At 66.3% G+C, this 56,605-nt stretch carries 51 protein-coding genes (1 of these 51 cut by a window edge); 20 read left to right on the top strand and 31 right to left on the bottom strand.

Translation table 11 applies throughout. The features are described 5' to 3' along the window. Positions 1–1,384: the 3' portion of a succinyl-CoA:acetate CoA-transferase ScpC gene (locus ACX9OT_RS15475; protein WP_100437725.1), read on the top strand. It extends 131 nt beyond the left edge of the window; the window shows 1,384 of its 1,515 coding nt (coding positions 132–1,515); its start codon lies beyond the left edge, outside the window; the stop codon is at positions 1,382–1,384. 72 nt (positions 1,385–1,456) lie between these two features. On the opposite strand, the gene hglS is transcribed toward ACX9OT_RS15475, so the two are convergent. The 9 genes from hglS to ACX9OT_RS15430 all read right to left on the bottom strand — a co-directional run bounded on the left by hglS (position 1,457) and on the right by ACX9OT_RS15430 (position 12,402). Further along, complete coding sequence (gene hglS, locus ACX9OT_RS15470) at positions 1,457–2,821, bottom strand: 2-oxoadipate dioxygenase/decarboxylase HglS (RefSeq protein ID WP_149909058.1); 1,365 nt, start codon at positions 2,819–2,821, stop codon at positions 1,457–1,459. A 165-nt stretch (positions 2,822–2,986) separates the two neighbouring features. Continuing rightward, positions 2,987–3,475, bottom strand: a complete 489-nt coding sequence (locus ACX9OT_RS15465) for a hypothetical protein (RefSeq protein WP_049400073.1) — start codon at positions 3,473–3,475, stop codon at positions 2,987–2,989. Between the two features lie 31 nt (positions 3,476–3,506). Continuing rightward, positions 3,507–4,259 (bottom strand): HAD family hydrolase, encoded by a 753-nt coding sequence (locus tag ACX9OT_RS15460; RefSeq protein ID WP_100437723.1) that lies wholly within the window; start codon positions 4,257–4,259, stop codon positions 3,507–3,509. A 96-nt stretch (positions 4,260–4,355) separates the two neighbouring features. Next, positions 4,356–4,766, bottom strand: a complete 411-nt coding sequence (locus tag ACX9OT_RS15455; RefSeq protein WP_004139214.1) for an EF-hand domain-containing protein — start codon at positions 4,764–4,766, stop codon at positions 4,356–4,358. Between the two features lie 232 nt (positions 4,767–4,998). Then, complete coding sequence (locus ACX9OT_RS15450; protein ID WP_100437722.1) at positions 4,999–5,370, bottom strand: hypothetical protein; 372 nt, start codon at positions 5,368–5,370, stop codon at positions 4,999–5,001. A gap of 211 nt (positions 5,371–5,581) precedes the next feature. Then, on the bottom strand, positions 5,582–6,295 hold the full coding sequence (locus ACX9OT_RS15445) for a M15 family metallopeptidase (RefSeq protein ID WP_100437721.1): 714 nt from the start codon (positions 6,293–6,295) through the stop codon (positions 5,582–5,584). After that, positions 6,228–7,781 carry a serine hydrolase domain-containing protein gene (locus ACX9OT_RS15440; RefSeq protein ID WP_459002801.1) on the bottom strand — a complete coding sequence of 518 codons (1,554 nt, stop codon included), beginning with the start codon at positions 7,779–7,781 and terminating at the stop codon, positions 6,228–6,230. Before ACX9OT_RS15440 ends, ACX9OT_RS15445 begins: the two co-directional genes overlap by 68 nt. Before the next feature lie 55 nt (positions 7,782–7,836). Next, a complete protein-coding gene (locus tag ACX9OT_RS15435; RefSeq protein ID WP_100437719.1) occupies positions 7,837–10,860 on the bottom strand; it encodes a TonB-dependent receptor in 3,024 nt (1,007 codons plus the stop codon). Between the two features lie 51 nt (positions 10,861–10,911). Further along, the gene (locus ACX9OT_RS15430) at positions 10,912–12,402 is read right to left on the bottom strand and encodes a transglutaminase-like domain-containing protein (RefSeq protein ID WP_100437718.1); all 1,491 of its coding nucleotides are present in this window, start codon (positions 12,400–12,402) and stop codon (positions 10,912–10,914) included. A 132-nt stretch (positions 12,403–12,534) separates the two neighbouring features. Here ACX9OT_RS15430 and ACX9OT_RS15425 point away from each other — a divergent pair, with 132 nt between their 5' ends. From ACX9OT_RS15425 to ACX9OT_RS15400, 6 genes are all read left to right on the top strand, one after another. Beyond that, a complete protein-coding gene (locus ACX9OT_RS15425) occupies positions 12,535–13,971 on the top strand; it encodes a C40 family peptidase (RefSeq protein ID WP_100437768.1) in 1,437 nt (478 codons plus the stop codon). Further along, entirely contained in the window at positions 13,972–15,066 is a 1,095-nt protein-coding gene (locus ACX9OT_RS15420) for a dipeptide epimerase (protein ID WP_012478950.1), read from the top strand. A 421-nt stretch (positions 15,067–15,487) separates the two neighbouring features. After that, on the top strand, positions 15,488–16,336 hold the full coding sequence (locus ACX9OT_RS15415; RefSeq protein WP_100437716.1) for a MurR/RpiR family transcriptional regulator: 849 nt from the start codon (positions 15,488–15,490) through the stop codon (positions 16,334–16,336). 15 nt (positions 16,337–16,351) lie between these two features. Next, the gene (locus ACX9OT_RS15410; RefSeq protein WP_100437715.1) at positions 16,352–17,113 is read left to right on the top strand and encodes a L,D-transpeptidase family protein; all 762 of its coding nucleotides are present in this window, start codon (positions 16,352–16,354) and stop codon (positions 17,111–17,113) included. Continuing rightward, entirely contained in the window at positions 17,110–18,411 is a 1,302-nt protein-coding gene (locus ACX9OT_RS15405; RefSeq protein WP_049435059.1) for an APC family permease, read from the top strand. Before ACX9OT_RS15410 ends, ACX9OT_RS15405 begins: the two co-directional genes overlap by 4 nt. Before the next feature lie 111 nt (positions 18,412–18,522). Then, positions 18,523–18,852, top strand: a complete 330-nt coding sequence (locus ACX9OT_RS15400; protein ID WP_032130379.1) for a hypothetical protein — start codon at positions 18,523–18,525, stop codon at positions 18,850–18,852. A 52-nt stretch (positions 18,853–18,904) separates the two neighbouring features. Here ACX9OT_RS15400 and yiaA read toward each other — a convergent pair whose 3' ends face one another. Then, on the bottom strand, positions 18,905–19,357 hold the full coding sequence (gene yiaA / locus ACX9OT_RS15395; protein ID WP_032130378.1) for an inner membrane protein YiaA: 453 nt from the start codon (positions 19,355–19,357) through the stop codon (positions 18,905–18,907). A gap of 170 nt (positions 19,358–19,527) precedes the next feature. Here yiaA and ACX9OT_RS15390 point away from each other — a divergent pair, with 170 nt between their 5' ends. Beyond that, positions 19,528–20,694: a PQQ-dependent sugar dehydrogenase gene (locus ACX9OT_RS15390; protein ID WP_149909059.1), complete on the top strand. Its 1,167-nt coding sequence runs from the start codon at positions 19,528–19,530 to the stop codon at positions 20,692–20,694. A 117-nt stretch (positions 20,695–20,811) separates the two neighbouring features. On the opposite strand, the gene ACX9OT_RS15385 is transcribed toward ACX9OT_RS15390, so the two are convergent. The 4 genes from ACX9OT_RS15385 to folB form a co-directional block, all read right to left on the bottom strand. Further along, complete coding sequence (locus ACX9OT_RS15385) at positions 20,812–21,354, bottom strand: hypothetical protein (RefSeq protein ID WP_149909060.1); 543 nt, start codon at positions 21,352–21,354, stop codon at positions 20,812–20,814. A gap of 130 nt (positions 21,355–21,484) precedes the next feature. Then, positions 21,485–23,659, bottom strand: a complete 2,175-nt coding sequence (locus ACX9OT_RS15380) for a glycoside hydrolase family 3 N-terminal domain-containing protein (RefSeq protein WP_149909061.1) — start codon at positions 23,657–23,659, stop codon at positions 21,485–21,487. 128 nt (positions 23,660–23,787) lie between these two features. Then, positions 23,788–25,059, bottom strand: a complete 1,272-nt coding sequence (locus ACX9OT_RS15375; RefSeq protein ID WP_149909062.1) for a mechanosensitive ion channel family protein — start codon at positions 25,057–25,059, stop codon at positions 23,788–23,790. 62 nt (positions 25,060–25,121) lie between these two features. Then, positions 25,122–25,475, bottom strand: a complete 354-nt coding sequence (gene folB / locus ACX9OT_RS15370; RefSeq protein WP_025878255.1) for a dihydroneopterin aldolase — start codon at positions 25,473–25,475, stop codon at positions 25,122–25,124. Between the two features lie 309 nt (positions 25,476–25,784). Here folB and ACX9OT_RS15365 point away from each other — a divergent pair, with 309 nt between their 5' ends. Then, positions 25,785–26,495, top strand: a complete 711-nt coding sequence (locus ACX9OT_RS15365; RefSeq protein ID WP_317608643.1) for a hypothetical protein — start codon at positions 25,785–25,787, stop codon at positions 26,493–26,495. A 142-nt stretch (positions 26,496–26,637) separates the two neighbouring features. Here the strand turns inward: ACX9OT_RS15365 and tsaD are convergent, their stop codons facing one another. Beyond that, positions 26,638–27,663 (bottom strand): tRNA (adenosine(37)-N6)-threonylcarbamoyltransferase complex transferase subunit TsaD, encoded by a 1,026-nt coding sequence (gene tsaD / locus ACX9OT_RS15360; protein ID WP_049461901.1) that lies wholly within the window; start codon positions 27,661–27,663, stop codon positions 26,638–26,640. 166 nt (positions 27,664–27,829) lie between these two features. Here tsaD and rpsU point away from each other — a divergent pair, with 166 nt between their 5' ends. The 6 genes from rpsU to ACX9OT_RS15330 all read left to right on the top strand — a co-directional run bounded on the left by rpsU (position 27,830) and on the right by ACX9OT_RS15330 (position 32,997). Next, positions 27,830–28,045 (top strand): 30S ribosomal protein S21, encoded by a 216-nt coding sequence (gene rpsU, locus ACX9OT_RS15355; protein ID WP_002808376.1) that lies wholly within the window; start codon positions 27,830–27,832, stop codon positions 28,043–28,045. Between the two features lie 133 nt (positions 28,046–28,178). Then, positions 28,179–28,622 (top strand): GatB/YqeY domain-containing protein, encoded by a 444-nt coding sequence (locus tag ACX9OT_RS15350; RefSeq protein ID WP_134951712.1) that lies wholly within the window; start codon positions 28,179–28,181, stop codon positions 28,620–28,622. Positions 28,623–28,725: 103 nt separating this feature from the next. Beyond that, entirely contained in the window at positions 28,726–29,670 is a 945-nt protein-coding gene (locus tag ACX9OT_RS15345; RefSeq protein WP_134951713.1) for a YihY/virulence factor BrkB family protein, read from the top strand. A 59-nt stretch (positions 29,671–29,729) separates the two neighbouring features. Then, positions 29,730–31,469 carry a DNA primase gene (gene dnaG / locus ACX9OT_RS15340; protein WP_012509841.1) on the top strand — a complete coding sequence of 580 codons (1,740 nt, stop codon included), beginning with the start codon at positions 29,730–29,732 and terminating at the stop codon, positions 31,467–31,469. A gap of 27 nt (positions 31,470–31,496) precedes the next feature. Further along, complete coding sequence (locus tag ACX9OT_RS15335) at positions 31,497–31,997, top strand: protein tyrosine phosphatase family protein (protein ID WP_134951714.1); 501 nt, start codon at positions 31,497–31,499, stop codon at positions 31,995–31,997. Between the two features lie 28 nt (positions 31,998–32,025). Then, entirely contained in the window at positions 32,026–32,997 is a 972-nt protein-coding gene (locus ACX9OT_RS15330) for a bile acid:sodium symporter family protein (protein ID WP_134951715.1), read from the top strand. Positions 32,998–33,114: 117 nt separating this feature from the next. Here the strand turns inward: ACX9OT_RS15330 and ACX9OT_RS15325 are convergent, their stop codons facing one another. The 6 genes from ACX9OT_RS15325 to ACX9OT_RS15300 form a co-directional block, all read right to left on the bottom strand. Continuing rightward, positions 33,115–33,858 (bottom strand): hypothetical protein, encoded by a 744-nt coding sequence (locus tag ACX9OT_RS15325; RefSeq protein WP_149909063.1) that lies wholly within the window; start codon positions 33,856–33,858, stop codon positions 33,115–33,117. 677 nt (positions 33,859–34,535) lie between these two features. Beyond that, positions 34,536–35,342: a calcium-binding protein gene (locus ACX9OT_RS15320; protein WP_134951717.1), complete on the bottom strand. Its 807-nt coding sequence runs from the start codon at positions 35,340–35,342 to the stop codon at positions 34,536–34,538. A 152-nt stretch (positions 35,343–35,494) separates the two neighbouring features. After that, positions 35,495–36,388 (bottom strand): heme o synthase, encoded by an 894-nt coding sequence (gene cyoE, locus ACX9OT_RS15315; protein WP_010484229.1) that lies wholly within the window; start codon positions 36,386–36,388, stop codon positions 35,495–35,497. Positions 36,389–36,392: 4 nt separating this feature from the next. Further along, a complete protein-coding gene (locus ACX9OT_RS15310; protein ID WP_032129725.1) occupies positions 36,393–37,556 on the bottom strand; it encodes a COX15/CtaA family protein in 1,164 nt (387 codons plus the stop codon). 10 nt (positions 37,557–37,566) lie between these two features. Then, positions 37,567–38,136 carry a hypothetical protein gene (locus ACX9OT_RS15305; protein WP_032129724.1) on the bottom strand — a complete coding sequence of 190 codons (570 nt, stop codon included), beginning with the start codon at positions 38,134–38,136 and terminating at the stop codon, positions 37,567–37,569. A 109-nt stretch (positions 38,137–38,245) separates the two neighbouring features. Further along, positions 38,246–38,962 carry an SURF1 family protein gene (locus ACX9OT_RS15300; protein WP_100437704.1) on the bottom strand — a complete coding sequence of 239 codons (717 nt, stop codon included), beginning with the start codon at positions 38,960–38,962 and terminating at the stop codon, positions 38,246–38,248. 57 nt (positions 38,963–39,019) lie between these two features. Here ACX9OT_RS15300 and ACX9OT_RS15295 point away from each other — a divergent pair, with 57 nt between their 5' ends. Then, the gene (locus tag ACX9OT_RS15295; RefSeq protein WP_005412025.1) at positions 39,020–39,238 is read left to right on the top strand and encodes a twin transmembrane helix small protein; all 219 of its coding nucleotides are present in this window, start codon (positions 39,020–39,022) and stop codon (positions 39,236–39,238) included. A gap of 20 nt (positions 39,239–39,258) precedes the next feature. Here ACX9OT_RS15295 and ACX9OT_RS15290 read toward each other — a convergent pair whose 3' ends face one another. The 6 genes from ACX9OT_RS15290 to ACX9OT_RS15265 are packed head-to-tail and all read right to left on the bottom strand — an operon-like array spanning position 39,259 to position 44,068. Next, a complete protein-coding gene (locus ACX9OT_RS15290; protein WP_005412024.1) occupies positions 39,259–40,134 on the bottom strand; it encodes a cytochrome c oxidase subunit 3 in 876 nt (291 codons plus the stop codon). Between the two features lie 14 nt (positions 40,135–40,148). Next, positions 40,149–40,739 (bottom strand): cytochrome c oxidase assembly protein, encoded by a 591-nt coding sequence (locus ACX9OT_RS15285; protein ID WP_149909064.1) that lies wholly within the window; start codon positions 40,737–40,739, stop codon positions 40,149–40,151. Next, the gene (locus ACX9OT_RS15280; protein WP_149909065.1) at positions 40,736–40,951 is read right to left on the bottom strand and encodes a hypothetical protein; all 216 of its coding nucleotides are present in this window, start codon (positions 40,949–40,951) and stop codon (positions 40,736–40,738) included. Before ACX9OT_RS15280 ends, ACX9OT_RS15285 begins: the two co-directional genes overlap by 4 nt. 8 nt (positions 40,952–40,959) lie before the next feature. Continuing rightward, positions 40,960–42,567, bottom strand: coding sequence for a cytochrome c oxidase subunit I (gene ctaD / locus ACX9OT_RS15275; RefSeq protein ID WP_100467696.1), 1,608 nt, complete (start codon positions 42,565–42,567; stop codon positions 40,960–40,962). Between the two features lie 59 nt (positions 42,568–42,626). Next, positions 42,627–43,580, bottom strand: coding sequence for a cytochrome c oxidase subunit II (gene coxB, locus ACX9OT_RS15270; protein ID WP_032129720.1), 954 nt, complete (start codon positions 43,578–43,580; stop codon positions 42,627–42,629). Positions 43,581–43,591: 11 nt separating this feature from the next. Continuing rightward, positions 43,592–44,068 carry a DUF2244 domain-containing protein gene (locus tag ACX9OT_RS15265; protein WP_004153894.1) on the bottom strand — a complete coding sequence of 159 codons (477 nt, stop codon included), beginning with the start codon at positions 44,066–44,068 and terminating at the stop codon, positions 43,592–43,594. A 274-nt stretch (positions 44,069–44,342) separates the two neighbouring features. Between ACX9OT_RS15265 and putA the strand changes: the two genes are divergently transcribed. Next, entirely contained in the window at positions 44,343–47,561 is a 3,219-nt protein-coding gene (gene putA, locus ACX9OT_RS15260; RefSeq protein ID WP_149909066.1) for a bifunctional proline dehydrogenase/L-glutamate gamma-semialdehyde dehydrogenase PutA, read from the top strand. 118 nt (positions 47,562–47,679) lie between these two features. Here putA and pnuC read toward each other — a convergent pair whose 3' ends face one another. Next, positions 47,680–48,252, bottom strand: coding sequence for a nicotinamide riboside transporter PnuC (pnuC, locus tag ACX9OT_RS15255; protein ID WP_100437700.1), 573 nt, complete (start codon positions 48,250–48,252; stop codon positions 47,680–47,682). Between the two features lie 142 nt (positions 48,253–48,394). Then, complete coding sequence (locus ACX9OT_RS15250; protein ID WP_277779407.1) at positions 48,395–49,744, bottom strand: outer membrane protein transport protein; 1,350 nt, start codon at positions 49,742–49,744, stop codon at positions 48,395–48,397. Between the two features lie 226 nt (positions 49,745–49,970). On the opposite strand from ACX9OT_RS15250, the gene ACX9OT_RS15245 reads away from it, so the two are divergent. Further along, complete coding sequence (locus ACX9OT_RS15245) at positions 49,971–50,663, top strand: rhomboid family intramembrane serine protease (protein ID WP_019662230.1); 693 nt, start codon at positions 49,971–49,973, stop codon at positions 50,661–50,663. Between the two features lie 83 nt (positions 50,664–50,746). Here the strand turns inward: ACX9OT_RS15245 and ACX9OT_RS15240 are convergent, their stop codons facing one another. Together ACX9OT_RS15240 and ACX9OT_RS15235 are read right to left on the bottom strand one after the other, a co-directional pair. Continuing rightward, the gene (locus ACX9OT_RS15240) at positions 50,747–52,207 is read right to left on the bottom strand and encodes a S41 family peptidase (protein ID WP_149909068.1); all 1,461 of its coding nucleotides are present in this window, start codon (positions 52,205–52,207) and stop codon (positions 50,747–50,749) included. Positions 52,208–52,315: 108 nt separating this feature from the next. Further along, positions 52,316–53,614, bottom strand: coding sequence for a murein hydrolase activator EnvC family protein (locus ACX9OT_RS15235; protein ID WP_100437697.1), 1,299 nt, complete (start codon positions 53,612–53,614; stop codon positions 52,316–52,318). A gap of 95 nt (positions 53,615–53,709) precedes the next feature. Here ACX9OT_RS15235 and ACX9OT_RS15230 point away from each other — a divergent pair, with 95 nt between their 5' ends. Both ACX9OT_RS15230 and ACX9OT_RS15225 read left to right on the top strand, forming a co-directional pair. Further along, on the top strand, positions 53,710–54,372 hold the full coding sequence (locus ACX9OT_RS15230) for a DUF4097 family beta strand repeat-containing protein (protein ID WP_032129713.1): 663 nt from the start codon (positions 53,710–53,712) through the stop codon (positions 54,370–54,372). A gap of 86 nt (positions 54,373–54,458) precedes the next feature. Further along, entirely contained in the window at positions 54,459–56,174 is a 1,716-nt protein-coding gene (locus ACX9OT_RS15225) for a M28 family metallopeptidase (RefSeq protein WP_149909069.1), read from the top strand. The last annotated feature ends 431 nt before the right edge of the window (positions 56,175–56,605 follow it).

Genomic DNA, 56,605 nt, shown 5'->3' with positions numbered 1-56,605 from the left:
CGTTCCCGTCGAACTGGCCCGCCGCATCGAAGGGGTGCATGCCCAGGGCCAGCCCTTCCAGATCAGCCTGATGACTGGCGCCTCCACCGCGCCGGAACTCGATGGCGCGCTGGCCAAGGCCGATGGCATCGCCATGCGCATGCCGTTCCAGAGCGACCCGGATGCGCGCAACCGCATCAACGAGGGCAAGCTGGATTACATCGACATCCACCTCAGCCACGTGGCCCAGCACGTGTGGTTCGGTTTCTATGGCGAGATCGATACCGCCGTGATCGAAGTCTCGGCCATCCGCGAGGATGGCTCGCTGGTGCCCTCTACCTCGGTCGGCAACAACAAGACCTGGCTGGACCTGGCGAAGAAGGTGATCGTCGAGGTCAACGAATGGCAGCCGGCCGGCGTCGACGGCATGCATGACATCTACTACGGCACCGCGCTGCCGCCGCACCGCAAGCCGATTCCGCTGGTGAACGCCAACGACCGCATCGGCGACACCGCGCTGCGCTGCGACCCGGACAAGATCGTGGCCGTGGTGCGCACCAACGGCCCGGACCGCAACAGCCCGTTCAGCCCGATCGATGCGACCAGCGAGCAGATCGCTTCGCACCTGATCGAGTTCCTCAAGCACGAAGTAAAGAAGGGCCGCCTGCCGCCGAACCTGCTGCCGCTGCAGTCGGGCGTGGGCAACATCCCCAACGCAGTGCTGGCCGGCCTGGCCAAGAGCGGTTTCCGCGACCTGGCCGCGTTCACCGAAGTGATCCAGGACGGCATGCTCGACCTGCTGCGTGACGGCGTGCTGAGCTATGCCTCGTGCACCGGCTTCGCGCTGAGCCCGCAGGCCAACGAGACGTTCAAGGAGAACATCGATTTCTACCGCGAGCGCATCATCATGCGCACGCAGGAGATCTCCAACCATCCGGAACTGGTGCGCCGCCTCGGCTGCATCGGCATGAACGGCATGATCGAGGTGGACATCTACGGCAACGTCAATTCGACGCACGTGATGGGCACGCGGATCATGAACGGCATCGGCGGTTCCGGTGACTTTGCCCGCAACGGTTTCCTGTCGGCGTTCCTGAGCCCGTCCACCGCGAAGAACGGCACCATCTCGGCGATCGTGCCGATGGCCAGCCACGTGGACCACACCGAACACGACGTGTCGGTGATCGTCACCGAACAGGGCCTGGCCGACCTGCGTGGCCTGACCCCGCGCAAGCGTGCGCAGGTGCTGATCGACAACTGCGCGCACCCGGATTTCCGCCCGCAGCTGCAGGATTACTTCGACCGCGCCAGCCGCGAGAGCTACGGCAAGCACACCCCGCATCTGCTGCCGGAAGCGTTGTCGTGGCACCAGCGTTGGCTGGATACCGGCACGATGAAGAGCTGAGATCCGGAGACTCTGGTAGAGCCGGCCGCTGGCCGGCTTCCCAAAACAGCCGGCCAGCGGCCGGCTCTACCTTCACGCGGTGCGCAGGCTCGCCAGCGATTCGGCCTGCAGCCGCTCGTAGATCTCGAACTCGTCATTCACCGCCACGCCCAGCGCCTGCTCGAAGGCTTCGCGGTTGGCGTGTGCGGCATACGCACGCTGTTCTTCGCCGCCCAGGTTCGACTGGAAGATGCCCGCGGCGCTGACCGGCAGGAAATCCTCGTAGACGATCGGGTCGGCCGTGGCCAGGCCCGCGGCCACCAGTACTTCAGCCGGCAGATCGGCCACGCGCTCCGGCGCGGCGCGGCCGGCATCGGTCAGCTGGTAGCGGTAATAGCCCAGGCCTTCCTGGCGCAGCGTGTCATGGTCATCCGGGAAGCTGGCGAACACCGCCTGCAGGCGCTGGCCGTAGTCGCCGCCGGTACTGCCTTCGCCACCGGCATCGCGTGCCTGCGACAGCAGCTGATCGTAGAGCGCGCGGCCCTTCGGGGTCAGCGCAAGGCCACGCTGTTCGATCTCGCCGAAGCGCGCGGTGTGGGTGCCGGCATCGCCACCCTCGCTGTCCGGGAAATGCACGGCTTCTTCCAGTGCCTTGAAGCTGGTCTGCCGCAACAGGATCGGGCAGGCACGGCGCGGCGGACCTTCGATCACCGCCTTGGCGGCCATGCCATGCTCGATCATCGCCGCCTGCGCCGCGTCGATATCCAGCGTGCGCGGGGTCAGGTGGTTGATGTGCGGGCCACGGAAACTGACCACGTCGGCCACCAGCCGATGCGCGTTGTGCAGCGCGTGGTAGGTCGGCAGATCGACGGTGGCATCGCCGTGCCAGCGGAAGGTTTCCAGTGCTTCATCGACGAAGTGCTCCGCTTCGGCCGGCGACAGTCCACCGTCACGCTCGGCCTGGTCGATCAGCGCCAGCGCGCCGTCGGTGAAGATGCGGCGACGTGCCAGGATCTTTGCCGACTCGGCACGCAGGGTTTCGTCTTCGATCAGCTCCAGGCGCAGCAGCGAGGTGAACACGCGGAACGGGTTCTGCGCCAGCGCGGCACCGGTCAGCGGGCGGAACGCGGTGGAGTGCACCGGCACGCCGGCCACCGACAGGTCGTAGTAGCCGACCGGGTACATGCCCATCACCGCGAACAGGCGGCGCAGCGTGGCCAGTTCCTGCACGGTACCAACGCGGATCGCGCCGTGGCGCTCTTCATCCAGGCGCGCACGCTCGTCGTTGCGCTGCAGCTGTGCGGCCAGCGCAGGGTCCTGGTCAAGCACCTGCGCGTTGATCCGCTCCACCAGTTCCACCAGCGTGCCGTACAGCGGCACTTCGGTGCGGTACATGCGGGACATGGCCTGCGCGAACAGGCGGCGGATCACATCAGGCGAAACGAAAGAGGCGCTCATCAGTCACTCGATTACGGGAACGGGGAACAGCTCGAACCCGTATTGTCGCCGGAGCGCGGGGCCGCGGCGATATGCAGAGCAACATGAAGGAAATCGGTAGTGCCGGCCGCTGGCCGGCAACCTCGGGATGCCTGGAAGGGTGCAGTTGCCGGCCAGCGGCCGGCACTACCGCTTGAGCTGGCGCCTCAGGGTGGCATCCAGGGTGATCGGCCGGTCCCAGTGCTGGTAGCTGGCCACGATGGCATGGCGCACGGCGCGGTAATGCAGGTTGTCCGGCTTGGCCGGCATGCGCTTCACCACCGCCTCCCAGCCGCCCTCCGGGTCCTGGCTGAAGGCGCGCACGCTGTCGCGGCAGGTCTGGCCGCTGGCCTTGGCCCAGAAGCAGGCGAAGTAGATATCCCCGGCCTGCCAGCCATGGGTGGTGAACAGCGCGCTGATGTAACCGCGCGGCACCTCGGCATAGCGCGACACTTCGTCGAGGAAGGCGTCGGGGTAGCGTTCGGCGTAGTGGTTGATGTCCTGCAGCTGGGCATCGACCCAGCGGTCACCGGTTTCCACCGTGTAGGCCGCCGAACGCTCGGCGGTCTGCTGGGCCAGCACGGTGGCCGGCACCAGCAGCAAGGACAACAACAGCGCGCGCAGTCGGACGTTCATGCCCCGATTCTGCCGCAGCCGCCGGGTCCTGTCAGGCCGCCGCCGAGGCCTTGGCCTCGATCGCGGCCAGTGCGGCCGGCCAATCATGGGCGGTATCGGCGGTGACCATGCGCGGTTCATCGTCGGCCACGCCGTGCTGGGTCTCGTGGGCCCAGGTCACCGCGTACGGGGTATGCACGCCCCAGCCACCCAGGGTCACCACCGGCTCGATGTCCGAACGCAGCGAGTTGCCGACCATCACGAAGCGCTGCATCGGCAGGTCAAACTCGGCCAGCACGCGGGCGTAGGTTTCCGGGTCCTTCTCGGAGACGATCTCGATGCGCGGGAACAGCTCGGCGAGATTGGCGACCTTGATCTTGGCTTCCTGGTGGAACAGGTCGCCCTTGGTGATCAGCACCACCGGATAATCTTCGGCGATCGCAACCACTGCTTCACGCACGCCGTCGATCAGTTCGACCGGGTGGCGCAGGGTGTCGTGGCCGATATCCAGGATGCGCTGGATGTCCTTGGCCTCGATGCGCTGGCCGGTGATGTCGATGGCCGCTTCGATCATCGACAGCGTCATGCTCTTCACGCCGTAACCGAAGGTGCCCAGGTGGCGCTGCTGCACTTCCAGCAGGTGGCGCGCGGTCTGCGTGTCATGCACGTCGACGTAGCGCGACAGCAGGTCAAGATAATCCTGCTCGGCCTTGCGGTAGTAGTCCTCGCTCTTCCACAGCGTATCGTCACCGTCAAAACCGACCAGGCCGATGGCGCGCGACGGCGCAGGCGTGGGGGTATTCATCGGCCAAGGATACAGGGGCGGCGATGACGAAAAAAACCCGGGCGGCCGCAGCCGCCCGGGTCCCCATGCACCGGTCTTCCCGAAATCAGGCGTGGATCAGCGGCCCTGCGCCGCGCCGGCACCCGCACCGGCCTGCTGGGCGGCCACGTAGGCCTTGTACTCGTCGGCGCTCAGTTCGCCGTCCTTGTTGGTATCGGCCTGGTCGAACACCTGGGCCAGGCCTGCGTTCACCTGTGCCTCGGTCTTGCTGATGGTGCCGTTGCCATCGGTATCGATGCTGGCCCAGGTCTGGCCACCGCCATTGGCCTGCGCCGATGCCGCCGCGGCCGCATTGGTCGCCTGGTCAGCGGCCTGCCCTGCCTGCGCTGCAGACTGCTGTGCCTGTGCGGCCTCGTTCTGTGCCTGCGCGGCCTGCTGCTTGGCCGACTGGGCCATCGCCGGAATGGCCAGCACGCTGCCGGCGGCGACGATCAGGGCGATCAGGGGCTTGCGGTTACGAATAGTCATCAGGGGTGTCTCCTACCAATTGGGTGGTGTTGCGCGGCGTGTTGTCTCCGCACGGCACCTACCCTGCCACCGCGTTTCTGAATCGATTTTGCCTCGCGACCGGCGTCAACACGCACGATTAACCACTCACCTCCACGCATGCTTTAGCGCGGTGGTTAGCAGCAAGTGAGCGGCTCATAAGATGCGCATTCAGCGCTGCCGGATTTAACCGGCAGCGAACGAAAAACCTGCGTCAGTCGACGTTCTGAGCCGATGACCGCGAACTGAACACCACCCAGCCGAGGGCGACACCAGCGAGCGCGCCGGCGATTTCCAGCACCACCCGGCTGCCGAGTTCGTTCGGATCGTGGATGGTGGCGAGAAAAAGGCGCGCATACAGGGGCGACTCCAGACGCACGATGCCTATGTAGAACAGCTTCCAGGCATCGATGCCGGCGGAGATGATCACGGCGATGACGCAGGACCAGCCGATGGCGTGGCCGACCGTCCAGTGCAGGAGCCGGCACAGCTGCGACCACAGGAAGTACACCAGCAGCCCGACCAGCAGGGCAATGGCGCCCGCTTCGAGGGTACCGAGCAGGCCGAAGTGCAGGGGAAGGTTCATCGGGTGGGCAACGGTGGGATGGCGGCCAGTGTAAGGGATCTGCCCCGGACCCAATCCGGTAGCCACGGTAGATCCACGCCATGCGTGGATGAAATCTCCATCGAAATCGAATACTCCGATGATTGAACGAAAGGCGTCCACGCATGGCGTGGATCTACCGTGTCGACCAAGGTCGACACCTACCAACAGCAGCGCCCCTCTGCCGATGTCCCTACCGCACGGGGACGTCGTATGCGGTGCCCGGGTCCGGTTCGGGCTGCAGGGTGTAGTGCCACCACTCCTGCGGATAGTTGACGAAACCACGGCGCGCCATCGCCTGCACCAGCTGCTTGCGGTTCGCCTGCTGCGCAGCGCTCAGCCCGCTCGTCTGCGTATGCGCGCGTGGCCCGAAGAAATCGAAGTCGGTACCCATGTCCATCGGCCTACATGCACCACTGCCGCAATCCAGCAGCCCCAGATCCACCGTGGCACCGCGGCTATGGCCGGAGCGCTCGGCGATGTAGCCGTCGGCCAGCAGCCGTGGCTTGTCCAGATCCGGGTACTGCAGAGCCTTGCGCGAGCGCTCGCGCGGATCGTTCACCCAGGCCATGAAGGCCTGCACCGAACGCACCGGCCGGTAGCAGTCGTAGAGGCGCAGGCCAAAGCCATCCGCGCGCAGGTCCTGTTCCACCTGTGCCAGCGCCTTCGCCACCGGCGCCAGCAGGTAACAGGACGGCCCCTCGTAACCCGGCACGCGCGCGCCGGTGAAGTTGTTCGCGCCGGCGTAGCGGATGTCCATCTCGATGCCTGGCGACAACGTGCGGATCTCCACGAATCCGGCGCTGGCGGCATCAGTGGCCGGCGAAACACGCGGCGGCTCAGCGGCGCTGGCGCTCGCTGCCAGGGCAGTCGCCAGTACGAGTGAAATGCAGGTCCTGGAAGTCATAGCTGAAGTCGATGTCCGGATCGATGGCACGCAGGTCCAGTGTGGGCGGTGCACCGTCACCGGGCTGCAGCCAGGCCTGTGCGTCTTCGCCCAGCGTATCCCAGCGCAGCAGCCAGCGCCCCTGCAACTGCAGCATGGCCGCCTGCAGCTTTGGCGACTTGTCCACGCTGAAGCGCAGGCCGTCCGCGCCCGGGCACAGTGAGGCCGGGCCCAGCCACGGATCGCGGTAACGGCCCTGCCAGTGCGGCAGATCCGTGCGGCTCGTCTCCTGCGCCGCAACGGTGGACGGCCGCTGATGCGCGGTTGCCGCACGAGCGGCCTGGTCCGCCTTCAATTCGGCCAGATACTCCAACGCAGGCCGCGCACCGTCCGCTGCGGTGAAGCGCTTCAGCGCGGCCTGCATCAACGCGGTACGCGCATCCTCGCCTTCACCGTTGATCAACATCACTACCCCCACCTTCCGGTCGGGCAGCAGCGCCAGCGACGAGTACATCCCCGACAGCGTGCCGGTGTGTGCCACCTTCCACTGCCCGTCCATGTCCGACACGCGCCAGCCATAGCCGTAGCCGTAGAAGTGCGCGTTGTCCCAGCGCCGCTGGCGTTCACCCAGCGGCATCGGCATATGGAATGTCCACAGCGTGCGGCGCTGTTCATTGCCCAACCAGTCCGGCACCAGCGCGGGGTCGAGCAGCACCTGCATCCAGCGCGTCATGTCGCGCAGCGAACAGCGGATGCCTCCGGCCGCCATGGACGGCAGGTCCGGGCTGATGGCACCGTCGGCGTTCACCACCGCATTGCGATCACCATGCCAGGCATGTGGCTGGGCGACGTTGCCCACGCGTTTCAGCGACCAGGCCCCCACCTGGCAGCGCGTCATGCCGAGTGGTTCGAACACCTGCTCGCGCATCAGCTGGTCATAGGGTTTGCCAGCGGCCGCAGCGGCCACTTCGCCGGCCACCACGTACATCAGGTTGTCGTAGGCATAGTGACTGCGGAAGCTGCTGACCGGCTTCAGGTGCGCCAGCCCGGCGATGATGTCGGCACGGGAGAACGTGTTCGGTTCCGGCCACAGCATCAGGTCACCGGCACCCAGGCCGAGACCGCTGTTGTGGATCAGCAGGTCGCGCACCTGCATCTGCTGGCCCACCCATGCGTCGTGCATGCGGAACTCAGGCAGATAGCGCTGCACCGGATCATCCCAGCGCAGCCTGCCCTGCTGCACCAGCCGCGCCAACAGCGCGGCGGTCATCGCCTTGCTGTTGGAGGCGATCTTGAACAGCGTGTCCTCGTCGATGCGGCCGCCATCACCGCGCGCGCCCTCGGCATGGCGATAGACCACGCGCCCATTCTCGACCACCGCCATGGCCAGCCCGGGCAGGTGCTCGTGCCGGACCACGGCGGCGACATCGGCATCGATGGATGCGGTATCGACCGCCGAAGCGGAGGGTGCGGCCAGTGCCGCTGCGAGGATCAGCAGATGATGCATGCACGCTTCCCTTCCAATGCCCGCGCCGCCCACACGGACGGCACGGGATGCAGCCTCAGAAATTCCAGGTCACCACCAACTGTGTATAGCGCGGAGCCTGCCAGCGCGTCCCGGTGGCGAACGTCGCCTCGCGGTACTGGCCGGGCTGCGCTTCATAGCGCTGGTGCACGTTGATGGTCTTCTGATTGTTGAACAGGTTGTAGACCGAAAGCCGTGCGCTGAGGTCGATGCCTTCCACCGGCAAACGCCACGTCACATTGGCGCCCATGGTCCACGTCCATGGCAGGCGACCGAACGCGCCGCGCGGACTGTACTCGAACTGTCGCTGGTTGTATGGGCCGGAGCAGTTGGCCACGCACAGCCAACCGGTGCCACCGCCACTACCTTCACTGGAGGTACTGCCACCGGCGATGGAGTCGTTTGGCCACATCACGCCATACGCAGTGATCGGGCCACCGGACTGCACCTGCAACGTGGTGCCGAAGGACCATTGCTTGTTCAGTGCGTACGCAGCTCGCAGCTTGAACTGGTGGCGGAAGTCGTTGAACAGTACGCCGTAGCGCTCGTTGGTGGCGGGGTGGTCCCAGAACTGGACCATGCCGGTATCACCGTAGTTGGTATCGGAGTTCACTGGTCCTTCGAAGTTGCCTTCACTCTTCGACCACAGGTAGGACGCGTTGAACATCCACTTCTCGTCCCATGCACGGTCGATCTGGAACTCCAGCGCCTTGTAGGTGCGCTTGGGCTTGGAGTAACCGATCACCTCGCCGCTGCCGCCCTTGCGATAGCCGCTGTTGGCGGTATCGATGGTGATCCAGCCTTCGTTGGCGCAGCCGATGCTCTTGTCGCCCCAGATTGTCAGGCTCTCGCCCGGATTGGCGATCGGCCACAGCGTGCTCGGGGTCGGGCCGCACGGGGTGTAGTTGATGCGGATGTCATCCAGCGCACGGGTCATCCGTCGATAGGTGGCGTTGACGCCCCAGGACCACGCCTGGTTGATCATGTTCTGGAAGCCCAGGATGTACTCGTCCTGGTAGACCGCCTTGAGATCGCGGTCCACGCTCTGGCGCAGGTCGGCACCGCCGGTGTTCATGCGTGTGTCGGTCGGCCCGATCTGCTGGCCGACGATCGGTGCCATGTACGGCGAGCCTGTCGGCGAGGTCTTCTGTTCCCAGCCATTGAGCACGTAGTAGCTGTATTCGTCGGTGAGACCACCGGCGAAGTTCACGTTGATGTTGTTGGTAACCGGCAGGTAGTAGCGGCCGGCGTTGCCGAACAGCTTGGTGCTGCCATCACCGCGCATGTCCCACGAGAAGCCCACACGCGGCGCGATCAGGTCGTCCATCTTGATGAACGCCTTGCCGGCGGCGGTGCGGTTTTCGAAACGGTCCCAGCGCACGCCGAGGTTGAGCATCAGGTTCGGAGTGATGTTCCAGATGTCTTCCACGTAGAAGGCATTGGCTTCAGTCTCGAACGTGCCTCCCGACTTGCGGTTGCGCGCACGCAGCATTTCGGTAACGCCTGCTGGCACGTAGGCATTGGCACCGTCCCAGACTTCATCGCCAGGTCGCGCTACGTAGGCCGTGTAGCTCAACTCGGTCGGACCGGGGTAGCGGGTGGACTGCTTTGTGGTCATCAGCTCACGGTCGACACCGAAGCGCAGCAGGTGATCACCCAGCTGCCATTCGAAGTCCAGTCGCGCCACGTCACGGGTATCGTCACGCTCGGCCACTGCCGTGCCGGTGGGGTGGCAGCCTGCGCGCAGGCCCTGCAGCTTGCCCAGCCGCGGGCCGTAGGTGCTGTCGGTGAACACCGGGCTGCACGCCTGGTCCAGCGACGAATTGGTGAACGCACGCTGGTTGTTCTGGCCGACCATGGCGCGGGCGGTGAAGTTCTGGCCGAAGTGGCCGGTATAGGTGGCCGACCAGTTGCGACCACCCGTCTCGGTGACCGAATCACCGCCCCATGCACCGAGCTGGTCTGCGTTCCAGTTGTAGCCATACGAGGCGTTGGTGACGTCACCTTCGTCGGAGAACGCCAGCAGCGCCAGGCTGTGGTTGTCGTTGATGTTCCAGTCCAGCTTGGTGCCCCAGAAGCCGTTTCCGGAATCATTCTTGAACCAGGTACTGCCATCGGACGAGGTGTTGTGTCCTTTGTCACTGCGGTCTTCGTACATCGCGAACAGGAACAGCTTGTCCTTGATGATCGGACCGGAGCCCCACACGTTGGTCTTCAGGAAGGAGTTGTTGTCGCGGCTGCCATACGAATGCGGGGTTCCATCACGATGGAAGTGGTCGCCGCCGCTGGAGCGCCATGCACTGGGCTCAGCGGTGACTTCCACGCCGCCTTCGAACTCGTTGCTGCCCGAACGGGTCACCGCATTGATCACGCCACCGGTGGAGCGGCCGAACTCGACCGAGTATCCGCCGGTCTTGACCTGAAACTCCTTGAAGAAGGCGAACGGCGCGGTACTGAAGCCGCGACGGGTGTACATGTCGGTGACATTCAGGCCATTGATGAAGACGGCATTTTCAGCCACCGACGAGCCGGCGAAGGACAAGCCACCAAACGACGAGTTGCCGCCGACCACGCCAGGCGCCATCAGTGCGACCGCAGACAGGTCCTGCGCCACAGGAAGGCGCGAGATTTCCTGTCGATTGATGTTGAAGGATGTTTCGGTGGAATAGACATCCACGCGATTGACCACGCGTGTGCCGACCACCTGCAGTGCATCGAGATTGGTGACGCCGCCGCCGCTTGCCAGATTGACCGTGGTGGTGCCGCCGATCGCGACGCTGACAGCAACCTGATCACCCAGCTTCTGGCCATCACGGCTGAGCTGCAACTGGTAGTCGCCCACCGGTAGCTGGCCCAGGCGATAGCTGCCATCGGCACCGACCGTGACAGAGCGGGTCAGGCCCGTGCTGTTGCTGACCACGGTCACCTGATCACCGGCGGTGGCGCGGCCCGCCACCGCGCCGCTCACGTTCTGCGCCATTGCGGTGCCGGGCAGCATCACGCCCAGACACGCCCCGAGGGCGACGCACAACGCCGCCCGCTTGATGCTGTAAGCCTTCATCCCCTGCTCTCTCCTGCAAGAATTGAATGGTGTGGAATGCGATGTGTCGCGCTAGCGTTGCCCGGCTGGCAGTACCCGCCACTGGAAGTCGTAGCTCCATTGGTCGAAGTACAGGTTGCCGCCTGCCCACTCGGCCTCGCCGCGCTGCGAGTCGACCGTTTCCGAGCGGAAGTGCTGCTTGGCCGGCGCGAAGCGCTGGCCGAAATCGTCGTTGAAGGCGATGCGGTAGCCGTCGAGGCCACCCAGGTAGAAATCGCGCAGGGCCGGCACGTCGCTGGCCAGCGCGCCTGTGGTCACGTCCATTGGCAGCCAGCCATACGGCGCCAGGTAGACCTGCCCCCAGTCATGCAGGTTGTTGTAGCCGCTGCCATCGTCGGAGAACACCATGCCCGACTGCCAGCGCGCGGGAATGCCGTTCATGCGCAGCAGCGCGATCAGCAACAGCGTCTGCTGGCCGCAGTCGGCATGTCCGGCACGCAGCGCGTAATCGCTGATGTTGCTGATCGTGGAGTATTCGCGCGCACCGGCCCATGCAATGCGATCCACGGCAGCAAACAGCTTGCGCACCACTTCATACGGGCGGGTTTCCCCCTGCAGCACCTGGTCGGAGAACAGCTTCAGTGCCGGCGTGAATCGCACGTGCGGCGGCTGCTCGGCCAGGTAAGGTTTCAGCGCCGGATCGGCCGGTGTCGGCTGCACCTTGGCCGGATCGATCGCGGTATGCCGGGCCAGGATCGTGACCGCGTAGCGGACCTCGAAGCGCGTCGGCTGCCCCGCCACCGCCTTGGCTTCCAGATAGGCCGTGCGCTGCAGGGTGCTGGCTGGCGCCACGCGCGCCTTGCCCGGGGTGCTGCCCAGCCACTGCACCTGCTCCTGCTGGCCGGGTATCTCGCGCGGGTAGGGAATCCAGGCGCGTACGGTCTCGCCGGCCGGCACGGCATCGGCTTTCACCATGAGCGACTGGGTGAATTCAATGCGCTGCGGCAGTACCGACGCCCGGCCACTTTGTTCCGCTGCGGCAAGCACGCGTGCGTGGTGCGCGTTGAGCACCTCGTTCGGGCCCGGCGGCGACATCGGTGCATCCGCGCGGCGGCGTGCGCGTGCCTCATCGCTGAGCAGGAACAGGTTCGACGGTGCGCGCTTGAAATACCAACGCGTGCCATCGATGTCGAGATGCTCGATCAGGCCGAGCTGATCCCAGCGCGCGAATTCCTCGTCGGTCAGGTCCGGAATCCAGCGGCGCACGGCAGACTTGGCGGCGGTTTCGTCGAGGGAAAAATCCAGGCGCATGCGGCGCATGCGCTCTTCCTGGAACGCGATGTCGTCGAAACTGACGCCAGGCTCCGCCGCGTCCGCAGCCGACCAGGTGTTCAGTTCGCTGCCGGCTTCGGAGAACCGTCCCGCGTCGATCATCTGCACGACCCGCGCAAACTGGATGGCCGAGGGTGGCGGCTCCGCTCCCGCCGACCACGCCCACAGCAGCAGCGCGGCACACAGGCCGGCAGTGGCAGGCAGACGTGGTTTGCGAACGGCAGGATCCACAGCGACACTTCCCCAGCGCGGGTGGTAACGGCTGTGTAACACGGGCCGGGATGCCGGTCAATAATTTATTCTTGCTTTCGATGCCAAAAGGAATAAATATTCCAACAGGCATTCGAGGAGGGTGTGCAGCGCATGATCCTGGCTTCCCGCGAACGGCATCGGCATTGGCCACGCCGCTTGACCCTGGCCCTGTGCCTGCTGGCCGCACCGGCCTTTGCACAGGCGGCCCCGCCGCCCGACCCGGGCGCGCCGCTGCCCTATGTGATCGGCCTGCACGAGGCCTACCTCACCCCGCAGTACTGGACCGCGCGCCTGGACAACGCAGACGTGCCGATCCTGGACCGCAGCCAGATCGAGGCACAGAACGCGCGGATGCAGGCACAGGACAGCCACATCCAGGACATCGCCACACTGCCAGCCCAGCTGGATGCGGCGACGGTGCGTGCCAGCATCACCGCGCTGTCGAGCTGGCCCACGCGTGCCCTCTACAACGACAAGGGTCAGGCCATCACGCCGGCACTGCGCAGCACGATCGAAGCCAACCTCGGCCTCGATGCGATTTCCACGCAGCTGGCACCGCAATACGGGCTGGTGGTGAAGCGCGCCGCACTGCGTACCTTCCCCACCCGCGAGCGCGTCTTCAGCAGCATCGGCGACACCGACATCGATCGCTTCCAGGAGTCGGCGCTGTTCCCCGGCGACAAGGTCGCGGTGGTCCACCGCAGTGCCGATGGCCGCTGGCTGTTCGTGCACAGCGAACGCTACAGCGCGTGGATCGAGACCGATGCCATCGCCAGCGGCGACAAAGCCACCGTGCTCGGCTACGGCGCGAAGGGGCCGTACCGGATCGTCACCGGCGCCACCGCGCAGACTGCCTACACCCCGGAAGAACCACGCGTCTCGCGCCTGCAGCTGGACATGGGCGTGCGGCTGCCGGTGCTGGCCGACTGGCCGGCGTCAGAGCCGGTGAACGGCCAGCAGGCGCACGCCGCGTGGGTGGTGCAGTTGCCGGTACGCGAAGCCGATGGCCGGTTGAAGCTGGTGCCGGCGCTGCTGCCGCGCTCGCAGGACACCGCCGCCGACTACCTGCCGCTGACCCCACGCCTGCTGCTGCAGCAGGCCTTCAAGTTCCTCGGCGAGCGCTACGGTTGGGGCCACGACTACGACACCCGCGACTGCAGCGGTTTCGTTTCCGAGATCTACCGCAGCTTCGGCGTGCTCCTACCGCGCAATACCAGTGCTCAGGCGATCAGTCCGGCGCTGGACCGCGTACCGTTCACCGGCAAGGACGGCAAGGACGTGCGCGACCGCGCCGTCACCGATCTGCAGGTGGGCGATCTGGTCTACATCCCCGGCCACGTGATGATGGCCATCGGCCACGTCGACGGCCGCACCTGGGTGATCCACGATACGGCGGGCGGCAGCTGGTTCGGTGCCGACGGCAAGCGCGTGCAGGCCCATCTCAATGGTGTTTCGGTCACCCCGCTGGAGCCGATGATGGCCAGCGACAGCGTCCGCTACATCGACCGCATCACCAACATCCAACGCCTGCGTGCCAAGACCCCCTGAATGAAGATCACTGCCATCGAACTGGGCATGCTGCGCGTGCCGCTGAAAACACCGTTCAAGACCGCCCTGCGCACGGTGGAAACCGTGGAAGACGTAGTGGTGCTGATCCGCACCGACACCGGCCACACCGGCTACGGCGAAGCGCCGGCCACCGCGGTGATCACCGGTGATACCCACGGCTCGATCATCGAGGCGATCCGCCACTTCATCGCACCGCGCCTGATCGGCCAGGACGTGGTCAACCTCAACCATCTGTGCACGCTGGTGCAGACCGCGATGGAGCGCAATACCAGCGCCAAGGCGGCGGTGGAGATCGCACTGTACGACCTGTGGGCGCAGCTGCACGGTGCACCGCTGTACCAGATGCTGGGCGGCGGCGACCCGGTGATCACCACTGACATCACCATCAGCGTGGACTACATCGACAAGATGGTGGCCGATTCGCTGTCGGCGATCGAACGCGGCTTCGAGTCGCTGAAGATCAAGGTCGGCAAGGACATCGGCCTGGACATCGAACGGGTCAAGGCGATCCACGCTGCTGTGGAAGGCCGCGCCCTGCTGCGGCTGGATGCCAACCAGGGCTGGACCGCCAAGCAGGCGGTGCATGCCATGCGCACGCTGGAGGAAGCGGGCGTGGTGCTCGAGCTGCTGGAGCAGCCGGTGAAGGCCGCCGACATCAGTGGCCTGAAGTACGTGACCGACCGCGTCAACACGCCGGTGATGGCCGACGAAAGCGTGTTCAGCCCAAGCCAGGTGATGGACCTGATCCAGCAGCGCGCGGCCGACATCATCAACATCAAGCTGATGAAGACCGGCGGCCTGTCCAACGCGATCCGCATCGCGGACATCGCGGGTATCTACGGTGTGCCCTGCATGATCGGCTGCATGATCGAATCCAGCATCAGCGTAGCCGCGGCCGTGCACCTGGCGGTGGCCAAGAGCGATGTGATCACCAAGGTCGACCTCGACGGCCCCTCGCTGGGCCAGTTCGACCCGGTCAGCGGGGGCGTGCATTTCAATGAATCGGAGATCAGCATCAGCGACGTACCGGGGCTGGGCATCACCGAAGTGCGCGGGCTGGAGATGCTGGGTTGAACCGCGCAGTCGAGCATGGCTCGACTCTACAAGGGCCGTGCTTATCTGATGCCTGGTCGGGCGTTACTTTTCTTTCTGCGGAAAGAAAAGTAACCAAAAGAAACGCTCCGCCGGCCGCGAGCCGACGTGTTGCGCACGTTGGTGCCCTGTGCTCCTCGGTCCGGCGAGGGACGGCGCGGAACTCGCTGCGCTCAGACACCCGCGCCTCTTCGCCCTCGCCGGACCTGCGGTGCTCGGCTCGCTTGAAGGCGGACTCAACGTCAAAGGCAACAACTGCACCCCGTAGATTCACGCCATGCGTGGATGCTCCTGCTTCTGCTCTACCCAGTACCCCCCTCGCGTCTGGCACCCGCCCGGCCCATTCCATGACACGCTCTACGCTGCCAACCGCAACGCGCCTATCCTTGCCCGGACTCCCCGCATGCCGCCCCTGCTGAAGATCCGTTCCGAGCGCGGGCAGATGTCGGCCATCGAGCGCCGCATCGCCGACTTCATCCTCGACAACGCACACCTGCTGCGCGACTACTCGTCCCAGCAGCTGGCCAGCGCGTTGGGCATCAGCCAGTCCAGCGTGGTGAAATTCAGCCAGAAGCTCGGCTTCAAGGGCTACCCGGACCTGAAGTACTCGATCGGCCAGGATGTGGCACGCGCCGGTGCCGATCCACAACAGGCGCCCAGCGAACCCGACAGCGGCGACGACTACCTGCGGTTGGGCGAGGCCCTGCGCCGCAGCAAGGCCCTGGCCGAGAAGGAAACCCGCCAGGCCAATCCACGCGAGGAAATCGAGCGCATCGTGCAGCTGCTCGACGGCGCGCCGAAGCTGTTCGTGTACGGCCTGGGTGACGACGGCCTGTACGCGCGTGAGTTCGCCATGAGATTGTCGCTGCTCGGCCTGCTGGTGGTGCCGCATACCGACCCGATCCTGATGCTGGCCAACCTGTCGGCGGCACGCCCCGGCGATGCGCTGCTGGTGTTCTCCGAGTTCGGCAACCTGCCCCAGCTTTCGCAGCTGTCGCGCCAGTTCCAGGACATGGGTGGCAAGGTGATTTCCATCACCCGCCACACCGCCAACCCGCTGCGCGCGCATGCGGATGCAACGCTGGTGGTGTGTGCGCACGACCGCACGCCGCAGGTCGCGCAGCTGCTGTACCGTAGCGCCATGCACGCGCTGCTCGATTTCCTGTTCGTGCTGCTCTGCCACGCCAATCCGGATCGCCAGCAGCAGCTCGCGGTGAACCTGGAGCGGATCGACCACCTGCTGGATTCCTGACCGGAGCACCTGTTGATGAGATCGCTGGTTCGCCTCGCTACCGCTGCGCTGCTGCTTGCTGCAGCGGTGTCCGTATACGCGGCGCCGCTGGATGGTGCGCGCCAGCTGATCGTGGTCACCAGCGATGGCTGGGACAGCACCGAGGGCCAGCTGCAGGCCTATGTGCGCGATGGCAAGGGCTGGCACGCGCATGGACAGGCGTTCCCGGTGGCGCTCGGCCGTACCGGCAGCGCCTGGGGCCTGGGCCTGCATCCGGCACAGGCCGACGGCCCGCAGAAGCAGGAAGGCGATGGCCGCAGCCCGGCCGGCGTGTTCGCGCTCGGCAGCGCCTTCGGCTATGCCATCACCCGCCCCGGCACCGCGATGGCCTACCAGCCCATGCTTGAAAGCAGCTACTGCATGGATGTGCCCGGCTCTCCGTTCTACAACCGCATCGTGGATGAAAAGAAGGTCGGCAGTGCAGCGATCAAGGGCTCCACCGAGCCGATGCGGCTGGACCTGCACAACAAGGGCGACGTGCGTTACCAGGAAGGCTTCGTGATTGCCCACAACCCGGACAACCAGCCCGGCAAGGGCAGCTGCATCTTCGCCCATCTGTGGCGCGCGCCCGGTGAGGCCACGGCCGGCTGCACCGCCATGCCGCAGCCACGCATGCAGGCCCTGCTTGACTGGCTGCGGCCGCAGGATATGCCGCGCTTCGTGCTGCTGCCGCGCGCCGAGTACACGCGCCTGCAGGCCCAGTGGCAGCTGCCCGCACTGAGCGGAGACGCCCGTTGAGCGCGCAGGACGAACCGCAGCTGCAGCGCGCGGTCAGCCGCTGGCAGATCGTCGGCCTGTCGATCAACGATGTGATCGGCAGCGGCATCTACCTGCTGCCGGCCGCCACCGTCGCCCTGCTCGGCCCCTTCAGCCTGTGGGGCGTGGTCGCCGCCGGCATCGTCGTTGCCCTGCTGGTGCTGTGCTACGCGCAGGCCGCCAGCTACTTCGATGAACCCGGTGGCAGCTACCTGTATGCCCGTGAGGCGTTCGGGCGATTCGCCGGGTTCGAGATCGGCTGGATGATCTGGTTGACCCGCATCAGCTCGGCGGCCGCATTGAGCAATGCACTGGCCGATGCGGTCGCGCGCTTCTGGCCGTGGGCCGGCGCCGGCATGGGCCGCATCGCAGTGATCGTGGTGTCGCTGGGCTTCCTCACCGGCGTCAACATCATCGGCGTGCGCTCGGCTGCGCGTACCGGCGTGGTGCTGGTGATCGGCAAGATGCTGCCGCTGCTGCTGTTCGTGGCCATCGGTGCGTTCTACATCGATCCGCAGCTGGCCTTCTCCGGCCAGCGCCCTGACCCGCATGACCTGCAGCGCATGGGCGAAGCCGCCTTGCTGCTGCTGTACGCCTACGCCGGCTTCGAGAACATCCCGGCAGCTGCGGGCGAGTACCGCAATCCGCGCCGCGATATTCCATTCGCCCTGATCACCATGATCATCACCGTCACCGTCATCTATGGAGCGGTGCAGGTGGTGGCGCAGGGCACGCTGGCCGGGCTGTCCAGTTCGGCCACGCCGCTGGCCGACGCCGCCGCAGGCTTCGGTGGTGAGGCACTGGCGCTGATCCTGACCATCGGCGCGACCATCTCCATCCTCGGCACCAACAGCAACACGATGATGATGGGCCCGCGCTTCCTGTTCGCGCTGGCCCGCGATGGCTACGGGCCGAAGATCCTGGCGCAGGTGCATCCGCGCTTCCATACGCCGGCCGCATCGATCCTGTGCCAGGGCCTGATCGCGCTCGGGCTGGCGCTGTCGGGGTCATTCGTGCAGCTGGCGCTGCTGTCGATGACCACGCGCCTGTTCGCCTACATCGGTACCGCCGCGGCAGTGCTGGTACTGGCCAAGCGCTACGCCGACCGCCCCGGTGCATTGAAGCTGCCCGGCGGCCCGCTTATTCCGGTGCTGGCGCTGCTGCTGTGCGTTGCGCTGTTCGCCAGTGCCAGCTGGCAGAACATCGCCGCCGCACTGGTCGCGTTCGCCATCGGCGCGGTGATCTACAAGCTGCCGCGCAAGGATGCCGACGCCGGGTGATCGATAGCGCCGGGCCATGCCCGGCGGATTGATCTGGCGATCACGCTGCCGGACCGGGCCGTTAACCGCCTCGCAGGCACGATCAGGTTTCGTCCACAACGGAGCCCTTCCATGACCGAGTACCAGATTCCCGGCCGCGTACCGGACGACAGCACACCGCGTGACGCGGTCAGCAACTACTGGCGCGAACGCTACACGGCCGAGCCGTACTACGACGACCAGCTGTTCTTCGAGGACTATGAGCCGGCCTATCGCATCGGCCACGCAGCGCGTGCGCAGGACATGATCCGCGCCTACGAGGAAGTGGAACGCGAGCTGGAATCACGCTGGGCCAGCGAACGCGGCCGCAGCCGCCTGGACTGGGCGCAGGCACGCAGTGCCGTTCGCCGTGGCTGGGAGGAAGCGCAGCAGGTGGAACCGCGCCTGGCACGCGGCCCCTGACGGACCCGATATGCGGCAACGCCGGGCATGGCCCGGCGCTACCGTTGCTGCATCATTCCTGTTCCGGCAGCGGCGGCACGGCCGTGCTGCGCTTGCTTTCACCGCCACCGGCGGCGATCAGGTCGCGGGTGTTCTTCTGCACCGCCACCGCACCGAACAGCGACAGCGCGAAGGCCATGCCGTAGAAGCCCTTCTCGCTCAGCACCAGGGTGGCGTTCCACAGGCCAACCAGCAGCAACAACAGCGCAGACAGCAATGCGAACCAGCACAGCGCGTAGTACAGGCCACTCACCGGAATGCCCTCGACACGGTCGCGCACGCTCTTCTGCAGCGACACCGCTGCGAACAGGCCAAACAGGAGCAGGGTGAGGTAGTAGCCCTTCTCGTTCAGCGGCATCTCCGCATTGAACAGGCCTATCAGGTAGGCCACCGCGCCGAGCAGCAGGGCCACCCAGGAGGCGGCAATGAAGGCCGGCGAGGGTCGATGGATGATCGGTGCGTTCATTGCGGTTCCTTGCAGTCAGGCGGGCATGCTTTGCCCGGGCGAACCCACCCTAGACGATCCCGCCGCCGCCGCACAGGGGGAAACAGGACCTTCGGGCCAGGACCGTCACCGCCCCGGTGGTATACAAGGGAGAGCCTGGCCATCCGCATCCCCTTCCGCTGGAGATACCCATGACCCGCACGCCCCTGCTGCTCGCCCTCGGCCTGTTGCCGATCCTCGCCACCACGGCCTGCAGTGCCGCCGGCCCCGATGCCAGTGGGCAGAAAGCTGCCGCTGCCAGCACAGACGCTGCCGACCAGCGACCGTTCACCGCATCCGAAATCAGTCGTTTCGACCAGCCGTGGGCAATGACCTTCCTGCCCGATGGCAGCCTGCTGGTCACCGAAAAGCGCGGAAAGCTGCAGCACCTGGACCTGGCCAGTGGCCAGAAACACGAGATCACCGGCGTTCCGAAGGTCGCCTACGGTGGCCAGGGTGGTTTCGGTGACGTGATCCTGCACCCGCAGTTCGCAAGCAACCACGTGATCTATCTCAGCTATGCCGAGGAAGGCACGCTGGACACCCGTGGCGCTGCCGTCGCACGCGCCACGCTGGCGCTGGATGCCAAGGGTGGCGGTGAGCTGAAGGACCTGAAGGTGATCTGGCGACAGACGCCCAAGGTCAGTGGCGAGGGCCACTACGGCCACCGCCTCGTCTTCGGCCCGGACGGCAAGCTGTGGATCAGTTCCAGCGAGCGCCAGAAGTTCGATCCGGCGCAGGACATGGGCAGCAACCTCGGCAAGATCATCCGCCTCAACGACGATGGCAGCCTACCGGCCGACAACCCGTTCGCCTCGCAGGGCGGCGTGGCCGCGCAGGTGTGGTCGCTGGGCCACCGCAACATCCTCGGCATGGCCTTCGATGCCAACGGCAAGCTGTGGGCGCACGAGATGGGCCCGGCCGGCGGCGACGAGCTGAACCTGATCGTGCGCGGCGCCAACTACGGCTACCCGATCGTCTCCAACGGCAACCACTACGACGGCCGCCCGATTCCCGACCACAGCACCCGCCCGGAATTCGCCGCCCCGAAGGTGACCTGGACGCCGGTGATCTCGCCGGCCGGCTTCGTGATCTACAGCGGTAACCTGTTCCCGCAGTGGAAGGGCAGCGGCTTCATCGGCGGCCTGTCGTCCACCTCGCTGGTGCGCGTGGCCTTCGATGGTGACAGCGCGCGCGAAGCCGAACGCTTCAACATGGGCGAGCGCATCCGCGAAGTGGAACAGGGCCCGGATGGCGCCCTGTGGCTGCTGGAGGACGGCAACAAGGCGCGCCTGCTGAAGCTCACCCCGAAGACCTGATGTCCTGGTAGTGCCGGCCGCTGGCCGGCACCCTGGGTTCTTCCGGCATCCTGCGGTTGCCGGCCAGCGGCCGGCACTACCCATACGAAACGGCCCCGTATGCGGGGCCGTTCGCATTTACTGGATGGTGATGACCTTCACCTCGGTCTTCGTGCAGGCCTGGTCCAGGCACTGCCCGTTCAACCACACCTGACCATCGCCGATCATCACGCCCTGCTGGTTGACGAAGACCTTGCCGAAGTCCTGTTCGGACACCGCCTTGACCACCGCCGGGGTGATGATCTTCTCGTAGTTGCGCTGGAACTCACCGGGGCCGGTGATCTTCCTTCCGTTAGCGATATTCAGCGGGAAGCGCACTTCCTCCACCACCGCAGCGCGATCACCGCCGACCACCGCGGTCTTGAACGCGTTGAACACCTTCTCGTACTGCGCGGCATCACCGAGCAGGGTCTCGATACGCGCACGCGCGTCTTCCGCGGGCACATCCGCCGGTGCGGCGCCGGCCGGCTCGGCAGCAGCCTTCGCCGATTCAGCCGCGGGCGTGGCCGCAGCACTGGCCTCCATCGGCGGCGGTGCGTCCACCGCAGGCTCGGCCGGCGGTGCCGGCTGCGAACAGGCCGCCAGCAACAGGGCGGGAATCAACACAGCGATCATGCGCATGCGCAGGCATCCATCGGTTCAAGAACACCGATGGTAGCGCCGTGCCAGTGAGAACAACAAAAAGGGGACGGAGGGGATTAAGTCGTTTGTGCCACAAACGACTTAATCCCCTCCGTCCCCTTTTTCTCGATCAGGCCTTCAGCAGCTCGAACTGCACGGCTTCACCTGCTGCCGACGAGGCGCAGACCCACAGGTCGAAGTGGCCCGGCTCGGCACGCAGTACGCCGTCGCGGCCGGTGAACGCCAACTGCTCGCGGGTCAGGGTGAACACCACTTCGGTCGACTCGCCCGGCTGCAGCGCCACCTTGCGGAAGTCCTTCAGTTCGCGCACCGGACGTACGCGGCTGGCCACGCGGTCGTGGATGTACAGCTGCACCACTTCCTCGCCGGCCACGTCGCCGCTGTTGGTGAGCGTGGTGGTGATGGTCAGGCTGTCGTCCCAGCCAAGCTGCGCCGCACTCAGCTGCGGCGCACCGTAGGCGAAGGTGGTGTAGCCGATACCATGCCCGAACGGGTACAGCGGCTCGTTCGGAATCTCGCGCCAGCGGGCCTTGAACTCCGACATGGTCGGCAGTTCCGGGCGACCGGTGCGCGGGTGGTTGTAGAAATACGGCTGCTGGCCGGACACCTGCGGGAAGCTGACCGGCAGCCGCCCGGACGGGCTGTAGTCACCGAACAGCACATCGGCCACCGCGTGGCCGGTCTGCGTGCCCAGGTACCAGGTCACCGCCACCGCCTGCGCATTACGCACGGCGCCCTGCAAGGCCAGCGCGCGACCATTGCGCAGCAGCACCACCAGCGGCTTGCCGGTCATCGCCACGGCTTCGGCCAGCGCCTGCTGTGCCGGCGGCAGGGTGATCTCGACGCGCGACTGCGCTTCGCCGCTGTAACGCTGCGGCTCGCCCAGCGCCAGCACCACCACGTCGGCGCGCAGCGCAGCGGCCACGGCCGCTTCGGTGCCACCGGGGATGGCCACTTCCAGTTCGCAGCCCGGCACGATTTCCAGCAGCGATTCATCGCCGATGGCGGCGCGAACGCCGGTTTCCAGGTCCACGTAGCGCTGCTTGTCGCCGAACAGCGTCCAGCAGCCTTCAATGTTCTCGCGGTCCTGCACGAACGGACCGATCAGCGCGATCTTCTGCCCGGTCTTCTGCAGCGGCAGCACGCTGTCACGGTTGTTCAGCAGCACGATCGAACGACGCGCCGCATCGCGCGACAGCGCGTCATGTGCGGCAATGTGCGAGGTATCGGCTTCGCGCGCCGGATCCAGCGAACGGTACGGGTCGTCGAACAGGCCGATGGTTTCCTTCAGCCACAGGATGCGGCGCACGCCTTCATCCAGCACCGCCATCGGCACCTCGCCGCTCTCGACCAGGCCCGGCAGGTGCTCGGCGTAGAAGCCGCTCTGCATGCTCAGGTCCAGGCCGGCGGTGAACGCCTTGGCGGTGGCATCGCGGTCGTCGGCGGCATAACCGTGCGCGACCAGTTCCATGTCGGCGGTGTAATCGGAGATCACCACGCCCGGGAACTTCCACTCACCGCGCAGGATGTCGGTCAGCAGTTCGGCGTTGGCGCTGGCCGGCACGCCGTTGATGTCGTTGAACGAGGACATCACGGTGATCGCGCCCGCATCGAAGGCGGCCTTGAACGGCGGCAGGTGCACGTCGCGCAGGGTCTGCGGCGAGATGTCCACCATGTTGTATTCCATGCCGGCCATCACCGCACCGTAGGCGGCGAAGTGCTTCGGCGTGGCCAGCAGCGAATCGGCAGCGCGCAGGTCGCTGCCCTGGAAGCCGCGCACGCGGGCGGCGGCGAACGCACACCCCAGCACCACGTCCTCACCGGCACCTTCGGCGCCACGGCCCCAGCGCTGGTCGCGGGCGATGTCCACGGCCGGCGCATAGGTCCAGTGCAGGCCAGCAGCGGTGGCTTCGATGGCGGTGGCGCGTGCGGTGCGCTCGGCCAGCTCCGGTTCGAAGCTGGCGGCCTCGCCCAGCGGAATCGGGAACACGGTACGCATGCCGTGGATGACGTCGGCGGCCAGGATCACCGGAATGCCCAGGCGGCTCTCTTCGGTGGCGACCTGCTGGATGCGGCGGCCCAGCTCGGCGCCCACACCATTGAACAGCGAGCCGACCTTGCCCTCGCGCACCTGCTGCAGCACCTGGTCGGCATTGCGCACGTTGGCTTCCGGGTTCACGTCCGGGGCGAACGGGCGGACCATGTCCGCGAAGACACCCAGCTGGCCGACCTTTTCCTCGACGGTCATCTGGGCAATGAGGGATTCGATGCGATCGGAGGCCACCGGCAGTCCTTGATGAAAACGTTTACAAGCCCGGCATTCTAGCGATCCCGGGCGATTTGGCGAGAGGTTTCTTCATTCAGTTTCAGCCACCAGCGGGGTCCGTATGGCCCCGCCGGGGGCACCGCAGCTTACTCCGAGCCGGCCAACTGGCGCTGCCCGGCCATCAACATGGCGTCGCTGGAGGCCTGGAACACGCGCAGGCCGAACGCCGGCAGGATCGCCAGCAGGTGGTCGAAGATGTCCGACTGCACCGCCTCGTATTCACCCCAGGCGGTGCTGCGGGTGAAGCAGTACAGCTCCAGCGGCAGGCCCTCGGTGGTCGGCTGCAGCTGCCGCACCAGCAGGGTCATGTCGGTATGGATGCCCGGGTGACTGCGCAGATAGCGCTCCACGTACGCACGGAAGGTGCCCAGGTTGGTCACCCGGCGGCTGTTGACCTCGGCCACGCCCTGCTCGCGCAGGCGCCCGTTCCACTGGCCCAGCTCCTGCTCCTTGGCCTGCAGGTAGTCGCGCAGCAGCGCGAATTCGCCGAGGAAGGCCAGATCACCCTCGTCCAGGAAACCGACGCTGTGCTGGTCCAGGTACAGCGCGCGCTTGATGCGGCGGCCACCGGCCTCCTGCATGCCGCGCCAGTTCTTGAACGACTCGGTCACCAGCTTCTTGGTCGGGATGGTGGTGATGGTCTTGTCGAAGTTCTGCACGGTGACGGTGTGCAGCGCGATATCGATGACGTCACCGTCGGCGTTCTGGCTGGGCATTTCGATCCAGTCGCCGATGCGCACGCGGCCATCGCCACTGATCTGCACGCTGGCCACCAGCGACAGGATGGTGTCCTGGAAGATCAGCATCAGCACCGCCGTGGCCGCGCCCAGGCCGGTCACCAGCGGCCCCAGCTTCACCCCCAGCAGGGTGGCGACGATGGACAGGCCAGCGGCCACGAACACCACGATCTTGACCACCTGCAGGTAGCCCTTGATCGGCTTGTTGCGCGCATCGGGCTTGCGCTCGTACAGGCTGTTGGCCGCGTCCAGCGCATGCGAGAACGCCATCGACACCGTCAGCACGGCCCACACGATGCACAGCTTGATGATGACGTTGACCAGGCTGGGCGGCAGGTCGGGAATGAGGGTGATGCCCGAGGCGATCACCTGGCTGGGCACCACGTTGGACAGGCGCGAAATGACCCGCATCAAGTGGCTGCCGCGCCCGGACTCAGCGCCCGGCAGGCGCTGCAGCAGGCGCCGCAGGCCACGCACCAGGATGCGCTTGGTCACCCAGTTGGCCAGGCCCGCTGCGATCAGCAGCGCCGAGATCATCAACGCCAGGTAGGCGCCGGGATAGGGTTCCAGTGTGTTCTGCAGCTTTTCCAGCCACTGTACCGCCACCACCGCGTCCACCATCAGTTGTCTCCTTGCGTTGTCGTTGTTGTTGGGGGTGCCGGCCAGCGGCCGGCACTACCGGATCAGTCCCGCGAGCGCTCGATGATCACGCCCACCGCGCGCGCGCCACGCACCGCGCCCGGCTTGCTCAGTTTCAGGCGCAGCCACTTCACGTCGAATTCGTCCAGCACGATCTGTGCGCAGCGCTCGGCCAGGGTTTCCACCAGGCCGAATTCCGACTCGCGCACGAACTGCTCCAGGCGCTTGCTCACCGCCTTGTAGTTCAGGGTATGGGCGATGTCGTCGGAGGCCGCGGGACGACGGTTGTCAAAGCCCATCTCCAGGTCGAACACCAGGTCCTGGCGGATCCGTCGTTCCCAATCGTAGATACCGATCAGGGCGTCGATCGTCAGCCCCTCGATGAAAACCTTGTCCATTGCGCTTAACCAGCTCGAATACAGGGGGCCATGGTAACGGCACGACGGTGAGCCTGCCCGGAACGGGCGGTGGGTGGCCGGCAGGAATGCGGCTCCAGAAAAGACAAAGGGCCCTGCTAGCGGGGCCCTTTGGTACCTCTCAACGTCCCCAGGGGAAGCTGGAATTCAGCCGCGAGTCCCGGAGCACACGCCGCAAGGTTAGGAGTGCCCCCCTGACCAGTCAATTGGCAAATGCGTCACGGCAGACGACCGGGTGAAAAACCGAGCCGATCCACGAAAGAACACTGACGATCATGATGCCGTTTTCTGATGTTCCTGCATCGTTCCCAGGGTCAAGGTGAAACCACGTTCCCTGGGAGTGAGTTGATGAAGGAAAGCAGGATCCTGCAGGCAGCTCTATCCAGGCAGAGATGGTCGACCTACGAGCGCATCGCTTCTCGTTGCGTAGCCGATCCAGCCACGCTCTATGCCTGGAACATGCAGATGTGTGCTGCTCTCCTGCCACCGTTGCACATCTGTGAAGTCGTGATCCGCAATGCAGCAGCTACGGCGCTGGTGCATCGCTATGGTCGATGCTGGCCCTGGCATCCAGCGCTGCTGCGCAGCCTTCCTGCCGAAGGCGCCCTTGCCTCGCTATGCGATGTCCGCGGCAGCGCCGGAGCTCCACGGGATGTACCGGAGGTCATCGCCAAACTGCGATTCGGCTTCTGGCAGCAATTGTTCGCTCGACGGTTCGAGCATTCGATCTGGGCCGGGACCATGGGCCTGGCGCTGCCACACGCACCCTCGGTGCCGCTGTCCGTCCTGCGTCGGTCCATCCATGCCGACCTCGACCGCATCCGCCTCCTGCGCAATCGGATCGCCCACCACGAACCCATCCTGGAACGCGACATCGGTGCCGACCTGGCGGCGATCGGACGGCTGATCCACGCCCGCTGCCCGCATACGCTGGGCTGGCTACAGCGCCATGAGCGGGCGACAACGGTGTTGGCGGCGTCGCCATTGGCAGGGCGTCCGTAATGTGTAGCCGGGCGTGGCCCGGCGCTACGGAGGCCTGCCTGTAGAGTCGAGCTTGCTCGACTGCTCTGTGTCCGTCATTGCGCCCAGTCGAGCAAGCTCGACTCTACAAACGCCGATCGAGCGGTTCGCGCGGCCGGGGGGCTCAGACCGCCGGCAGGGTCGCCATGTCCCAGCGCGGGGTCACATCCACCTTCGGCGGGCTGTACTGGCCGGCCTGCAGGCGCAGCGCGCCGGCGAAGGCGATCATCGCGCCGTTGTCGGTGCACAGTGCCGGCCGCGGGAAGCAGGCACGGCCGCCGAGACGCTCGGCCATCTGCTGCAGGCGGGCGCGCAGACGCTTGTTGGCGCCGACACCGCCGGCCACGACGATCACGTTGGTGCCCGCCGCTTCCAGCGCGCGTTCGCACTTGATCGACAGGGTCTCGACCACCGCGTCCTCAAAGCCCCGGGCGATGTCGGCACGGGTCTGCTCGCTCTGGTCACTGTCGCGCCAGGCCATCAGGACCTGGGTCTTCAGGCCGGAGAAGCTGAAATCCAGCCCCGGGCGGTCGGTCATCGGTCGCGCGAAGCGGTACACGCCCGGCGTGCCCTGCTCGGCCAGCCTGGCCAGCTGCGGGCCACCCGGGTACGGCAGGCCCATCAGCTTGGCGGTCTTGTCGAAGGCCTCGCCGGCCGCGTCGTCCAGGGTCTCGCCCAGCAGGCGGTACTGGCCGATCGCGTCCACCGCCACCAGCTGGGTATGGCCACCGGACACCAGCAGCGCCACGAACGGCGCTTCCGGCGGGTCGTCCTCCATCAGCGGGGCCAGCAGGTGGCCTTCCATATGGTGTACGCCCACCGCCGGCACCTCCAGCGCCCAGGCCAGCGACCGCGCCACGCCCGCGCCGACCAGCAGTGCGCCGACCAGACCGGGACCGGCCGTATAGGCCACGCCGTCGATATCACCTACGCCCAGACCGGCGTCGGCCAAGGTCTGGCGCACCAGCGGCAGCAGCTTGCGGACGTGGTCGCGGCTGGCCAGTTCGGGCACCACACCACCGTATTCGGCGTGCAGGGCGATCTGGCTGTAGACCGCATGGGCGCGCAGGGCCGCGCTGCCGGCCAGGTCGGTGTCATACACCGCCACGCCGGTCTCATCACAGGAAGATTCGATGCCAAGGACTCGCATGCCTGCTATTATGACGCCCCTGCCGCCCCCTCGGGGGACGTGCAGATCTCACTGCTTTCGAACCGCCGGCCCGTATTCAGGGTTGGCCGCTTGCAGTTTGTCGATTCGCCGCTATAATGTGCGGCTCGCCGGGCGTGACCCGGTTCTACTGTGTCCCGGAGATTCCATGCCCAGCGTCAAAGTCCGCGAGAACGAGCCCTTCGAGTTTGCTCTTCGCCGCTTCAAGCGCACTTGCGAAAAGGCCGGTGTGCTGGCCGAAACCCGCAAGCGCGAGTTCTACGAAAAGCCGACCCAGGAGCGCAAGCGCAAGGCCGCCGCTGCTGTGAAGCGTCAGCTGCGCCGCTCGTCGCGCGACGTTACCAAGCGTCAGCGCCTGTACTGATCGGACGCATCTTCATTGCGATGGGCTTGCCTGTCGCGATGGAGCCGAAGCCGGCACGCGCGAGCGTCGCCGGCTTTTTGCGTTTCCGGGTTCGGGCATCCGCCCCGCCCCACCTACCACCACGAGGTTCCTCATGAGCATGAAGCAGCAGCTCACCGAAGACATGAAGGCCGCCATGAAGGCGGGCGAGAAGCACAAGCTGGGCGTGATCCGCCTGATCAACGCCGCCATCAAGCAGCGCGAAGTGGACGAGCGCATCGAGCTGGATGACACCGCCGTGATCGCCGTGCTCGACAAGATGGTCAAGCAGCGCAAGGACTCGGTCAGCCAGTTCGAAGCCGCCAACCGCGAGGACCTGGCCGAGATCGAGCGCGCCGAGATCGTGGTCATCGAAGCCTACCTGCCGGCCAAGATGGGCGAAGCCGAGATCGTCGCCGCGATCCAGGCCGCCATCGCCGAGACCGGCGCTTCCGCTCCGGCCGACATGGGCAAGCTGATGGGCGCACTGAAGCCCAAGCTCGCTGGCCAGGCCGACATGGGTCTGGTCTCCAAGCTGGTCAAGCAGCAGCTGGCGTAAGCCATTGCCGGGGTCGGATCCCTTTCGCATCGCGGAAGGGCTCTGACCCCATTGATGCACCCGCTTCACCGCACCTTCGACCCCCGGCTGCTACAACATCCCCATGGTCGAGCAATCGCACTCCCCCGCCGACACGCGTCCCCACGGCATTCCCGCACGGCTTCGCCACTACGCTGACCGCCTGCAGGACAGCTTCCCGATGGCCGTCGCCAAGCGCTTCGTCGAAATCGACGTGCTGACCCAGGCCGCCTCGGTCTCCTTCTACGCCCTGCTGTCGATGGCACCGCTGCTGGTGCTGCTGCTGTGGCTGACCGCCTCGCTGTACCCACCGGCACAACAGACGTTGATCAGCCAGATCGGTTCGGTGGCCGGCAGCAGCGTGGCCAGCGTCGCCGACACCGTGCTGCACAACGCCAACAGCCAGCCCAGCGTCGGTTCATTGGCCGGGCTGTGGAGCACGCTGCTGCTGTTCATCGGCGCCACGGCGGTGTTCGCCCAGCTGCAGAACGCGCTGAACCGGATCTTCCACACCAGCGGCCAGCGTCTGGATGGCATCAAGGCCTGGCTGCGCAAACGCGTGTTCTCGTTCGGCGTGGTGCTGGCACTGGGCTTCCTGCTGATCCTGTCGATGACCGCCACCACTGCGCTGCAGGTGGTGTTCGCGCAACTGCCCTCGGTACTGCCGGCAATCGGCTACCTGACCTCGCTGCTGCTGTACACGCTGGCCTTCGCCTTCCTCTACCACTACCTGCCGGACCGCCGCGTGGCCTGGCGCCAGGCCTTCATCGGCGGTGCCATCACCTCGGTGCTGTTCACCCTCGGCCGCTATGGCATCGGCGTCTACATCGCCACGGTGGCCCCGGGCAGCGCCTACGGTTCGATGGGCGCGCTGGTGATCTCGCTGGTCTGGATCTACTACGCCACCGCCGTGTTCTTCGTCGGTGCGCTGATGACTGCGGTGATCGACGAACGGCAGCATGCACGGGCGCAACTGGCCAGGGCCGGGGTCGAGGCCGAACAGGCCAGCCCCGGCACCGCCAGCGAGTAAACTAGGGGAACCTGCCGCCCCTGCTGCGCGCCCTGCGGCCGCGCCCCGTTCTGTTGCCCATGGCCCGTATCCCCGACGCTTTCATCGACGATCTGCTCGCCCGCTCCGACATCGTCGAGGTGGTGGGCAGCCGCGTGCCGTTGAAGCGACAGGGCAAGGAATACGCAGCGCGTTGCCCGTTCCATGACGAGCGCTCGGCGTCGTTCACGGTCTCGCCCACCAAGCAGTTCTATCACTGCTTCGGCTGTGGCGCGCACGGCACCGCGATCAGCTTCCTGATGAACTACGACCGCCTCGAATTCCTCGACGCGGTGGATGAACTGGCCAAGCGCGCAGGCATGGAAGTGCCGCGCAGCGAGAATCCGCGCAGCCCCCAGCAGCAGGACGACAGCCGCGAGCTGTACTCGGCGCTTGAGGCGGCCACGAAGTTTTTCCAGAGCAACCTGCAGGGCAGCGACAAGGCCCGCAGCTACCTGGATGGCCGCGGCGTGGATGAAGAGAACCGCGCGCGCTTCCAGATCGGCTACGCGCCGGATGGTTACAGCGGCCTGCGCGATGCGCTGGGCAAGGACGAGCGGCGGATGAAGCTGCTCGACCGCGCCGGCCTGTTCTCCAAGAACGATCGCGGTCACGTCTACGACAAGTTCCGCGACCGGGTGATGTTCCCGATCTTCGACCGCCGCGGCCGGGTCATCGCTTTCGGTGGCCGCGTGTTCGAGAAGGACGACGGCCCCAAGTACCTCAACTCGCCCGAGACCGCGCTGTTCCACAAGGGCCGCGAGCTGTACGGCCTGTGGCAGGTGCGCCAGGCCAACCAGAAGATCGAGCGGCTGATCGTGGTCGAGGGCTACATGGACGTGGTCTCGCTGTTCCAGTTCGGGGTCACCCAGGCGGTGGCGACGCTGGGTACCGCAACCACGCCGGACCATGCCGAGCTGCTGTTCCGCAACGCACCGGATGTGTTCTTCTGCTTCGATGGCGACGCCGCCGGCCGCCGCGCCGGCTGGAAGGCGCTGGAGTCGGTGCTGCCGCGCATGAAGGATGGCCGCCAGGCCTTCTTCCTGTTCCTGCCCGATGGCGAAGACCCGGACACCATCGTGCGCAAGGAAGGCGCCGAGGCCTTCAACGAACGCCTGAAACAGGCCACGCCGCTGTCGCAGTTCTTCTTCGACGAGCTCACCCGCGAGATCAACCTGGGCACGCTCGATGGCAAGGCGCGCCTGGCCGAGCGCGCAAAGCCGATGCTGGCGCAGATTCCCGACGGCGCCTTCGGCGACCTGATGAAGCAGCAGCTGGCGCAGCTGACCGGCCTTGGCGGCAATGCCCAGGCAGCGCGCGCACCGATGCCGCAACGCCAGCCCTCGCGAGCGATCCAGCCCGTGGCCAAGCGCAGCCTGGTACGCGGCGCGATCGCCGTACTGCTGCAGCAGCCGTCGCTGGCGCTGACGCTGGGCGGCAAGCACCACTTCCAGGGCCTGCGCCTGCCGGGCGTGGAGCTGCTGCTGGAGCTGCTGGATCTGGTCGAGCAGCGCCCGGACATCAGCACCGGCGCACTGCTGGAGCACTTCGACGGGCGTGAGGAACAGGCGTCACTGCACACGCTGGCCGCGCAGACGATGCCCGGCGACGACGCGATGTGGACCCAGGAACTGCACGATGCCGTGGCCCAGCTGGAGAAACAGCTGCTGGTGCAACGTCTGGAGGAGTTGTTGGCAAAGCAGCGCCAGCAGGGTCTGGACGATACTGACAAATACGAACTGCGCGAGCTGCTGAAGGCGCGCGCCGGACTGCGCCTGTAGCGGCAGAACGTTTTCACGGAGAGGACCATGCTGCTGCGCCTGACCTGCCTGCTGTTGTTGTCGCTCTGCCTGCCGCTGACGGCCCTGGCCGAAGACGCGCCCCTCAACGAAGTCCGCCCCGGCCTGTATGCCGGCGGCCAGCCCAGCGCTGTACAGCTGCAGGCCTTGGCCACGCAGGGCGTGCGCACCGTGATCGACCTGCGCCAGCCCGACGAAGACCGCGGCTTCGATGAAACGCGCGTGGCCGAATCACTGGGTCTGCGCTACGTACGCATTCCGGTGGCCGGCGCCGAGGGGCTCGATGCCGCCAACGTGCGCGCCGTGCATCAGGCCCTGCAGCAGAGCCAGGGGCCGGTGCTGCTGCACTGCGCCTCCGGCAACCGCGCCGGTGCCGTGCTCGGCCTGGTCAACGCACGCTACGAACACGCCAGCCCGGAACAGGCACTGCAGCTCGGCCAGCGCGCCGGCCTGAAGTCGCTGGAGGCCGCTACCCGCCAGCGCCTGGCCACACCGGTCACTTCGCCCTGAACCCTCCGCACCAAGGACTCTGCCCACCATGACCCGCTGGTGGTCGCGCCTGCGACCGGACAATTTCACCCTCGCCCTGCTGTGCACCGTCGGCCTGGCCTCGCTGCTGCCGATGAAGGGCGCCGCCGCCATCGTCCTCGACGATGTCACCACCGTCGCCATCGCCGCGCTGTTCTTCCTGCATGGTGCGCGCCTGCCGCGCGAGTCGATCATCGGCGGCATGCTGCACTGGCGGCTGCACCTGACCATCCTGGCCTGCACCTTCATCCTGTTCCCGCTGCTGGGGCTGATGTTCAAGCCGCTGTCGGGCTGGCTGCTGACCCCGGAGCTGTATCTGGGCGTGCTGTTCCTGTGCACCTTGCCCTCCACCGTGCAGTCGTCCATCGCGTTCACCTCGATGGCGCATGGCAACGTGCCCGCAGCGGTGTGCAGCGCTTCGTTGTCGAGCATCCTCGGCGTATTCCTGACCCCGCTGCTGCTGACCGCGCTGGCCGGCACCTCCGGCGGCATCCACGATCCGCTGCATGCGATCGGCGGCATCATGCTGCAGCTGCTGGTGCCGTTCGTGGCCGGCCATCTGCTGCGGCCCTGGATCGCCGGCTGGGTGGAAAAGCAGCGCGCGCTGCTGCGCTACACCGACCAGGCCACCATCCTGCTGGTGGTGTACTCGGCCTTCGGCGAAGCTGTCACCGAGGGCCTGTGGAGTAAGACGCCACTGCTGTCGCTGCTGGCCGTGGCGGTCGTGGCCGCCGTGCTGCTGGGCATCGCCATGCCGCTGATCACCTTCATCGCCCGCCGCCTGCGCTTCAACCGCGAGGACGAGATCGCCATCGTGTTCTGCGGCTCGAAGAAGAGCCTGGCCACCGGCGTGCCGATCGCCAAGGTGCTGTTCGCCGGTGGAAGCCTCGGCGCCATCGTGTTGCCGGTGATGATCTACCACCAGATCCAGCTGATCGTCTGCGGCGTGATCGCGCAGCGGTATGCGAAGCGCGCGCCCTGATTGGGCGCGCGGGTTTTTGTAGAGAGCCCATCCACGCGCGGCGTGGATCTACCAAACCGCGGATGGCGTGAACCCGCAGTAGATCCACGCCATGCGTGGATGACGCATACGCCGCCGCTAATCCACGATGGCCGCGGCGATGTCGTGCAGCACTCGGGCGTTGCGCTCCACGTCGCTGCCCGGCTCGCCCGTGACGGTCAGACTGTAGGTCTTGCTGTCTCCCGTCCAGGCAAGCTCAACCCGAGTACGGCCGACACTATCCACAACCTTCCCGAGGTGAGCGGGCTTGCCGTCCACCACGGTGTTCTGCGCCTCCGCGATGACCTCGATCTGCATGCCCGCAGCGAGGAAGTTGTTCTCGCTGAACTCCACGATGCCGACACCCTCCAGCCGGTAGAAACGGCTCAAGCCCGAGGACTTTCCACCCTCCAACGCACCACTGGGCTCCATGCCAATCATCTCGGCTGCGCCCAGCAGGCTGCTTTCCAGCCTGCTGGGTGGCTGCGGCAGGCGCTGGCGTAGTTCTGGAGTTGAGCGGTGAGTCCGCGGCACGGCAGCCAGCATTTCGGCCTGCGTTGGGATGCTCCCTGCTGCAACCCGCACGACACCGTTGGATCGTTCGATGTCATCGCGAAGCTGCCGCTTCACTTCTCGGGGGGCATCAAGGTCTGCCAGTTTCACCATCTGGTAGCTGCCCACTCTGGCGGACGATCTTCCCATTGCCGAGGCCTCCTGCATTGCAGCCTGCATGGCACGTTGGTGTAGCCAGCTCCCTACCGCATCGGGAGCAGGTTCATTCTGGGATGCTTGAGCTGACATCGACATGGCCAGCGAGAATGCGATAAAGCAAAGACTCTTCATGATGCTCACCACTCCGAAAGTTGGCAATCGACCGCACTCGTGGATTGCGTAAATACGCGTCCGCCCAGCACCCATGTGTGATATCCGTGAACAACCATTCGTTCTGGATCACTGCCATCGCCTGCGTAAAATCGCCAGGAGTACAGTCCATTGTTAGGCGCACCGAAAGCATGCTTCGGCTCAATGTTCCCGAGGGGAACGTGCCTGGTTACGGCCGACCCCTGAAAATTGCGAAACTGGGGCCGTTCATAGGTCACGGATTCGTTGATGAATCCAATGCAGTTGGCCCGACTCAGTGCTTTTACTTCTGCTGCTGCATTGCCAGCCAGGCAGGTAAGCGCGGCACACAGAACGATGGGCAGAGAAACATGACATCTCATTGATTGCTCCACAGAATTGCGAGTCATCCCGCAATACCTGTGTATCTACTGTTGATGATCCGGTCTGGTGGAACAGTCGGTATCTGTGACGCCTTGCGTGCAGGAAGCTGACAGCGCGGCAAAACCCTACAGCGCGACGGCTTGGTCGATGGGCGCAGTTGCAGCCCTCCCGGGCGAAACCCGACACTGGCTGCGCCGGGTTCCGTGAGAGCCCATCCACGCATGGCGTGGCTCTACTCCCACCGATGGCGTGAACCACCAGTAGATCCACGCCATTCGTGGACGGGTTGCCTGCCGTTACGGGCCCACCAGCGTGCCGACGCTCAGCTCCGGCATCCACACCCACAGGTCGTACGGCCGTTTCGCATCGGCATCGACCCGCGGCGCCGTGGCCACCTGCTCTGGAAGTGACCGCGCCACGCAGCGGCCCGCGCATCCCCACACCTGACCACGCTGCGCGCCCAACCGCACGCTGTAGATCTCCAGATCCCGCAGCTGGGAGGCCATCGGGTGCAGCTGCATTTCCGGCGGCATGCCCTGCGGCCGCTGCAGCATGGCGTGCACGTTGCCGGTCAGCACCAGCATGCGTGCGCCAGCCGGCAGTCGCCGGTGCAGCCGCCGCAGCTCGGCCGCCATGCGGTCATCGCGTGCCTGGTTGCCGCCATCGCTGTTGTCGACGTCATAGCCGACCACATCGATGGCACGACCCTGTGCCTTCAGCGCACGCAGGTCTTCGATCATCGCCAGCATGTCGCGGCTGCGACGGCCGTCATGCTGGTCATCGCGCACGGTCCAGAACGCGCGGCCATGCAGGTGCTGGCGCGCCGCGGCCCCGCCATCGGATTCCAGATAGTCGTGCAGCGCAGGGTTCTCTGCACGTGGCAGTTCCAGCGCCAGCACGACCGGGCCGTTACGGCTGTAGTCGTCCACCAGCTGGCGTACCAGCAACGGGGTCTCGCGGGTGCCGTGGAATTCGCCCAGTACCAGCAGGCGGTGCTCACCGGCATGCTGGCGGATCTGCGCGGCGGTGTCGTCGGCATGCGCACTAAGGGCCATGCCCAGCGTCAGCAGCAGCGCCGCAGTCCAGCGGAAGATCGAATGCATCCCTGCGCCTTCCTTTCCTTGGGGTCAGGAACAGCAATGGCGACACAGCAACCGCGGTTCAAGTAGATCCACGCCATGCGTGGATGCGCCCTCCATCAGACCTGGTCAGAGCCCCGACGGGGATCCGCCCCCGAGTCGAGCATGGCTCGACTCTACAGCCAGGGCAGGATCCAATGGTCCACCAGCAGGAAGGCGAACAGCGCCATCAGGTAGACGATGGAGTAATAGAACATCTTCATCGAGAACAGTTCGTCCGGCGGATTGAGCATGCGCCAGGCGTACCAGAGGAACACCGCATTGAGCACGATCGCGCCGCCCAGGTAGAACGCACCGCTCATGCCCACCAGGTACGGCAGCAGGCAGACCAGCGCCAGCACCACCGAATACACCATGATCTGCTTGCGGGTGTGCACCACGCCGTGGGTCACCGGCAGCATGGGGATCTCCGCCTTTGCGTAGTCCTCGCGGCGGAAGATCGCCAGCGCCCAGAAGTGCGGCGGCGTCCAGATGAAGATGATCAGCACCAGCAGCGACGAGTACGCCCAGTCCGACGAGCCCTGCATGCCGGTCACCGCGGCCCAGCCCAGCATCGGCGGCATTGCGCCGGCCAGGCCACCGATGACGATGTTCTGCGAGGTCGCACGCTTCAGGTACACGGTGTAGATGACCGCGTAACCGATCAGCGAGGCGAAGGTCAGCACTGCGGTGATCAGGTTCACCCACAGCACCAGGATGACCATCGACAGCACGATCAGCACGCCGGCGAACACCAGCACCTGCCACGGCTTGACCTTGCCCACCACCAGCGGACGCCACGAGGTGCGGGCCATCTGCGCATCGATGTGCGCATCCAGCAGCTGGTTGATCGCCGCGGCGGCCGAAGCGGCCAGCCAGATACCGAGGAAGCCGAGCACGCCTGCGCGCACCTGCTCCCAGCTGGGCACGCCAGGGATGGCCAGGACCATGCCGACCAGGGCGGTGAAGACAATGAGGGCAACGACCTTGGGCTTGGTCAGGTCCCAGTACTGGCGGTAATTGGAAAACATGGAATCAGTCCGGGGCACGCAGGCGGGCCAGCAGGCTGACCAGCACGAACAACAGGGCAACGGCCACGCCGTTGTGGGCCACCGCCACTTCCAGCGGCAGCGCCAGCTTCACATTGAGGATGCCGAGGGTGACCTGCAGCACCAGCAGCGCGATCAACGCGCTGGCCCAGCCACGCATGCTCGGCAACCGGAACAGGCGCACGCCCAGCCACAGCAGGTAGACAGCCACCACCACCGCGAACAGGCGGTGCGCCATCTGGATGGCGATACGCGAGGCGCCATCCAGCACGCCGCCTTCGTAGTCCACGCCGATGCCACGCCACAGGGTGAAGCCTTCGACGAAGTTGTGCTGCGGCCACCACTGGTTGGCGCAGCGCGGGAAGTTGTCCAACGAGGCGCTGCCACCGCCGCAGGCCAGCGCCGCGTAATTGGCGCTGACCCAGCCCCCCAGCGCGATCTGGGTGACCAGCACCGCTACGCCGATGCGCAGCAGCCACTTCAGCTTCGGCGCCTCGGCCAGCGTGATCGGCATGTGCGTCGCGCGCCAGGCCATCCACACCAGCAGGCCGAACATCAGCATGCCACCGAGCAGATGGCCCATCACTACGATGGGTTTGAGCAGCAGGGTCACCGTCCACATGCCCAGCAAGGCCTGGAAGATCACCACCGCCAGGGTCAGCAATGCAGCGCGCGCCAAGTCGATGTTGCTCCAGCGCAGCGCGGCGATCAGCAGGATCGCCTCACCGATCAACGCCAGCACGCTGGCCGTGCCATGCCAGCCCATCATGTACAGCGGTATGCCGGCGGCCACCAGCACGCAGGCGGTCACCACCGCCGTGCTTCCGAATCGCCGCTTGCGCGTGGCCAACAGGGCCAGGGTCAGGATCTCGATGCCCAGCGCGCCAGCCAGGAAGCGGTGCACCTGCTCACGCCAGGCCTTGTGGGTCTCCAGCGGGCGGATCTCCGCCGCCGGGTGGCCGATGGTCTCTTCCACGTGCTGCGGCCAGGTGGCCTGGCCATAGCAGGTCGGCCAGTCCGGGCAGCTCAGGCCGGCATCGGACAGGCGCACGAAGGCGCCGAACATGATCGTGCTCGCGGTCATGATCATGGCGAACCACGCCAGGCGGTGGAAATTGCGGTGCAGCGCCGGACGCGCGGAAAGGCTCATCAAACGGGACTCACTTCAGTTTCAGCAACGTGGCCATGTCCTTGCGCAGGCCACCCAGGTCGGTGCCCGGGGCATGACGCATGATCACGAAGCCGTTCGGATCGATCACGTAGACCGGCAGGCCAGCCGGATCGTCGACGCCGGGCAGGGCCGCGCGCAGTGCTGGCGACGGAGCCAGCGGCCGCAGCGCGGGCAGCGAGGCGATCGACGCCGGTGGCGTTCCCAGCCACAGGATTTCGACATTATCGGCGTTATGGCCGAACAGCTGCCACACCTTGCCCAGTCCCTGCGACAAAGTGACGCACTGCGCGTCGCAGGCACCGGCCGGCGCCACCAGCAGGCGCCAGGTACGGGCCTCGGGGTTCCAGGCGTAGGGCTGGCCGCTGGCCAGGGTCGGCGCCTGCTGGCGCAGGTCCACCGGCGGCTTCAGCAGCTGGCCGGCATTGCGGTGCCCGGTCGGTTGCCAGCCGGAGAAGCGCAGCACGGCGGCCAGTGCCATCGCACCGAAGAACACGGCAAACAGCAGCACCAGGGTCCGGCGGCCGGAGCCGCGCGCCTGCGGGGACGTAGCAGTGTTCATGCGGAGCATTTTCTCATGGTTGGGTAAGGGATGCGGGTGTGGTGCCCTGGTAGTGCCGGCCGCTGGCCGGCATCCAGGAATCCGAGGGGATGCCGGCCAGCGGCCGGCACTACCGGGCCACGGCACGTCTCCTGCGCCACTCCAGCACCAGCGCGACCACCAGCACGGTCAGGGCCAGGCCGAACCACTGCACGGCGTAGCCCAGGTGGCGCTGCGGCGGCAGCGTATTCGGCAGCAGGTCCAGATCGCGTTCGTCGCCGAATGGCAGCACCGGATCCAGCCGCAGCACGCGGTCGGGCAATACCGGTAGGCCAAGCGCCGCCGCCAGGCCTTCGGCGGGCAAACGGCTGGCCAGCCAACGCCCGGCCTCATCGGTAGCGGAGAACGCCGGGCCCAGTGCCAGTCCCGCCGACGGCGGCGGCGCCAATAACCCACGCACCGCCACCGGCGAAGGCGGCGCCGGCACATCCGGCAGCGTGCGATCCGGCGGCAGCGCGCGCCAGCCGAGGTCGACCAGCAGCACGCTGCCTCCGTCACTGCGGAACGGACGATAGATCTTCACCCCGGCGCGACCATGCCGGGTCTGGTTGTCCAGCAGCACCACGCCGGGCAGGAAGCGGCCGTGGTCGGCCACGCCGTGCAAGGCGCCGGGCGCCGCCAGGGCCTGCGCCAGTGGCAGCGCCTGTGCCACGGCTGGACCTTGTGCATCCAACATTGCCTGTTTGGCATGCATGCGCTGCAGCTGCCACAGCCCCAATGCGCTGAAACCGGCCATCGCCAGCAGCGCCAACAGCCAGCCGATCAGGCGCGTGTGCTGGCGCATCATGACAAGTCCGCGCAAACGCGGTCAGATAGGCACATCCACCCTGCCCTCGAGCCGCGCATGAGTGATTCGCTGAAGACCCTGCTGGTAATCGCGTTTCTGATCGTCATCGTCTGGAATCTGGGCGCCGGCCTGTATTACCTGCTGGTCGACCGCGGCCAGACCAAGCGCACGGTCAACGCACTGACCCGCCGCATCGCGGTGTCGGTGGCGTTGATCCTGCTGGTGATCGTGAGCATCTACATGGGCTGGATCAAACCGCACGGCATCGGCGGCTGAGGCCACCGATACGTGCGCGGTCAAAGCACGTAGACGAACATGAAGAGCATCAGCCACACCACGTCGACGAAGTGCCAGTACCACGCGGCGGCTTCGAAACCGAAATGGTTGTCGCGGGTGAAGTGCCCCTTGGCCGATCGCAGCCACATCACGATCAGCATGATCGTGCCCAGCAGCACGTGCGCGCCGTGGAAGCCGGTCAGCATGAAGAACGTCGAACCGTAGATGCCCGAACCGAGCGTCAGGTTCAGTTCCTTGTATGCGTGGATGTACTCCTCCGCCTGCAGGGTCAGGAAGCCGAGGCCGAGCACCACGGTCAGGCCCAGCCAGATCAGCAGCTGGCGACGGTTGCCCGCCTTCAGTGCGTGGTGGGCGATGGTCAGGGTCACGCCGGAGGTCAGCAGGATCAGCGTATTGATCAGTGGCAGGCCCCAGGCCGGAATGGTCTGGAACGCACCACCGATCGCCGCCGGGCCATTGGTGGGCCAACCCGCCGAGTAGCCCTGCCAGAGCAGCTCGTTGGTCATCACCCCGCGGCCTTCGCCGCTGAGCCACGACAGGCCCAGGTTGCGGGTGTAGAACAGCGCGCCGAAGAACGCACCGAAGAACATCACTTCGGAGAAGATGAACCAGATCATCCCCATCCGGAACGAGCCATCGACCTGATGGTTGTAGTTGCCGGCCTGCGATTCGCGCACCACATCGCTGAACCACCAGAACAGGGTCAGCACCAGCATCGCGATGCCGATGTAGAACGTCCAACGTCCCCAGCTGGCATCGTTGAGCCAGCTGGCCACGCCGACCATGGTCACCATCATCGCGATGGAACCCACGAACGGCCATTTGCTCTGGGCCGGGACGAAGTACACGTTGGCGTCGGTCGGTGTCTGGGCCATGTCGGTATCCGGGGTCAGGGTGCGGCGTGCGCGCCTTCCGAGGTGGCGGCCGGAGCCAGCCGATCGGACAGCGCGTCATTGCGGTAGAAGGTGTAGGACAGGGTGATCGTCTTGATCTCCGGCGGCAGGTCCGGATCGACGATGAAGCGCACCGGCATGTCGCGCTTCTCGCCGGCCTGCAGCGTCTGCGCGGTGAAACAGAAGCACTCGGTCTTGCTGAAGAACCCCGACGCACGCGCCGGCGCCACCGAAGGCACCGCGCTGCCGACCACTGCCTGCTGGCTGTCATTGCGGGCGAAGTACAGCGCTTCGTTGAGTTCGCCGGGCACCACGTCCATGGTCAGCTGCTCGGGATGGAACGACCATGGCAGGCGCGAGTTGACGCCGCCATCGAACTCCACGCGCACGGTGCGCTTGCCGGCCGCCGCACCGGCACTCGCTTCGCCACCGGGACCGCGTTCCAGGCGCACGCCGAACACCTTTTCGCAGGCGATGCGGTACAGCGGTACCAGCGAGAACGTGAGCAGGAACACCGCCACCGCCACACCGATCAGGCGCGGCAGCCCGGCGCTGGGTGACGGTGTGCTGGCCGGCGCCTCGCTCATCGGCCGATCACCCCGCTGAGGATGAAACCGACGTAGACCAGCACGGCGATGGCGCCGACCCACATCGCCGTGCGCCTGGCGCGTTGGCGCTGCTGCTCGATGCTTCCGCCCTGGTAGAGCCGACCGCTGGTCGGCTGCTCTTGACCGGACGACACGCTGTCAGCCGATCCTGGCTCGACTCTGCCGATCGGGAGCGGGCTCTCGTTATGCATGCCCCACCTCAATGCGTGATGTCGTCATGCGCCAGATCCCCCGGGCGGATCGTCGGCGGCGTGGTGAAGGTATGCGCCGGCGCCGGCGACGGCAGCGTCCATTCCAGGCCGCGCGCACCTTCCCAGGAACGGGCCTCGGCCTTCTCACCGTTGCGCAGCGAGGACAGCAGGATCGCGGCCATCATGAACGGCGTGGCAAACATGCCGAACGCACCGATCGAGCTGATCAGGTTCCAGTCGGCGAAGGCCACGCTGTAGTCGGGAATACGCCGCGGCATGCCGGCCAGGCCGAGGAAGTGCTGCGGGAAGAACAGCAGGTTGACGAACACGATCGACCACCAGAAGTGCACCTTGGCCCACTTCTCGCTGTACATCCGCCCGGTCCACTTCGGCCACCAGTAGTACACCGCGGCGATCAGCGCGAACACCGCGCCGGTCACCAGCACGTAGTGGAAGTGCGCGACCACGAAGTAGGTGTCGTGGTACTGGAAGTCAGCCGCCACGATGGCCAGCATCAGGCCGGAGAAGCCACCGATGGTGAACAGGATGACGAAGGCCACCGACCACAGCATCGGCGCCTCGAACGTCAGCGAGCCACGCCACATCGTGCTGACCCAGTTGAACACCTTCACCCCGGTCGGGATCGAAATCAGCATGGTGGCGAACATGAAGTAGATCTCCCCGCCCAGCGGCATGCCCACGGTGAACATGTGGTGGGCCCAGACGATGAACGACAGGAACGCGATGGCGGCGGTGGCGTACACCATCGCCTGGTAGCCGAACAGCGGCTTGCGGCTGAAGGTCGGGATGATCTCGCTGACCACGCCGAAGGCGGGCAGGATCATGATGTAGACCTCGGGGTGCCCGAAGAACCAGAAGATGTGCTGGTACATCACCGGGTCACCGCCACCGGCGGCGTTGAAGAAGCTGGTGCCGAAGAACTTGTCGGTCAGCAGCATGGTCACCGCACCGGCCAGCACCGGCATCACCGCGATCAGCAGGAAGGCAGTGATGAGCCAGGCCCAGCAGAAGATCGGCATCTTCAGCAGGTCGATACCCGGCGCGCGCATGTTGAGCACGGTGGCGATGATGTTGATCGCGCCCATGATCGAACTGATGCCGGCCACGTGGATCGCGAACACGCTGAAGGCGACGTTGTAGCCGCCCTGCAGCGACAGCGGCGGGTACAACGTCCAGCCGCCGGCCGGTGCACCGCCAGGGAGGAACAGGGTCAGCAGCAGCAGGCTGAAAGCCACCGGCAACAGCCAGAACGACCAGTTGTTCATTCGCGGCAGCGCCATGTCCGGCGCGCCGATCTGCAGCGGAATCATCCAGTTGGCCAGTCCGACGAAGGCCGGCATCACGCCACCGAAGATCATCACCAGCGCATGCACGGTGGTCATCTGGTTGAAGAACTCGGGCTTGACGAACTGCAGGCCCGGCTGTGCCAGCTCGGCGCGGATCACCACGCTCATCGCCGCACCGATGATGAACATGATGAAGCTGAAACCCAGGTACAGCGTGCCGATGTCCTTGTGGTTGGTCGAGAAGAACCAACGCTCGAAGAAACTCTGCTGGTGATGGTGATCGTCGTGCCCAACTGCCGAGTGCGCCATTGCAAAACACCTCTCAGAATCGGTTGTCACCACGGCCGCGAACGGCCGCGGGCTTTACATCACGCTCCGCTGGCCGCGGTGGCAGGCGCGCTGCCGGCTTCAGCAGCGGCAGGCGCTGCAGGTGCCTCTCCCGTCGGTGCAGTCGGTTCGGCAGGTGCCGCCGGCGTTGCCGGCTCGGCGGGCGGCGCCGGCTTGCGCTGCGCCAGCCACTGCTTGAACTCTTCCTTGGACACCGCCTCGACCACGATCGGCATGAAGCCATGGTCCTTGCCGCACAGCTCGGCGCACTGGCCGCGGTAGACGCCGGGCTGCTCGATGCTGGTCCAGGCCTCATTGATGAAACCGGGGATGGCGTCCTGCTTCCAGCCCAGCGCCGGCACCCACCAGGCGTGGATCACGTCGTCGGAGGTGATGACGAAGCGCACCTTGGTATCGACCGGCAGCACCAGGCGGTTGTCGACATCCAGCAGGTAATGCGGGTGAGTCTCGCGGGTCGGCACGATGCCACTCTGCCGCACGCGGTCGGACTCGCGGTCCAGGCGGCTGGTGAAGGTGACGTTCTCGCCGAGATATTCGTACTTCCACATCCACTGGTAGCCGGTGACCTTCACCGTCATCTCGGCATCGCGGGTGTCGTACATCTTGATCAGGTTGGCCGTGGCCGGCCATGCCATCACGATCAGGATGATCACCGGGATCACCGTCCAGATGATCTCGGCCTTGGTGTTGTGGCTGAAGGTGGCGGCGACCGCCCCCTTGGATTTGCGGAACTTGAAGATGGCGTAGGCCATCGCCCCGAACACGATGACGCCGATCACCGTGCAGATGATCAACGAGAGATTGTTCGATTCCCAGGCCAGGCGCGAGGTCTGGGTCACCCCCTTGCCCATGTTCAGCTGCCACGGCTTGGGATCGGCCGCCTGGGCCCAGGCCAACGCCGGCATCAGTCCCCCGGCCACCATGGCGGCGACCGCTGCAACGCACTTCGTGCCCCACCTGCTGCTTTGCTTCATTGCCTAGACCCTTAGCGTCGTCGGTTGCCGCCATCGCTGGCGGCGAGCAAGCTTTCAAGTGTCTCTGCGAGCGTCTGACGTTCGGCCGGCGCGAGGAAACTCCCCACCTCCACCTGCCGGCCGCTGGATGCCAGCCGGACCCTCTCGTCGTCGGTGAGCAGGCGCACCCAGTGGGGGTGGGCCCGGAACACCGGCGATCCACCGGGTACGGGGATGACCTCCACGTACGCCGGCACTACCCGGATCTCCTCCTGCCGTTCACCACTGCGCCACAAGGCACGCAGTGCCGCCGCCAGCACCAGGCTGTACAGCAGCGCGAACAGGGGGGCGAATGCATTGCCGGCCAACCACCCGAGGGCGGACACCAGCCACATCGCACCCGACAACACGGTGAACAACAGGACGAACTGCCGGGCATCGAGCGCCCGTGGGGGACGCAGCCGCAGCTGCGTACCTGACCCATCCGGAGCTGGAAGCACCTCGATCATGTCGCAACCGCGTTCCTGCCGCGGGAAACGTCTCGATGGTAGCCCCGCCCTCTCGCCGGTAGCAAGGGTGCATTCACACTTTTTACCATGCTGCAACACAGCATGAGGTCGGCGGCACGAATGACGAATTCAGCACAAACTCTGCCGAGCTTGCTGAACACGCTGAATCCACCGCAGCTAGGGGCTATCAGCGCTTCACGAAGGTGGCTTATGGGCACTTCCGCAACCCGCAAAAATGATTAAAATCGCCAAGTTTTCCACTGGCCGGACCGGCATGAACGCACCTTCCTCCTCCCCTGCCGCCCACGACGCTCCGCGTCCCGGCGCGCTGCTGTCGCCGGAACTGCCGGCGCCCCCCAACCCGTTCCGCCAGGCCATCACCGATGGCTGGTTGAAGGACGAGGCCAGCCACGTGCGCGAGCTGCTGGCGCAGGCCCGCCTGCCCGCCGAAGAGCAGGCCAAGGTGCAGGCGCTGGCCGCCGACCTGGTCGGCCGCGTGCGCGTGCGTGCCAAGGACCAGGGTGCGATCGAAGCCTTCATGCGCCAGTACGACCTGGGCAGCGAGGAAGGCGTGCTGCTGATGTGCGTGGCCGAGGCGCTGCTGCGCATTCCGGACCAGGACACCGCCGACAAGCTGATCCGCGACAAGCTGGCCGATGCCGACTGGGAAAAGCACCTGGGCGGCAGCGACTCGGTGCTGGTCAACGCCTCCACCTGGGGCCTGATGCTGACCGGCAAGCTGGTGCAGATGAACGACGCCACCCGTGCCGATGCGCCCAGCGCGTTCAAGCGCCTGGTCGGCCGCGTCGGTGAGCCGGTGGTGCGCCTGGCCGTGCGCCAGGCGATGAAGATCATGGGCCACCAGTTCGTCATGGGCCGCACCATCAGCGAAGCGCTGTCGCGCTCGCACAAGGGCGACAACGCGAACTACCGCTACTCGTTCGACATGCTGGGCGAAGGCGCGCTGACCATGAAGGACGCGCTGCGCTACCTGGAAGACTACCGTCGTGCGATCCACGCCATCGGCGGCGACCACAAGGCACGCGGCGGCCGTCCGGACGGCGACGTCAACAACGCGCCGGGCATCTCGATCAAACTGTCGGCGCTGTACCCGCGCTACGAGCACGCCAAGCGCGAGCGCGTGCTGAAGGACCTGGTGCCGGGCGTGCTGGAACTGGCACAACTGGCCAAGAGCTACGGCATCGGCTGCACCGTCGACGCCGAAGAGTCCGACCGCCTGGAACTGTCGCTGGACATCATCGAGCTGGTGTTCTCCGACGCGTCGCTGGCCGGCTGGGATGGCTTCGGCGTGGTCGTGCAGGCCTACCAGAAGCGCACGCCGTACACGATCGACCACCTGGCCGACATGGCACGCCGCGCCGGTCGCCGCCTGCAGGTGCGCCTGGTCAAGGGCGCCTACTGGGACGCCGAGATCAAGCGCGCGCAGATCGAAGGCTATCCGGGCTACCCGGTGTTCACCCGCAAGCAGAACACCGACGTGTCGTACCTGGCATGCGCGAAGCGCCTGTTCACCCATGCCGACGCGATCTACCCGATGTTCGCCACGCACAACGCGCACACCATCGCCGCTGTGCGCAGCATCGCCAACGGTGGCGTGTACGAGCACCAGAAGCTGCACGGCATGGGCGACGACCTGTACGCCGAAGTAGTGCCAGCCGATCGCTTGAACCTGCCCTGCCGCGTGTATGCGCCGGTCGGTTCGCATGAAGACCTGCTGCCGTACCTGGTGCGCCGCCTGCTGGAAAACGGCGCCAACTCCAGCTTCGTCAACCGCATCACCGACGAGCGCGTGCCGATCGCCGACCTGATCCGCGATCCGGTCGAGATGGTTGCTTCGTTCGAATCGATTCCGCATCCCAAGATCCCGCTGCCGGTTGACCTGCTGCGCAGCCAGAACCACGACAGGAAGAACTCCATGGGCGCCAACCTCGCCAACGACAACGAACTGCGCGCCCTCGCCGAGCAGATCAACGCTGCAGTGAAGCCGTGGCAGGCCGCCCCGCTGGTGCCGGGTGCGAACCCTGCCGGCGCCGCGCTGCCGGTGACCAACCCGGCCGACACCCGCGAAGTGGTCGGCCAGTGGCTGGCCGCCGATGCCGCCACCGTGCAGAAGGCCCTGGCCAACGCCGTGGCCGCGCAGCCGGCCTGGAACCGCACCCCGGCCGCCAGCCGCGCCGCCATCCTCGAGCACGCCGCCGACCAGCTGGAAGCGCGCATGCCGGAGTTCATGGCGCTGTGCGTGAAGGAAGCCGGCAAGAGCCTGCCCGACAGCATCGCCGAAGTGCGCGAAGCCGTGGATTTCCTGCGCTACTACGCCAAGCAGGCGCGCGAGCAGTTCAGCCATGCCGAGAAGCTGCCGAGCCCGACCGGTGAATCCAACGAACTGCAGCTGCATGGCCGCGGCGTGTTCGTCTGCATCAGCCCGTGGAACTTCCCGCTGGCGATCTTCCTGGGCCAGGTCGCTGCTGCACTGGCCGCCGGCAACAGCGTCATCGCCAAGCCGGCCGAGCAGACCAACCTGATTGGCTACTACGCGGTGAAGCTGCTGCACGACGCCGGCGTGCCGGCCGAGGTGGTGCAGTACCTGCCGGGCGACGGTGCCACCGTCGGTGCCGCACTGACCGCCGACCCGCGCGTGGCCGGCGTGGCCTTCACCGGCTCCACCGACACCGCCCGTGCGATCAACCGCGCCATGGCCGCACGTGACGCGGCCATCGGCGTGCTGATTGCCGAGACCGGTGGCCAGAACGCCTTCATCGCCGACTCCTCGGCACTGCCGGAACAGCTGGTCAAGGACGCGATCGGTTCGGCCTTCACCTCCGCCGGCCAGCGTTGCTCGGCCGCGCGCGTGCTGTTCGTGCAGGACGACATCGCCGACAAGGTGATGACCATGCTGGCCGGTGCGATGAAGGAACTGAAGGTCGGCAACCCCGGCTTGCTGTCCACCGACGTCGGCCCGGTGATCGACGCCGATGCGCTGAAGATCCTGCAGGACCACGCTGAGCGCATGGACCGCGAAGCGCGCCTGATTGCTGCCGCCGAGCTGTCTGCCGAAGCGGCCAATGGCACCTTCTTCGCGCCACGTGCGTACGAACTGAAGGACCTGGGCCAGCTGCAGAAGGAAGTGTTCGGTCCGGTCCTGCACGTGATCCGCTGGAAGGGCGACCAGCTCGACGCGGTGATCGACCAGATCAACGCCACCGGCTACGGCCTGACCCTGGGCGTGCATTCGCGCATTGACGAGACCGTCGACCGCATCAGCAATGGCGTCCATGTCGGCAACGTCTACGTCAACCGCAACCAGATCGGTGCGGTGGTCGGCGTGCAGCCGTTCGGCGGCCAGGGCCTGTCCGGCACCGGCCCGAAGGCCGGCGGCCCGCACTACCTGCTGCGCTTCGCCACTGAAAAGACGGTAACGGTGAATACCACCGCCGCCGGTGGCAACGCCTCGCTGCTGACCCTGGGCGACTGATCGCCCGATAGTTGCAGTGAACGAAAAACCCCGCGAAAGCGGGGTTTTTTGTGCCTTTTTTCCTGTCGTGCCGAGCCCATGCTCGGCTTGCACGGTGCAGCCGAGCGTGGGCTCGGCGCTACACCCGCATCAGGCCGCGCCAATGACGCAACGCCACCAGCGCGTTGATCCAGAAGCCCACATACAGGATCGAGGTCAGGTGCAGGCCACGGCTGTAGTACAGCGGCACTGCCACGGTGTTCACCAACAGCCACACCCACCACGATTCCAGCTTGCGCCGCATCATCAGGATCTGCGCGATCACGCTCAGCACCAGTACCGCCGAATCGATGTAGGGCGCGTAGGCGTTGGTCAGGCGGGTCAGCATCCAGCCGTAGCCGAACGTGGCCACCACCGCCAGCGGCGCCAGCCAGGCCCATGCACGCGGTCGCAATGAGGTGATCGGCAGCGGCGCGCCGTGATCGCCGCGCAGCCACTGCCACCAGCCCAGCACGCTGATGGCAATGAAGAAGAACTGCAGCACCATGTCCGCGTACAGGTGCGAGCGCTCGAACACCGCGGCGAACAGTGCGCAACCGACGATGCCCAGCCACCAGGTGTGCACGTTGTTGCGGCCGGCCAGCAGGATCGAGCCGGCGACGGCGATGTTGGCGGCCAGCTCCACCTGGAAGTTCGGATCGGACAGGTTCATGGCGCTATTGTCGTGGATCCACGCCGTGGATGGCTGCGATCTTCAGTAGATCCACGCCACGCGTGGATGGCCCGTGGCCACAGAAAAAGAAAGCCCCGCTTGCGCGGGGCCTTCCGTGTGCTGCGTCAGGCCGAGGCCCGAATCAGAACTTGTACTGGAACGAAGCCGCCAGCACGTCGCCACGGACCTTGTACTTGCCCGACAGCGAGTTGCCCTGGTTGGCAGTGGTGGCACGCACGTTCACGTTCGGATCGCTGGTGAACAGGTGGGTGTAGCCAAAGTTGTACTCGGTGTTTGCCGACGGGGTCCAGCCCACGCCCAGCGACAGCCACTTGCGGCTGGTATCCGGCACGCGCACGTCGCGGTGGGCGTCGGTGGTCGGGGTCTGGTCCAGCGCAACACCACCGCGCAGGGTGACGGTGTCGCTCAGCTTGTAGTCGGCGCCCAGCGACACGAAGGTGGTGTCACGGTAGCCGAACTCCAGGACCGAGTCCGCCTGCGGCGACGCGTAGTCGACGGTGACGCTGTCAAAGGCGGTCGACCAGGCGGTACGGGTCACGTCGCCCATCACGGTCCAGCGGTCGTTGACCTTGTGGGTCACGCTCAGGGTGGCCGAGGCCGGCATGGTCACCGTGGCCTTGCCGCTGGTGTCCATGAACCAGCCGCGGGTACGCGGCGAGTTGGTCAGCAGCGAACGGGCGCGGTCGGCGCCGCTGAAGGTCGCATCACCACCGGTGATCTTGTGCTCGACCTTCGAACGGTAGCTCAGGCCGATGTGGGTGTTCTCGTCGATCGAGAACAGGCCACCGACGGTCCAGCCCACGGCATTGTTGTCACCCTCGATCTTCAGGGTGCCATCCGCGCTGCCCGGGGCGAAGCCCGGAGCGCCGGCGCCGGCCAGGATGCTGCCGTAGTCGACGGCGTTGCTCAGCTCGATGGTCAGGTGCTCGACGAACACCGACGCGCCGAACGACACGTACGGGTTGACGTCATACGACGCGGCGAAGCCAAGGTCGATGGCCTTCAGATCGGTCTTGAGGCCGCTGTAACGACCGACCCAACCGTTGTCGTATTCGGTCTTGAAGCCGAACGGTGCGGTCAGCGACACACCGAAGTGGGCCTTCTCGCCGATCGGCATGTGGAAGTACGCAGCCGGGACCGGAGCGATCATGCCGGCGTCGCCGCCGTCACCACCGGTCTGCGGGCGGCCTGCCGCATTGCGGCCCTGGCCCTTGAACTCGGCCTTGAAGCTGATGGCGCTCAGGTCGCCCTGGACCAGGGTGCCTTCCAGCTGGCGCATGCCGGCCGGGTTGACGGCGATGATGGAGGCGTCGCCTTCGGCGCTGCCGGAACCGGCGAACGCGCGGCCGAGGCCCTTGGCGCTGTTTTCCTTCAGCTGGAAGGCGGCAGCGTTGGCATCGGCGGCGGCCAGCGCACCGGCAACGCCGACGGCCAGCAGGGTCAGTCGGGCAATGGTGGAAGCGGTTTGCATCGTAGTTCTCTCTCCGGTAAGCGGTGATGGTGCTCTGAGTGCGCCTGCGCCCGGCAGGCCTTGGGGCCCTTCGGAGCGCGCCGGATTCCCCTCCCGACATACGACGCCGTATGCGAGTATTACCCAGAGCTGTTAATGAAACAATAACAGCGCAGGCGCTTTTTTCGTCCCAGAAGCTGAACAGGACAATCCCCGCCGTAAGCGCCCGCACGCTAGGCTATTGCCCATGTTCGTCTCCCTCCCGTCGCGCAAGAAGGCGGCCCTGCGCTGGGCCACGCCCGTGCTGTTTGCGGCACTGTGGCTGGCGTTCCTGTGGTCGATCTCGCGTCCGGACGACGCCCGGGGCAGCCTCTGGCTGGACTGGGGCGCCCTGTCCACCGGCCTGACCCACCCGCTGGACTGGTGGGCGACCCTGCAGGACGGCAGCGTACTGCGGCTGTTCACGGCCCTGTTCCTGCACGCGGACTGGTCACACCTGCTGGGCAACCTGGTATTCCTGCTGATCTTCGGCCTGCCTGCTGAGCGGGTGCTGGGCCCGTGGCGGCTGCTGCTGCTGTTCCTGGTCGGAGGCGCGGTGTCCAACCTGGTGGCGATCTACACCATGGGCAGCCCGGACCAGATCATCATCGGTGCCAGCGGCGCGGTGTCCGCACTGATCGGCGCCTATCTGGCCCTGTTCCCGGGCGCCCGGCTGGGCGTGGTCATTCCGCTCGGCCTGTTCCTGGAGTTCGTGCGCGCCCCGGCCTACCTGCTGATCGGCGTCTGGGCCGCCCTGCAGGTGGTGTTCGCCCATATCGGCCCAAGCTTCGGCATGGTCGCCTGGTGGGCGCACATCGGCGGCTTCGTGTTCGGCGTGGTGTACGGGGTCTACGTGCGAGCGGCCATCGCCCGCCGCCTGCGCAAGCGCCACGGCTTCTGACCCCTGGTAGTGCCGGCCGCTGGCCGGCTCCACGCGCACCCGCTCGTTCGTGGATCAGTCGAGCACGGCTCGACTCTACAGAATCAGGGCTTGGCCGGGACGGGTGCGGGCTTCGCTTCCGGCTTCGCTTCCGGCTTCGCTTCCGGCTTCGCTTCTGGCTTCGCCTCCGGCTTCGCGGCAGCGGCCTTCGCAGCCTTGGCCGCATCCACTTTCGTCGCTTCGGCCTTCAAGCGTGCAGCCACCGAACCCGGGTTCTTCAGCTCGGCCAGCGCGTCGTTGATCGGGCCATCGCCCGGCAGTACCGCACCGGCGTGATAGCCCTCGGTGCCCTCGTCGTCACCGCGCAGATGGCCCGGCAGGGTCGCTTCGCTGTAATCGCTCAGGCTGGCCGGCAGTGCATCCTCGGCCGGCGTAGCGGCCGGCTTCAGTTCGACCTCCGGCACGATGCCCGTGGCCTGGATCGACTTGCCGCTGGGCGTGTAATAACGCGCGGTGGTCAGCTTCACCGAGTCACCGTTGTCCAGCGGCAGCACGGTCTGCACCGAGCCCTTGCCGAAGGTACGGCTGCCAACCACGCGGGCGCGCTTGTTGTCGCGCAGTGCGCCGGCCAGCACTTCCGAGGCACTGGCCGAACCGGCGTCGACCAGCACCACCACCGGTGCGCCCTTCAACAGATCGCCCGGCGTTGCATCGAAACGTGCATCGCTGATGCTGATGCGGCCGCGGGTACTGACGATGTTGCCCTTGTCGAGCAGGTCGTCGGCCACCTGCACGGCAGCAGTCAGCAGGCCACCCGGGTTGCTGCGCAGATCCAGCACCAGGCCCTTGAGCTGGCCACCGGACTGCTTCTGCAGCTGCTGCACGTGCTTCTGGAAGTCCGAACCGGTGTCGGCCTGGAACGTACTCAGGCGGATGTAGCCATAGCCCGGTTCCAGCAGGCGGCTGCGCACGCTGGTCACGCGGATGGTCTGGCGGGTGAGGCTGACATCGAACGGCTTGGGCTTGCCTTCGCGCACGATGGTCAGCACCACCTTGCTGCCGGCCGGGCCGCGCAGCGGTTCGCTGGCATCGATCGCGCTGATCGGCTTGCCGTCGATGGCGATGATCAGGTCACCGGCGAGGATGCCGGCCTTGGCCGCCGGCGTGTCGTCGATCGGCGAGATCACCTTCATGCTGGCGTTGTCCGGCTGCTGCTGCAGCTCAACGCCGATGCCTTCGTAGGCGCCGCTGGCCTGTTCGTCGAAGGCCTGCGCGTCTTCCTTGTTGAAGTAGGTGCTGTGCGGGTCGAGGTCGAGCAGCAGGCCACGCACCGCTGCCTGCATCAGCTTCTTGTCATCGACCGGATCGACGTAGGCGGCCCGCACTGCGTTGTAGACGGCCACGAAGCGGCGGATGTCCTCCAGCGGCACCTTCGAGGTCACCGCCTCCTCGCTGCTCGCTGCCTGCCCGCCGGTTTCCTGGCTCGGGGCGGGCGCGGTCTGCTGCGCCCAGGACAGCGCTGGCAACAGGGCCAGCAAGAGGGTGGCGGTACGGGCTGCGCGCATGGATCACTCCTGTCGACGGTGGCATGGTGCCCAAGGCACATGCACCGATTATGCGCGAAGCACAGCTAAATTCCCGTTGAATCCGGCCCGCACGTGGCGAGCCGGGATTCAGCGCCGCTGCAGCCAGCTGTCCGGATTCACCGGTTGCCCGCCACGACGCAGCTCGAAGTACAGCGCGGTGACCCCTTGGCCCCCCGAGTTGCCGACCTTGGCCACCGCATCGCCACGGCTGACCCGTGCACCGGCGTCCTTGAGCAGGGTGTCGTTGTGGGCGTACAGGCTCATGTAGCCATTGCCGTGGTCTACGATCAGGATCATGCCGTAGCCGGTCATCCAGTCGGAGAACACCACGGTACCGTCGGCCACAGCGGTGACGGTGCTGCCGGCCGGTGCGCCGATCAGCACGCCGCTACTGGTACGCCCGTCAGGCAGCTTGCCGCCGTAGCGGGCCAGCAGGTTGCCGGACAACGGCCAACCCAGGCCCCCCACCTTCGGGGCCGGTGCGGAAGCCACCGCCGGCGGAACCTTGGTGGGCGGTGGCGGCCGTCCCTGTGCCGCGGCCTGGCGTGCGGCACGTTCGGCAGCGGCCTTCTCCGCTGCCGCACGGCGCGCAGCCGCGCGACGCTCGGCCTCGGCACGGGCGGCGGCCGCACGCAGATTGGCCAGCAGTGTTTCCAGCGCCTTGGCGTCCTGGCCCAGCGCCTGTTCCTTCTCGCGCTGGTCCTTGAAGCGCTCGTCCAGCGAGGCCACGGTCTTTGCACGATCGCGGCGGTCGGCTTCCAGCGCCGCTGCCTGCTGCTTCTGGTCCTGCTGCGCCCCCTGCAGCTTCTGCTTGCGCTCGGCGATCTGCGCCTGCAGCGCTTCCAGTTCCTTCAGGTCGGCGGTCAGCGTGGTGATGCGCTGGGCCCGCTCACGCTGCAGGTAGCGGTGGTAGGCCAGGGCGCGATTGGCATCGGCCACCGTGTCCTGCGACAGCAGCAGCTTCAATGGTGCGTGGTTGCCCAGCTGGTAGGCCGCACGCAGCAGGCCGGCCAGCTCGCGATGCTGCTGGGCGAGGTTGACCTGCAGCGTGCTGCGGCGTTGTTCGGCCTCGGCCAGGGCGTGGCCCTGCTCGCGCAGCGCGGTTTCCGTCTGCGCAAGCGCGCGGCCGGTGCGGGCCACCTTCTCGTCGGCCTCACGCAGCTGCTGCGAGGCCTGGCCACGCTGGCCCTCGATCTGCCGGCGCTCCTGCGCCACACCCTTCAGTTCACTGCGCAGTTTCTGCAGCTTGCGCTCGGTCTCGCGCGTGGTCTGCGCGGCACCCGGCAGCGGCAACGCCAGTGCCAAGGCCAGCCCCAACAGCAGGCAGCGCCCGCCGCGAGCAGCGGCGATGTGATGTCGGCGTGATGGGAAGGCGTTGTTGCGCAAGGGCTTTCCAGTGACTTCAGGCAGTTGCAGGGGGTACCGGGGAATGGTGACATCTCCGCACGCGGCCTGCCAGCCGCACATCCATCGAGGTCCCCATGAAAGCTCTCTCCATTCCGCTGCTGTTGGGCGTACTGCTGGTCACCGGGCCAGTGGCAGCGCAGGAAAACATCAGCAAGGTCAACGGTAGCATCAGCGCCGAACCCGGCCAGCGCTACGGCAAGCTGGACACCGTCAACGGCGGCATCCGCGTCGGTGAAGGCGTCGAGACCGGCAGCATCGACACTGTCAACGGCGGGGTCAAGGTCGCCGATCGCGCGCGCACCGGCAAGATCGAAACGGTCAACGGCGGTGTACGCCTGGGCCGCGAAGTGATCGCCCACGGCAGCGTCAGCACCGTCAACGGCAGCATCTTCAGCGATCGCGGCAGCCAGATCGAAGGCGGCGTTGAAACCGTGAACGGTGGCATCGGGCTGGTCGAAAGCCGCGTCGGCAACGACGTGGAAACCGTCAACGGTGACATCACCGTGGGCATCGGTTCGCAGGTCAAGGGCGGTGTGCACGTGCGCAAGCCAAACTTCAGCGTCTCGCTGACCGCCAGCCGCAAGCCACGCGTGATCATCGGTCCGAATGCCGTGGTCGACGGCCCGTTGCAGTTCGAACGCGAGGTGGTGCTGTACGTGCACCGCACGGCCCGCATCGGCCCGGTCACCGGCGCCGAGCCGATCCCGTTCGACACCGAAACCGCTCCGGCGGACTGAGCACACCGCGCCCATCGGTTCGGTGATACTCGCTGTTACCGGTCGTACACGTGGTGCGGCCGCCCTTTGTTTTCCAGGAATCGACGATGCCCCGCAAACTCCTCCTGTGCCTGGCCGCTGCGGCCGCGCTCAGTGCCTGCAAAGGCGAAGACACTCCGGCGCCCGCGCCGGCCACCGACACCGCCACTGCCAAGCCGGCGGCCCATGCGTTCTCGCCGGAGATCAACGCCGGCGACTTCGCCGAGATGGTCAAGACGCTGGCTTCGGATGAATTCGAAGGCCGCGCCCCGGGCAGCAAGGGCGAGGAACTGACGGTCAACTACATCCGCGACCAGATGCAGCGCATCGGCCTGCAGCCCGGCAACGGCGACAGCTGGTTCCAGGATGTGCCGATGACCGAGACCACGGCCGACGAATCGACCGTGCTGAAGATCACCCAGGGCGGCAAGACCACCGAGCTGAAGTTCGGCACCGACATGGTGGTGGGTACCCGTACCGGCCAGGCCGAGGTGAAGGTCGATGCCAGCGACCTGGTGTTCGTCGGCTACGGCGTCGACGCGCCGGAGCAGAAGTGGAACGACTACGCCGGCCAGGACTGGAAGGGCAAAACGGTCGTCATGTTCGTCAACGACCCGGGCTTCCATGTCGATGACGCGAAGCTGTTCGACGGCAAGCGCATGACCTATTACGGGCGCTGGACCTACAAGTTCGAGGAGGCTGCGCGAAAGGGCGCCGCTGCCGCGCTGATCGTGCACGACACCGCCGGCGCTTCCTACGGCTGGGATGTGGTGAAGAACTCCTGGGCAGGCCCGCAGTACGACCTGCCGGCCAAGGATGACCCGGAAGCCCGCATTCCGGTGCAGGGCTGGCTGAGTGCCGACGCTGCCAAGGCGCTGTTCGCCGGTGCCGGCCTGGACCTGGCGCAGGCCTACAAGGACGCCAGCAAGCGCGGCTTCAAGCCGGTGCCGCTGAAGGCCACCGCTGCGGTCGATCTGAAGAGCCAGATCGCGCAGAAGCAATCGCGCAACGTGGTGGGCGTGCTGCCGGGCAGCAAGCGTGCCGACGAGGCCGTGCTGTACATGGCGCACTGGGATCACCTGGGCAAGCACGAGGGCGAGACCGGCGACAACATCTACAACGGCGCGGTCGACAACGCGACCGGCGTGGCCGGCATCCTCGAGGTGGCTGAAGCAATGGCCCACCAGGAGCCGAAGCCGGAACGTTCGGTGGTGTTCCTGGCGGTGACCCTGGAAGAATCCGGCCTGCTGGGTTCGAAGTACTACGTTGCCCATCCGACCTTCCCGCTGGACAAGATCGCCGGCGTGATCAACATCGATGCGATGTCGGTGGCTGGCCGTGCCAAGGACGTGACCGTCACCGGCTTCGGCAGCTCGGAGCTGGAAGACATCCTCAAGCCGCTGGCCGCGGCCCAGGACCGTACCCTGCACGGTGAGACCTCGGTGCAGAGCGGCTTCTACTTCCGTTCCGATCACTTCAACTTCGCCAAGGCCGGTGTGCCGGCCCTGTACGCCGATGGCGGCGAAGACCTGCGCGAGGGTGGCGTGGACGCGGGCCGCAAGGCTGCAGCCGACTACGGCGCCAACCGCTACCACGGCCCGAAGGATGAGTTCGATGCGGCCACCTGGAAGCTGGACGGCACCGTCGAAGACCTGCAGCTGATGTACGGTGTCGGCAAGGAACTGGCCGGTGGCGATCGTTGGCCGAACTGGTACGAAGGCAACCCGTTCAAGGCAGCCCGCGACGCGATGATGAAGGACAAGGCCCCGGCTGCGACGAAGTAGCGTCGAGCCTGCTCGACTGAGTACTGAAGCAAGCCAAGGCGGCGCCCGCAAGGGCGCCGCTTTTTTGTGTGTGATCGCGCCCTGCAGTTGTAGCTGCCAACCTTGGTTGGCGCCGTGGTTCCTCACGGAGGGCATCCACGCATGGCGTGGATCTACCGGTAGTGCCGGCCGCTGGCCGGCAATCACAGCGACGCGCACTGTCTGGACCTGCTGCCGGGGGTTGGCACCGCTCTTCGCAGGGACAGCCATCCACGCATGGCGTGGATCTACCGGCCGGTGTGCAGCCACGGCAGTGCCGGCCAGCGGCCGGCACTACCCGCATTTCGCGCGCACAAAGAAAAACCCCGCTACGCGAGCAGCGGGGTTTTGGGTGTAAACCCTGGCGATGACCTACTCTCGCATGGCTTGAGCCACACTACCATCGGCGCAGC

The organism is Stenotrophomonas genospecies 3 (assembly GCF_054473855.1).
Note: the sequence above shows the minus strand (reverse complement) of the source record. Positions and strands in the feature narration are given on the sequence as shown.

Excerpts from the sequence above, each read along its gene's own strand:
- hglS (WP_149909058.1), bottom strand. The coding sequence starts at position 2,821 with ATGAGCGCCTCTTTCGTTTCGCCTGATGTGATCCGCCGCCTGTTCGCG.
- ACX9OT_RS15465 (WP_049400073.1), bottom strand. The coding sequence starts at position 3,475 with ATGAACGTCCGACTGCGCGCGCTGTTGTTGTCCTTGCTGCTGGTGCCG.
- ACX9OT_RS15460 (WP_100437723.1), bottom strand. The coding sequence starts at position 4,259 with ATGAATACCCCCACGCCTGCGCCGTCGCGCGCCATCGGCCTGGTCGGT.
- ACX9OT_RS15455 (WP_004139214.1), bottom strand. The coding sequence starts at position 4,766 with ATGACTATTCGTAACCGCAAGCCCCTGATCGCCCTGATCGTCGCCGCC.
- ACX9OT_RS15450 (WP_100437722.1), bottom strand. The coding sequence starts at position 5,370 with ATGAACCTTCCCCTGCACTTCGGCCTGCTCGGTACCCTCGAAGCGGGC.
- ACX9OT_RS15445 (WP_100437721.1), bottom strand. The coding sequence starts at position 6,295 with ATGACTTCCAGGACCTGCATTTCACTCGTACTGGCGACTGCCCTGGCA.
- ACX9OT_RS15440 (WP_459002801.1), bottom strand. The coding sequence starts at position 7,781 with ATGCATCATCTGCTGATCCTCGCAGCGGCACTGGCCGCACCCTCCGCT.
- ACX9OT_RS15435 (WP_100437719.1), bottom strand. The coding sequence starts at position 10,860 with ATGAAGGCTTACAGCATCAAGCGGGCGGCGTTGTGCGTCGCCCTCGGG.
- ACX9OT_RS15425 (WP_100437768.1), top strand. The coding sequence starts at position 12,535 with ATGATCCTGGCTTCCCGCGAACGGCATCGGCATTGGCCACGCCGCTTG.
- ACX9OT_RS15420 (WP_012478950.1), top strand. The coding sequence starts at position 13,972 with ATGAAGATCACTGCCATCGAACTGGGCATGCTGCGCGTGCCGCTGAAA.
- ACX9OT_RS15415 (WP_100437716.1), top strand. The coding sequence starts at position 15,488 with ATGCCGCCCCTGCTGAAGATCCGTTCCGAGCGCGGGCAGATGTCGGCC.
- ACX9OT_RS15410 (WP_100437715.1), top strand. The coding sequence starts at position 16,352 with ATGAGATCGCTGGTTCGCCTCGCTACCGCTGCGCTGCTGCTTGCTGCA.
- ACX9OT_RS15400 (WP_032130379.1), top strand. The coding sequence starts at position 18,523 with ATGACCGAGTACCAGATTCCCGGCCGCGTACCGGACGACAGCACACCG.
- yiaA (WP_032130378.1), bottom strand. The coding sequence starts at position 19,357 with ATGAACGCACCGATCATCCATCGACCCTCGCCGGCCTTCATTGCCGCC.
- ACX9OT_RS15390 (WP_149909059.1), top strand. The coding sequence starts at position 19,528 with ATGACCCGCACGCCCCTGCTGCTCGCCCTCGGCCTGTTGCCGATCCTC.
- ACX9OT_RS15385 (WP_149909060.1), bottom strand. The coding sequence starts at position 21,354 with ATGCGCATGATCGCTGTGTTGATTCCCGCCCTGTTGCTGGCGGCCTGT.
- ACX9OT_RS15375 (WP_149909062.1), bottom strand. The coding sequence starts at position 25,059 with ATGGTGGACGCGGTGGTGGCGGTACAGTGGCTGGAAAAGCTGCAGAAC.
- folB (WP_025878255.1), bottom strand. The coding sequence starts at position 25,475 with ATGGACAAGGTTTTCATCGAGGGGCTGACGATCGACGCCCTGATCGGT.
- ACX9OT_RS15365 (WP_317608643.1), top strand. The coding sequence starts at position 25,785 with ATGTTCCTGCATCGTTCCCAGGGTCAAGGTGAAACCACGTTCCCTGGG.
- tsaD (WP_049461901.1), bottom strand. The coding sequence starts at position 27,663 with ATGCGAGTCCTTGGCATCGAATCTTCCTGTGATGAGACCGGCGTGGCG.
- rpsU (WP_002808376.1), top strand. The coding sequence starts at position 27,830 with ATGCCCAGCGTCAAAGTCCGCGAGAACGAGCCCTTCGAGTTTGCTCTT.
- ACX9OT_RS15350 (WP_134951712.1), top strand. The coding sequence starts at position 28,179 with ATGAGCATGAAGCAGCAGCTCACCGAAGACATGAAGGCCGCCATGAAG.
- ACX9OT_RS15345 (WP_134951713.1), top strand. The coding sequence starts at position 28,726 with ATGGTCGAGCAATCGCACTCCCCCGCCGACACGCGTCCCCACGGCATT.
- dnaG (WP_012509841.1), top strand. The coding sequence starts at position 29,730 with ATGGCCCGTATCCCCGACGCTTTCATCGACGATCTGCTCGCCCGCTCC.
- ACX9OT_RS15335 (WP_134951714.1), top strand. The coding sequence starts at position 31,497 with ATGCTGCTGCGCCTGACCTGCCTGCTGTTGTTGTCGCTCTGCCTGCCG.
- ACX9OT_RS15330 (WP_134951715.1), top strand. The coding sequence starts at position 32,026 with ATGACCCGCTGGTGGTCGCGCCTGCGACCGGACAATTTCACCCTCGCC.
- ACX9OT_RS15325 (WP_149909063.1), bottom strand. The coding sequence starts at position 33,858 with ATGAAGAGTCTTTGCTTTATCGCATTCTCGCTGGCCATGTCGATGTCA.
- ACX9OT_RS15320 (WP_134951717.1), bottom strand. The coding sequence starts at position 35,342 with ATGCATTCGATCTTCCGCTGGACTGCGGCGCTGCTGCTGACGCTGGGC.
- cyoE (WP_010484229.1), bottom strand. The coding sequence starts at position 36,388 with ATGTTTTCCAATTACCGCCAGTACTGGGACCTGACCAAGCCCAAGGTC.
- ACX9OT_RS15310 (WP_032129725.1), bottom strand. The coding sequence starts at position 37,556 with ATGAGCCTTTCCGCGCGTCCGGCGCTGCACCGCAATTTCCACCGCCTG.
- ACX9OT_RS15305 (WP_032129724.1), bottom strand. The coding sequence starts at position 38,136 with ATGAACACTGCTACGTCCCCGCAGGCGCGCGGCTCCGGCCGCCGGACC.
- ACX9OT_RS15300 (WP_100437704.1), bottom strand. The coding sequence starts at position 38,962 with ATGATGCGCCAGCACACGCGCCTGATCGGCTGGCTGTTGGCGCTGCTG.
- ACX9OT_RS15295 (WP_005412025.1), top strand. The coding sequence starts at position 39,020 with ATGAGTGATTCGCTGAAGACCCTGCTGGTAATCGCGTTTCTGATCGTC.
- ACX9OT_RS15290 (WP_005412024.1), bottom strand. The coding sequence starts at position 40,134 with ATGGCCCAGACACCGACCGACGCCAACGTGTACTTCGTCCCGGCCCAG.
- ACX9OT_RS15285 (WP_149909064.1), bottom strand. The coding sequence starts at position 40,739 with ATGAGCGAGGCGCCGGCCAGCACACCGTCACCCAGCGCCGGGCTGCCG.
- ACX9OT_RS15280 (WP_149909065.1), bottom strand. The coding sequence starts at position 40,951 with ATGCATAACGAGAGCCCGCTCCCGATCGGCAGAGTCGAGCCAGGATCG.
- ctaD (WP_100467696.1), bottom strand. The coding sequence starts at position 42,567 with ATGGCGCACTCGGCAGTTGGGCACGACGATCACCATCACCAGCAGAGT.
- coxB (WP_032129720.1), bottom strand. The coding sequence starts at position 43,580 with ATGAAGCAAAGCAGCAGGTGGGGCACGAAGTGCGTTGCAGCGGTCGCC.
- ACX9OT_RS15265 (WP_004153894.1), bottom strand. The coding sequence starts at position 44,068 with ATGATCGAGGTGCTTCCAGCTCCGGATGGGTCAGGTACGCAGCTGCGG.
- putA (WP_149909066.1), top strand. The coding sequence starts at position 44,343 with ATGAACGCACCTTCCTCCTCCCCTGCCGCCCACGACGCTCCGCGTCCC.
- pnuC (WP_100437700.1), bottom strand. The coding sequence starts at position 48,252 with ATGAACCTGTCCGATCCGAACTTCCAGGTGGAGCTGGCCGCCAACATC.
- ACX9OT_RS15250 (WP_277779407.1), bottom strand. The coding sequence starts at position 49,744 with ATGCAAACCGCTTCCACCATTGCCCGACTGACCCTGCTGGCCGTCGGC.
- ACX9OT_RS15245 (WP_019662230.1), top strand. The coding sequence starts at position 49,971 with ATGTTCGTCTCCCTCCCGTCGCGCAAGAAGGCGGCCCTGCGCTGGGCC.
- ACX9OT_RS15240 (WP_149909068.1), bottom strand. The coding sequence starts at position 52,207 with ATGCGCGCAGCCCGTACCGCCACCCTCTTGCTGGCCCTGTTGCCAGCG.
- ACX9OT_RS15230 (WP_032129713.1), top strand. The coding sequence starts at position 53,710 with ATGAAAGCTCTCTCCATTCCGCTGCTGTTGGGCGTACTGCTGGTCACC.
- ACX9OT_RS15225 (WP_149909069.1), top strand. The coding sequence starts at position 54,459 with ATGCCCCGCAAACTCCTCCTGTGCCTGGCCGCTGCGGCCGCGCTCAGT.